47 protein-coding genes, 7 pseudogenes and 3 riboswitches (1 of these 57 running past the window's edge) are annotated in these 57,671 nt (G+C 68.9%); of the genes and pseudogenes, 21 read left to right on the top strand and 33 right to left on the bottom strand.

The features are described 5' to 3' along the window. The 6 genes from AB0C62_RS29635 to AB0C62_RS29610 form a co-directional block, all read right to left on the bottom strand. Positions 1-211, bottom strand: partial view of a WYL domain-containing protein gene (locus AB0C62_RS29635; protein WP_362978271.1) — the start only. The gene continues 815 nt to the left of window position 1, outside the view; 211 of the gene's 1,026 nt are visible here — the first part of the coding sequence; its start codon is at positions 209-211; its stop codon lies off the left edge, out of view. 16 nt (positions 212-227) lie between these two features. Continuing rightward, entirely contained in the window at positions 228-1,181 is a 954-nt protein-coding gene (locus AB0C62_RS29630) for a WYL domain-containing protein (protein WP_362978269.1), read from the bottom strand. A 123-nt stretch (positions 1,182-1,304) separates the two neighbouring features. After that, a complete protein-coding gene (locus tag AB0C62_RS29625) occupies positions 1,305-1,676 on the bottom strand; it encodes an FKBP-type peptidyl-prolyl cis-trans isomerase (RefSeq protein ID WP_081223483.1) in 372 nt (123 codons plus the stop codon). A 58-nt stretch (positions 1,677-1,734) separates the two neighbouring features. Then, the gene (locus AB0C62_RS29620) at positions 1,735-2,736 is read right to left on the bottom strand and encodes an FKBP-type peptidyl-prolyl cis-trans isomerase (RefSeq protein ID WP_362978267.1); all 1,002 of its coding nucleotides are present in this window, start codon (positions 2,734-2,736) and stop codon (positions 1,735-1,737) included. Positions 2,737-2,864: 128 nt separating this feature from the next. Further along, positions 2,865-4,226 (bottom strand): Pup--protein ligase, encoded by a 1,362-nt coding sequence (gene pafA, locus AB0C62_RS29615; protein WP_362978265.1) that lies wholly within the window; start codon positions 4,224-4,226, stop codon positions 2,865-2,867. A gap of 9 nt (positions 4,227-4,235) precedes the next feature. Further along, a complete protein-coding gene (locus AB0C62_RS29610) occupies positions 4,236-5,495 on the bottom strand; it encodes an MFS transporter (RefSeq protein ID WP_362978263.1) in 1,260 nt (419 codons plus the stop codon). Between the two features lie 108 nt (positions 5,496-5,603). On the opposite strand from AB0C62_RS29610, the gene AB0C62_RS29605 reads away from it, so the two are divergent. Further along, positions 5,604-6,623 carry a LacI family DNA-binding transcriptional regulator gene (locus tag AB0C62_RS29605; RefSeq protein WP_362978261.1) on the top strand — a complete coding sequence of 340 codons (1,020 nt, stop codon included), beginning with the start codon at positions 5,604-5,606 and terminating at the stop codon, positions 6,621-6,623. Positions 6,624-6,719: 96 nt separating this feature from the next. On the opposite strand, the gene prcA is transcribed toward AB0C62_RS29605, so the two are convergent. The 6 genes from prcA to arc form a co-directional block, all read right to left on the bottom strand. Further along, positions 6,720-7,466, bottom strand: coding sequence for a proteasome subunit alpha (gene prcA / locus AB0C62_RS29600; protein ID WP_362978259.1), 747 nt, complete (start codon positions 7,464-7,466; stop codon positions 6,720-6,722). A 57-nt stretch (positions 7,467-7,523) separates the two neighbouring features. After that, on the bottom strand, positions 7,524-8,369 hold the full coding sequence (gene prcB / locus AB0C62_RS29595; RefSeq protein ID WP_362978257.1) for a proteasome subunit beta: 846 nt from the start codon (positions 8,367-8,369) through the stop codon (positions 7,524-7,526). Next, complete coding sequence (locus AB0C62_RS29590; RefSeq protein ID WP_362978323.1) at positions 8,321-8,497, bottom strand: endonuclease domain-containing protein; 177 nt, start codon at positions 8,495-8,497, stop codon at positions 8,321-8,323. The genes prcB and AB0C62_RS29590 overlap by 49 nt, the downstream gene beginning before the upstream one ends. 306 nt (positions 8,498-8,803) lie before the next feature. Then, a complete protein-coding gene (locus AB0C62_RS29585) occupies positions 8,804-9,022 on the bottom strand; it encodes a ubiquitin-like protein Pup (RefSeq protein ID WP_326788768.1) in 219 nt (72 codons plus the stop codon). Positions 9,023-9,186: 164 nt separating this feature from the next. Then, a complete protein-coding gene (gene dop, locus AB0C62_RS29580) occupies positions 9,187-10,698 on the bottom strand; it encodes a depupylase/deamidase Dop (protein ID WP_343244288.1) in 1,512 nt (503 codons plus the stop codon). Positions 10,699-10,932: 234 nt separating this feature from the next. Next, positions 10,933-12,699, bottom strand: coding sequence for a proteasome ATPase (arc, locus tag AB0C62_RS29575; RefSeq protein WP_081223493.1), 1,767 nt, complete (start codon positions 12,697-12,699; stop codon positions 10,933-10,935). Between the two features lie 253 nt (positions 12,700-12,952). On the opposite strand from arc, the gene AB0C62_RS29570 reads away from it, so the two are divergent. Next, complete coding sequence (locus tag AB0C62_RS29570; RefSeq protein ID WP_164372480.1) at positions 12,953-13,258, top strand: ferredoxin; 306 nt, start codon at positions 12,953-12,955, stop codon at positions 13,256-13,258. 117 nt (positions 13,259-13,375) lie between these two features. Here AB0C62_RS29570 and AB0C62_RS29565 read toward each other — a convergent pair whose 3' ends face one another. The 3 genes from AB0C62_RS29565 to AB0C62_RS29555 form a co-directional block, all read right to left on the bottom strand. Next, positions 13,376-13,951, bottom strand: coding sequence for a hypothetical protein (locus AB0C62_RS29565; RefSeq protein WP_362978255.1), 576 nt, complete (start codon positions 13,949-13,951; stop codon positions 13,376-13,378). Positions 13,952-14,259: 308 nt separating this feature from the next. Next, positions 14,260-15,162 carry a tRNA (adenine-N1)-methyltransferase gene (locus AB0C62_RS29560; RefSeq protein WP_362978253.1) on the bottom strand — a complete coding sequence of 301 codons (903 nt, stop codon included), beginning with the start codon at positions 15,160-15,162 and terminating at the stop codon, positions 14,260-14,262. 48 nt (positions 15,163-15,210) lie between these two features. Continuing rightward, complete coding sequence (locus AB0C62_RS29555; protein ID WP_362978251.1) at positions 15,211-16,950, bottom strand: site-2 protease family protein; 1,740 nt, start codon at positions 16,948-16,950, stop codon at positions 15,211-15,213. 283 nt (positions 16,951-17,233) lie between these two features. Here AB0C62_RS29555 and AB0C62_RS29550 point away from each other — a divergent pair, with 283 nt between their 5' ends. Together AB0C62_RS29550 and AB0C62_RS29545 are read left to right on the top strand one after the other, a co-directional pair. Then, positions 17,234-18,178 (top strand): PD-(D/E)XK nuclease family protein, encoded by a 945-nt coding sequence (locus tag AB0C62_RS29550; RefSeq protein ID WP_362978249.1) that lies wholly within the window; start codon positions 17,234-17,236, stop codon positions 18,176-18,178. A gap of 14 nt (positions 18,179-18,192) precedes the next feature. After that, positions 18,193-18,864 (top strand): response regulator transcription factor, encoded by a 672-nt coding sequence (locus AB0C62_RS29545; protein WP_362978247.1) that lies wholly within the window; start codon positions 18,193-18,195, stop codon positions 18,862-18,864. A 256-nt stretch (positions 18,865-19,120) separates the two neighbouring features. Here the strand turns inward: AB0C62_RS29545 and AB0C62_RS29540 are convergent, their stop codons facing one another. Further along, complete coding sequence (locus tag AB0C62_RS29540; RefSeq protein ID WP_362978329.1) at positions 19,121-19,360, bottom strand: hypothetical protein; 240 nt, start codon at positions 19,358-19,360, stop codon at positions 19,121-19,123. Between AB0C62_RS29540 and AB0C62_RS29535 the strand changes: the two are divergent. Next, positions 19,280-19,450 (top strand): annotated as a pseudogene (locus tag AB0C62_RS29535) (ISAzo13 family transposase); the annotation flags it as partial. The gene AB0C62_RS29540 and the pseudogene AB0C62_RS29535 overlap by 81 nt on opposite strands. 146 nt (positions 19,451-19,596) lie before the next feature. Here the strand turns inward: AB0C62_RS29535 and AB0C62_RS29530 are convergent. Beyond that, the gene (locus AB0C62_RS29530; RefSeq protein ID WP_362978245.1) at positions 19,597-21,561 is read right to left on the bottom strand and encodes an FHA domain-containing protein; all 1,965 of its coding nucleotides are present in this window, start codon (positions 21,559-21,561) and stop codon (positions 19,597-19,599) included. 55 nt (positions 21,562-21,616) lie between these two features. Then, positions 21,617-23,317, bottom strand: coding sequence for a serine/threonine-protein kinase (locus AB0C62_RS29525; protein WP_362978243.1), 1,701 nt, complete (start codon positions 23,315-23,317; stop codon positions 21,617-21,619). Between the two features lie 172 nt (positions 23,318-23,489). On the opposite strand from AB0C62_RS29525, the gene AB0C62_RS29520 reads away from it, so the two are divergent. From AB0C62_RS29520 to AB0C62_RS29505, 4 genes and pseudogenes are all read left to right on the top strand, one after another. Further along, complete coding sequence (locus tag AB0C62_RS29520; RefSeq protein ID WP_362978241.1) at positions 23,490-24,269, top strand: cytochrome P450; 780 nt, start codon at positions 23,490-23,492, stop codon at positions 24,267-24,269. 267 nt (positions 24,270-24,536) lie between these two features. Further along, the gene (locus AB0C62_RS29515) at positions 24,537-25,067 is read left to right on the top strand and encodes a SigE family RNA polymerase sigma factor (protein WP_362978239.1); all 531 of its coding nucleotides are present in this window, start codon (positions 24,537-24,539) and stop codon (positions 25,065-25,067) included. Between the two features lie 80 nt (positions 25,068-25,147). Then, positions 25,148-26,002, top strand: a complete 855-nt coding sequence (locus AB0C62_RS29510; protein WP_362978237.1) for a hypothetical protein — start codon at positions 25,148-25,150, stop codon at positions 26,000-26,002. 475 nt (positions 26,003-26,477) lie between these two features. Continuing rightward, positions 26,478-27,497, top strand: a pseudogene (locus AB0C62_RS29505) (LCP family protein); the annotation flags it as partial. Positions 27,498-27,514: 17 nt separating this feature from the next. On the opposite strand, the pseudogene AB0C62_RS29500 reads toward AB0C62_RS29505, so the two are convergent. Then, positions 27,515-27,693, bottom strand: a pseudogene (locus AB0C62_RS29500) (WhiB family transcriptional regulator). 113 nt (positions 27,694-27,806) lie between these two features. On the opposite strand from AB0C62_RS29500, the gene AB0C62_RS29495 reads away from it, so the two are divergent. The 4 genes and pseudogenes from AB0C62_RS29495 to AB0C62_RS29480 all read left to right on the top strand — a co-directional run. After that, the gene (locus AB0C62_RS29495; RefSeq protein ID WP_362978235.1) at positions 27,807-28,238 is read left to right on the top strand and encodes a GntR family transcriptional regulator; all 432 of its coding nucleotides are present in this window, start codon (positions 27,807-27,809) and stop codon (positions 28,236-28,238) included. A gap of 17 nt (positions 28,239-28,255) precedes the next feature. Next, positions 28,256-29,218 carry an ABC transporter ATP-binding protein gene (locus AB0C62_RS29490; protein ID WP_362978321.1) on the top strand — a complete coding sequence of 321 codons (963 nt, stop codon included), beginning with the start codon at positions 28,256-28,258 and terminating at the stop codon, positions 29,216-29,218. 77 nt (positions 29,219-29,295) lie between these two features. Continuing rightward, positions 29,296-30,228 (top strand): ABC transporter permease subunit, encoded by a 933-nt coding sequence (locus AB0C62_RS29485; RefSeq protein WP_362978233.1) that lies wholly within the window; start codon positions 29,296-29,298, stop codon positions 30,226-30,228. A gap of 76 nt (positions 30,229-30,304) precedes the next feature. Further along, positions 30,305-30,539, top strand: a pseudogene (locus AB0C62_RS29480) (ATP-binding protein); the annotation flags it as partial. 228 nt (positions 30,540-30,767) lie between these two features. On the opposite strand, the gene AB0C62_RS29475 reads toward AB0C62_RS29480, so the two are convergent. The 3 genes and pseudogenes from AB0C62_RS29475 to AB0C62_RS29465 form a co-directional block, all read right to left on the bottom strand. Continuing rightward, complete coding sequence (locus AB0C62_RS29475) at positions 30,768-31,391, bottom strand: hypothetical protein (protein ID WP_362978319.1); 624 nt, start codon at positions 31,389-31,391, stop codon at positions 30,768-30,770. Positions 31,392-31,416: 25 nt separating this feature from the next. Continuing rightward, a pseudogene (locus AB0C62_RS29470) lies at positions 31,417-31,940 on the bottom strand (IS5 family transposase); the annotation flags it as partial. A gap of 180 nt (positions 31,941-32,120) precedes the next feature. Continuing rightward, positions 32,121-33,413, bottom strand: a complete 1,293-nt coding sequence (locus AB0C62_RS29465; protein ID WP_362978231.1) for a UDP-glucose/GDP-mannose dehydrogenase family protein — start codon at positions 33,411-33,413, stop codon at positions 32,121-32,123. A 277-nt stretch (positions 33,414-33,690) separates the two neighbouring features. On the opposite strand from AB0C62_RS29465, the gene lexA reads away from it, so the two are divergent. After that, complete coding sequence (gene lexA / locus AB0C62_RS29460) at positions 33,691-34,365, top strand: transcriptional repressor LexA (RefSeq protein ID WP_362978229.1); 675 nt, start codon at positions 33,691-33,693, stop codon at positions 34,363-34,365. Between the two features lie 33 nt (positions 34,366-34,398). Here the strand turns inward: lexA and AB0C62_RS29455 are convergent. Beyond that, a pseudogene (locus AB0C62_RS29455) lies at positions 34,399-35,172 on the bottom strand (Ku protein); the annotation flags it as partial. A gap of 199 nt (positions 35,173-35,371) precedes the next feature. Then, a riboswitch (cobalamin riboswitch) is annotated at positions 35,372-35,507 on the top strand. Between the two features lie 142 nt (positions 35,508-35,649). Here AB0C62_RS29455 and AB0C62_RS29450 point away from each other — a divergent pair. Beyond that, positions 35,650-36,141: a DUF4430 domain-containing protein gene (locus tag AB0C62_RS29450; protein ID WP_362978227.1), complete on the top strand. Its 492-nt coding sequence runs from the start codon at positions 35,650-35,652 to the stop codon at positions 36,139-36,141. A 9-nt stretch (positions 36,142-36,150) separates the two neighbouring features. Here AB0C62_RS29450 and AB0C62_RS29445 read toward each other — a convergent pair whose 3' ends face one another. Further along, positions 36,151-37,062, bottom strand: coding sequence for a cobalamin-binding protein (locus tag AB0C62_RS29445; RefSeq protein WP_362978225.1), 912 nt, complete (start codon positions 37,060-37,062; stop codon positions 36,151-36,153). A gap of 126 nt (positions 37,063-37,188) precedes the next feature. After that, on the bottom strand, positions 37,189-38,601 hold the full coding sequence (locus AB0C62_RS29440; protein ID WP_362978223.1) for a hypothetical protein: 1,413 nt from the start codon (positions 38,599-38,601) through the stop codon (positions 37,189-37,191). A gap of 94 nt (positions 38,602-38,695) precedes the next feature. Further along, positions 38,696-38,822: riboswitch (cobalamin riboswitch) on the bottom strand. A 140-nt stretch (positions 38,823-38,962) separates the two neighbouring features. Beyond that, a riboswitch (cobalamin riboswitch) is annotated at positions 38,963-39,037 on the top strand. 144 nt (positions 39,038-39,181) lie between these two features. On the opposite strand from AB0C62_RS29440, the gene AB0C62_RS29435 reads away from it, so the two are divergent. The 5 genes from AB0C62_RS29435 to AB0C62_RS29415 are packed head-to-tail and all read left to right on the top strand — an operon-like array spanning position 39,182 to position 46,692. Beyond that, entirely contained in the window at positions 39,182-41,956 is a 2,775-nt protein-coding gene (locus AB0C62_RS29435) for a prenyltransferase/squalene oxidase repeat-containing protein (RefSeq protein WP_362978317.1), read from the top strand. Beyond that, a complete protein-coding gene (locus AB0C62_RS29430) occupies positions 41,953-42,903 on the top strand; it encodes a hypothetical protein (protein ID WP_362978221.1) in 951 nt (316 codons plus the stop codon). The genes AB0C62_RS29435 and AB0C62_RS29430 overlap by 4 nt, the downstream gene beginning before the upstream one ends. After that, complete coding sequence (locus AB0C62_RS29425; RefSeq protein WP_362978219.1) at positions 42,900-44,096, top strand: energy-coupling factor transporter transmembrane component T; 1,197 nt, start codon at positions 42,900-42,902, stop codon at positions 44,094-44,096. Before AB0C62_RS29430 ends, AB0C62_RS29425 begins: the two co-directional genes overlap by 4 nt. Further along, the gene (locus AB0C62_RS29420; protein ID WP_362978217.1) at positions 44,093-45,796 is read left to right on the top strand and encodes an ATP-binding cassette domain-containing protein; all 1,704 of its coding nucleotides are present in this window, start codon (positions 44,093-44,095) and stop codon (positions 45,794-45,796) included. The genes AB0C62_RS29425 and AB0C62_RS29420 overlap by 4 nt, the downstream gene beginning before the upstream one ends. Continuing rightward, entirely contained in the window at positions 45,793-46,692 is a 900-nt protein-coding gene (locus AB0C62_RS29415) for an ECF transporter S component (RefSeq protein ID WP_362978215.1), read from the top strand. Before AB0C62_RS29420 ends, AB0C62_RS29415 begins: the two co-directional genes overlap by 4 nt. Positions 46,693-46,694: 2 nt before the next feature. Here AB0C62_RS29415 and AB0C62_RS29410 read toward each other — a convergent pair whose 3' ends face one another. The 3 genes from AB0C62_RS29410 to aceA all read right to left on the bottom strand — a co-directional run bounded on the left by AB0C62_RS29410 (position 46,695) and on the right by aceA (position 50,648). Continuing rightward, the gene (locus tag AB0C62_RS29410) at positions 46,695-47,657 is read right to left on the bottom strand and encodes a 3-hydroxybutyryl-CoA dehydrogenase (RefSeq protein WP_362978213.1); all 963 of its coding nucleotides are present in this window, start codon (positions 47,655-47,657) and stop codon (positions 46,695-46,697) included. After that, the gene (gene aceB / locus AB0C62_RS29405; RefSeq protein ID WP_362978315.1) at positions 47,654-49,252 is read right to left on the bottom strand and encodes a malate synthase A; all 1,599 of its coding nucleotides are present in this window, start codon (positions 49,250-49,252) and stop codon (positions 47,654-47,656) included. The genes AB0C62_RS29410 and aceB overlap by 4 nt, the downstream gene beginning before the upstream one ends. A gap of 112 nt (positions 49,253-49,364) precedes the next feature. Continuing rightward, positions 49,365-50,648 carry an isocitrate lyase gene (aceA, locus tag AB0C62_RS29400; protein WP_327408406.1) on the bottom strand — a complete coding sequence of 428 codons (1,284 nt, stop codon included), beginning with the start codon at positions 50,646-50,648 and terminating at the stop codon, positions 49,365-49,367. A gap of 388 nt (positions 50,649-51,036) precedes the next feature. Here aceA and AB0C62_RS29395 point away from each other — a divergent pair, with 388 nt between their 5' ends. Beyond that, positions 51,037-52,443 carry a short-chain fatty acyl-CoA regulator family protein gene (locus AB0C62_RS29395; RefSeq protein WP_362978211.1) on the top strand — a complete coding sequence of 469 codons (1,407 nt, stop codon included), beginning with the start codon at positions 51,037-51,039 and terminating at the stop codon, positions 52,441-52,443. Positions 52,444-52,490: 47 nt separating this feature from the next. Here the strand turns inward: AB0C62_RS29395 and AB0C62_RS29390 are convergent, their stop codons facing one another. The 5 genes and pseudogenes from AB0C62_RS29390 to AB0C62_RS29370 form a co-directional block, all read right to left on the bottom strand. Beyond that, the gene (locus tag AB0C62_RS29390; protein ID WP_362978209.1) at positions 52,491-53,024 is read right to left on the bottom strand and encodes a hypothetical protein; all 534 of its coding nucleotides are present in this window, start codon (positions 53,022-53,024) and stop codon (positions 52,491-52,493) included. A 72-nt stretch (positions 53,025-53,096) separates the two neighbouring features. Continuing rightward, positions 53,097-55,415 carry a site-specific integrase gene (locus AB0C62_RS29385; protein WP_362978207.1) on the bottom strand — a complete coding sequence of 773 codons (2,319 nt, stop codon included), beginning with the start codon at positions 55,413-55,415 and terminating at the stop codon, positions 53,097-53,099. 133 nt (positions 55,416-55,548) lie between these two features. Next, complete coding sequence (locus AB0C62_RS29380; RefSeq protein WP_362978205.1) at positions 55,549-56,832, bottom strand: site-specific integrase; 1,284 nt, start codon at positions 56,830-56,832, stop codon at positions 55,549-55,551. A gap of 65 nt (positions 56,833-56,897) precedes the next feature. Next, positions 56,898-57,062: pseudogene (locus AB0C62_RS29375) on the bottom strand (Ku protein); the annotation flags it as partial. Positions 57,063-57,199: 137 nt separating this feature from the next. Beyond that, on the bottom strand, positions 57,200-57,508 hold the full coding sequence (locus AB0C62_RS29370; RefSeq protein ID WP_362978203.1) for a hypothetical protein: 309 nt from the start codon (positions 57,506-57,508) through the stop codon (positions 57,200-57,202). Positions 57,509-57,671 lie beyond the last annotated feature (163 nt).

Raw genomic sequence — 57,671 nt, 5'->3', positions numbered from 1 at the left:
TGTCGATGTCGAGCAGGTCGCCGCCGCGGAAGCTGGTCCCGCACAGCGGCAGCACGTCGAGGTCGGAGATCAGCTCGTCCTCGGTGATGCCGAAGGCCCGGGCGACGTCGCCGACGCGGGCGCCGGGGCGCTCGCGCAGATACGTCACCAGGGAGAGCATGCGCCGGGTCTGGTCGATCGCGTTCGTGGGCCTGGCCGGTTTTCCTGCCACTTTCCTACGTTCCCCCTCAGCCCTTGGCCACGGCGCGCAGCCGGTCGACCACTTCGGCCCGCAGTTCGGCGGGCTCCAGGACCACCACGTCCGGCCCGAACTCGACGAGCCAGGCGTCCAGCCCGTGCCCGTACGGAATCTCCAACTCGTCCCAGCCCTCTCCCAGTTCCCGGACGGAGACGGCCTTGGCGCGCAGCGGGTAGCCCGAGCCGGAGCGCAGCCGGATCAGCGCGGAGCGGTCGGCGATCTCGCCGGCCCAGCCGGCGACCGTCTCGCGCACGGTGACGACGTCGGGCACCTCGGCGGTGTACCGGCCGGCCCGCGCGCGGACCTTGCCGGTGATCCGGGAGAGCCGGAAGACCCGCTCGGCGGCGCGGTCGCGGTCCCAGCCCGCGAGGTACCAGTGGCCGCGCCAGCACTCCAGGGCCCACGGCTCGACGTGCCGGGTCTCGGGGTGCGCGGCGGTGGCCTTGCGGTAGTCGAAGACGACCGGACGTCGGTCGCGACAGGCCAGCATCAGGGGTTCGAAGGCCGCTTCGTGGACGGGGATGTGCGGTTCCAGGGCGCCGAACGAGCCGTACGGGTCGACGTCCTCGGGCAGTCCGGCGGCACGCAGCTTCTGGAGGGCTCCGCTCGCGGCACCGGCCAGCCTGGCCTGCTGCCACACCTTGGCGGCGAGGCCCAGGGCGGCTGCTTCCTCGGCGTCCAGGGTGATCGGCGGCAGGCGGTTGCTGTCGCGACGGGCGAGGTAGCCGACCTCACCGTCGAGGTTCTCGACCGTCTCGATGACCAGACCGAGTTCGCGCAGGTCGTCCTTGTCGCGCTCGAACATCCGGTTGAAGGAGTCGTCCGATCCGGCTTCCAGGTAGGCCTCGATGGACTCGCGGAGTTCGCGCTTGCTGAGCGGTCGCCGCGTCCCGAGCAGACACAGCGCGAGGTTCATCAGCCGCTCGGCCTTGGCAATGGCCATCGACGCCCTTCCCTATGGTGCTTCCGACCGATGACCGTACCGCTCCGACGTGTCCGGACAAAAGCCGAGGGCCCATGCCCGGACAGGCATGGGCCCCGGATGATCGGGTCCGGTCGGTTCTGATCAGACTCCGAGCAGGTCGACCACGAAGATCAGCGTCTCACCGGGCTGGATCAACGGGGTCGGGCTCTGGTTGCCGTAGGCGAGGTGGGCGGGGATGGTCAGCTGGCGACGGCCGCCGACCTTCATGCCCTGCACACCCTGGTCCCAGCCCTTGATGACACGGCCGCCACCGAGCGGGAATCGGAACGGGGAGTTCCGGTTCCAGCTGGCGTCGAACTCCTCGCCCGTGCTGAAGGCCACGCCAACGTAGTGCACCGTGACGGTCTGTCCCGCCTCGGCCACCTCGCCGTCGCCCTCCCAGATGTCCTTGATCTCGAGGTCCGCCGGGGGCTCGCCGCCCGGGAAGTCGATCTCGGGCTTCTCGATGCTCACGTCTTTGCTCCTGCTTGTCTACGTAAAGGCGACGCTGACAGTCTTACATCCCCCAGGGTCACATCTTCGCCAGGATGTCGACCGAGAAGACGAGGGTGGAGTCCTTCTTGATGCCGCTGCCGGCCGGCGGCTTGTCCCCGTAGCCCAGCTTCGGCGGGATGACGATGAGGACGCGGCTGCCGACCTTCTTGCCGATGAGGCCCTGCGCCCAGCCCTTGACGACCTGCTGGAGCGAGAACGACGTCAACTGTCCCCGGCTGTACGTGGAGTCGAACTCCTTGCCGCCGTCCCACAGCACGCCCTTGTACTGCACGAGGACGCTGCTGTCCGCCGCGACCGTCTCCCCGTCCCCCTCGATCACGTACTCCGCGACGAGCTTGGTCGGCGCGTCCGACTTCGGGACGTCGATCGAGGGGGCCTTGCCGTCGGTGTTCGTCCCGACCTTGGGCAGCGCGGCGTCGCTCTGCGGGACGTCCTTGCCCTTGGCGGAGCTCTTCGAGTTGAACGTGTTCTCGATGTCGACGACGAACACCAGCGTGTCGGTGCCCTTGATGCCCGCCTGCGCGTTGCCCTGCGTGCCGTAGCCCCAGGTCGGCGGGACGGACATCTCGACGCGGCTGCTGGCCTTCTTGCCCACCAGGCCGTAGCGCCAGCCGTCGATGATGCCGCCCTGCGCGAGCTGGATGACCAGCGGCGTCTTGCGGTCATAGGAGTTGTCGAAGACCTTCGCCGTGGACCACACCTGGCCCAGGTAGTTGGCCTGGATGTAGTCGTTCTCCGCGACCGTCTTCCCGCCGCCCGCGATGACCGTCTTGACCGCGAGGTCCTTCGAGGGGTCCCCGGAACCCTTCGCGACGGTCGGCTTCTCCCCGAACTTCGTGCCGGCCGTGATCGCCGGCAGCGGTCCGTCGACGATCTTCGGCGGGGGCGGAGCCGACGCGGAGGCCGAAGGAGACGGACTGCTGCTGGACTTGGCCGTGTCGGACTTGTCGTCGTCACCGCATCCGGCGAGTGTGACCAGTCCGGCGGGAACGGCGATGAGGAGTGAGCGTCGGCGCACGGTGGGGGCCTCGTATCGGTCGATCTTGGTTGATGGCGTGCGCGCAACTCTACGACGTGAGAAGGGCGCCGTACGGAAAACGTACGGCGCCCCGCGTTGCGTTCCGCATCCCTCGCGGAACACCCGGCTCACATTCCGGCGATCAGCTTCTCCACCCGGTCGTCCACGGATCGGAAGGGGTCCTTGCACAACACCGTGCGCTGTGCCTGGTCGTTGAGCTTCAGGTGGACCCAGTCGACCGTGAAGTCGCGGCGCTGTTCCTGGGCACGCCGGATGAAGTCCCCGCGCAACCGCGCGCGAGTGGTCTGCGGCGGCACGGACTTGCCCTCGAAGATCTTCAAGTCGTTGCAGATCCGCGCGGCTTGCCCCTTCCTCTCCAGCAGGTAGTAGAGGCCACGACGGCGGTGGATGTCGTGGTAGGCGAGGTCTATCTGCGCGACCCGCGGGTGGGACATGGTCATGTTGTGCTTGGCCCGGTACCGCTCGATGAGCTGGTACTTCATGACCCAGTCGATCTCGGTGCCGATCCGGTCGAGGTCCTCCGCCTCGATCGAGTCGAGCACACGGCCCCACAGTTCGAGGACCTGTTCGACCGTGCCGGTGCGGATGCCGCGGCGGTCGACGAAGTCCACGGCCTTCTCGTAGTACTCGCGCTGCACCTCGAGGGCGGAGGCCTCGCGGCCGCTGGCGAGCCGCACCTTGCGGCGGCCGGTGATGTCGTGGCTCACCTCACGGATCGCCCGAATGGGGTTCTCCAGGGTGAGGTCGCGCATGACGGTGCCCGCCTCGATCATGCGCAGCACGAGGTCGGTGGCCCCGACCTTGAGGAGCATGGTCGTCTCGGACATGTTCGAGTCGCCGACGATGACGTGCAGCCTGCGGTAGCGCTCGGCGTCCGCGTGCGGTTCGTCCCGTGTGTTGATGATGGGCCGGGAGCGGGTCGTCGCGGAACTGACGCCCTCCCAGATGTGCTCGGCTCGCTGACTGACGCAGTAGACGGCGCCCCGCGGCGTCTGCAGCACCTTGCCGGCGCCGCACAGCAACTGCCTCGTCACGAGGAACGGGATGAGGATGTCCGCGAGCCGGGAGAACTCCCCGTGCCGGGCCACCAGATAGTTCTCGTGGCAACCATAGGAGTTGCCCGCCGAGTCGGTGTTGTTCTTGAACAGGTAGACGTCGCCCGCGATTCCTTCCTCGTGCAGGCGTCGTTCGGCGTCCACCAGGAGTCCTTCGAGAATGCGCTCGCCGGCCTTGTCGTGGGTGACGAGTTCCGTCAGGTTGTCACATTCGGGTGTTGCGTATTCCGGATGTGATCCCACGTCGAGATAGAGGCGGGCGCCGTTCCGCAGAAAGACATTGCTGCTGCGGCCCCATGACACGACACGGCGGAAGAGGTACCGCGCCACCTCGTCGGGAGACAGGCGCCGCTGTCCCCTGAACGTACACGTGACGCCGTACTCGTTCTCCAGCCCGAAAATGCGGCGGTCCATGACTGAACATTACGCCCGATCCCCTGAGCTGAAACGGGGTTCGACGGCACGGTTTGGATCATTTTCCGATGAGACCGCAACAACCGCGCCCCTGCCGGTAGCTGCGAGGACCCGCCCCGTGGCCAGCAGAACCACCAGTGCGGCGGCACCCGCAGCCCCCGGGACGGCGAAACCACGGGCCGCCCCGCCCCACTCCACGACGGGCCCCGCGAGGCCCGTCCCGACCGACGCGCCCACGGTGAACGTCGTCACGAGCCAGGAGAACGCCTCGGTGACCGTGCCCACCGGAGCGTGCCGGTCCACCAGCACGAAGGCGCACGCGATGCACGGGGCCAGGAACACGCCGGCGAGCGTGGCGAGGGCGGTCATCGCGACCGGTCCGGGCGCGAGCATCAGCGGGAGGTAACACACCGCCAGAAGGGCCACCAGCACCCGCAGTCGCCGCTCCGGCGCCCCCGCCCACCGCCGTGCCCCGTAGACCACTCCCCCGAGCAGCGCGCCCAGGCCGATGCCCGCCATGAGCCAGCCGTACACGGCGTCCCCGCCGTGGTCGTCGGCGTAGGACACCGCGGCGACGGTGATCGAGCCGAGCGCGATCCCGACGAACAGGAACGCGCCGAGCAGGGCCAGCAGCCCGGGCGAGCGCAGCGCGCCGAGCCAGTGCGCCTCACGCGGGGCCGAGCGCCACGCGCGCGAGGGCGGCGAGACGACCACGGAGAGGGCGCCCAGGACGCCGATCACACCGAGGATCAGCAGCGCGGCCCGCGGGGACCAGAGCGCCGCGCACAGCGTCACGAGCAGGGGCCCGACGGTGAACATGACTTCCTGGGCCACCGCGTCCATCGCGTACGCGGTGTGCACCTGCTCCTCCTTGCGCAGCACGGAGGGCCACAGAGCTCGCAGACCGCCCTCCAGAGGCGGGGTGAAGAGGCCGGCCACGGCCATCGCCGCGCAGCCGAGCAGGGCCGGGTCCGTCCCGAGGAAGGCGAAGGCGCCCATCCCGAGGGCCGAGACGACGGCGGCGGGCAACTGGACACGGGGCTGCCCGTAGAGGTCCACGAGCCGTCCGAGCAGCGGCTGTCCCACCGCGTTGGCGACCCCGTACACGGCGGCGAGCGCGCCGGCCAGGCTGTACGTGCCACCCTCGGCCCGGACGAACAGCACGACGGCGATGGCCGCGGTGGCGTTCGGCAGTCGCCCCACGAGCGTGCCGACGAGCAGCCGGGCGGCATGCCTCGCCCTGAGGATCTCCAGGTATCCCGCGGCCATGTCGAGCCCTTCCCGTAGCGCGCGACGGCGCAAGTTTTACGTATAACGTCGTCGTTCATACGTACCATGTGCCCAGTCCGGGAGTCCAGACGAAGGAGCAGGCCGACGGTGGCACGAGCCAGTACGCGCCCCACGAGCAGGGACGTCGCCCAGGCCGCCGGGGTCTCCCAGGCAGCGGTCTCGCTGGTGCTCGGCGACAAATGGCGCGGCCGCGTCTCCGCGACGACCGCGGAACGGGTCCGTGCAGCGGCCCAGGAGCTCGGCTACCGGCCGAACCTGGCCGCCCGCAACCTCCGCCTCGGCCGCACCCGCACCGTCCTCCTCGTCGTCCCGGCACTCACCACGGAGTTCTTCGCCGGCGTCTACACCGGCGCGGCCCGGGTGGCCGCCGAACACGGCTTCGGCGTCGTCCTGTACCCGTCCCCCGAGGGCATCGGACCGGCCCGGGACCCCTTCGGATCCGCCCAGGCCGCCCTCGACGGCGTCATCGCCTCCTCCATGGCCGCCGACGCCCTCACGGCCATCCGCGGCGACCAGCTCCCCCTCGTGATGCTCGACAGCGACCCGGACGGCAGCCAGGGCGCCGCCACCGTCAACCTCGACATCAAGGACGGCGTACGCCAGGTCACCGACCACCTCCTGGAACTGGGCCACCGGCGCTTCCTGCACCTCGCCGCCGACATCCCCTCCTGGACCTTCGAGGTCCGGGCCCGCGAACTCGCCGCCCGACTCGCCGCCGTCCCCGAGGCCGACCTGCGCACCGCCCGCGCCCCCATCTCCTTCGAGGACGCCCTGGCCGCCGCGCACAGCGCCCTGTCCGACCCGGCCGGCCCCCGCCCCACCGCCGTCATCTGCGACGACGACAAACTGGCGGCCGGCGCCTACAAGGCGGCCCGGCGTCTCGGCCTGCGCATCCCGGACGACATCTCCATCACCGGCCTCGACGACCTGGCCCTGGCCCAGGCACTCGACCCCGAACTCACGACGGTGCGCCTGGACGCCGAACTCTTCGGCGAACAGGGGATGAAGGCCCTGCTGGCCGTCCTGGACGGCCGCACACCCCCCGAGGAGGACATCCCGGTCCACCTGGTCGTACGGGGCTCCACTGCCCCACCAGGCCCCGCCTAGGCACGCCCCCCCCGTGCGGGCCGGTCACGGCAACGCGGAAGGGGCCGCCCCGGTGTGCACCGGAACGACCCCTCGCCTCAGGCCCCTGCCGGGACCTCACTCCTCGTCGTCGGCGTCCTCCGCCTCGGTCGCGGTCTCCGCTCCGCCGACCTCCAGGAGCCGGGCCAGCTGACGCCCCACGATCCGCTTGAACTTGCGCTTCTGCGGACGCGTACGGTCCAGGACCGCGACCTCCAGGCGCTCCGCGGGAATCTCCCGCTCACCGCCGTTGGCCTCGCGGGACAACGAGCGGACCGCCAGCTTCAGCGCCTCCGCCAGCGACATTCCCTCGCGGTGCTCGGTGTCCAGATAGGTGCTGATCTGCTCGGAACTGCCACCGACGGCGACCGAACCGTGCTCGTCCACGATCGAACCGTCGTGCGGCAGCCGGTAGATCTGGTCGCCCTCGGGTGTGTCACCGACCTCGGCGACCACCAGCTCCACCTCGTACGGCTTCTCCGCCGCCGACGAGAAGATCGTGCCCAGCGTCTGGGCGTACACGTTGGCGAGACCTCGGGCGGTCACGTCGTCCCGGTCGTACGTGTAGCCCCGCAGGTCGGCGTAGCGCACGCCGCCGATCCGGAGGTTCTCGTACTCGTTGTACTTGCCGGCGGCCGCGAAGCCGATCCGGTCGTAGATCTCGCTGAACTTGTGCAGCGCGCGGGACGGGTTCTCGCCGACGAACACGATGCCGTCGGCGTACTGCAGCACGACCAGGCTCCGGCCGCGGGCGATGCCCTTACGGGCATATTCCGCCCGGTCCGCCATGGCCTGCTGAGGTGAGACATAGAACGGAGTCGACACCGGCTACCCGTCCCTTTCTGTCGAAGTCACTGGATCACCTGGAAAAGAGGGCCGGGCTCAGAGCAGCGCGGCGCGCGGGCCGTCGGGCTGCTCCAGTCGTCGCTCCAGGATCACGCGGGCGATCTCGGAGGACTCCTCGTCCGTGAGCCGGCGGAAGCCGTCCTCGGTGATCACGGTGACGATCGGGTAGATCCTGCGGGCGACGTCGGGACCACCGGTCGCCGAGTCGTCGTCGGCCGCGTCGTATAGGGCCTGGACGACCAGCGTCGTGGCCTGATCCTCGGTCATACCCTTGGCGTAGAGCTTCTTCATGGCGCCGCGCGCGAAGATCGAGCCGGAGCCCGTGGCCGCGTAGCCGTGCTCCTCGGAACGGCCGCCGGTGACGTCGTACGAGAAGATGCGGCCCCTCTCGCGGTCCACGTCGTATCCGGCGAAGAGAGGAACCACGGCGAGGCCCTGCATGGCCATGCCGAGGTTGGAACGGATCATCGTGGACAGGCGGTTCGCCTTGCCCTCCAGCGAGAGCTGCGCGCCCTCCACCTTCTCGAAGTGCTCCAGCTCCAGCTGGAACAGCTTCACCATCTCCACGGCCAGACCCGCCGTACCGGCGATGCCCACCGCCGAGTACTCGTCGGCCGGGAAGACCTTCTCGATGTCGCGCTGCGCGATGACGTTGCCCATCGTGGCCCGCCGGTCGCCGGCGAGGACGACACCGCCGGCGAACGTGACGGCGACGATGGTCGTCCCGTGCGGCGCCTCGATGACGCCCTGGACGGGCGGCAGCTGGCGCTTGCCGGGGAGCATCTCCGGCTGCTGCTCGGAGAGGAAGTCCATGAAGGACGACGACCCAGGCGTCAGGAAGGCAGCCGGTAGACGCCCGGTGCTACGAGTGTTGGCTTCCACGCGTTTCCCTCCAGATAGGCGGCAGCCCGACGAACAGCGTCGGGATCGTCTCCCAACTTGCCGATGGCCGAATTGCAGTTGAAGCACAGTACGCCACGGACACTACCCGTCCTGTGGCAGTGATCCACATGAATGGCAGGAGCTTTCGAGCGGATCCCGCAGAGCCCTCGTCGAGAGTCCACCGTCGCGTCCGCTCGGCTTCGGTGAGGCCGTGGTCGCGCTTCGGACGACCCGCGCGCCCCTTGGCCGCTCCGCACTTCCCGCAGCTCGTCGAAAGACCGTCGGGCATTCCGGGCGATAGGCCCGCAGCCCGTCACTGGCTGCCCCGTTCGCCGGCGAAGGCCGCCCGCGGCTTGGACTTCCCGCACCGCGAGCAGCACTTCACTCCACCTTCGTTCTCCGAAGCAGAGGCCCCGTCGCCTCGGATTCGAGGGCTACTCGCCGCCCTTCTGGACGAATGAGCGAACGAAGTCCTCGGCGTTCTCTTCGAGGACATCGTCGATCTCGTCCAGAACCGAGTCGACGTCGTCGCTCAGCTTTTCCTGGCGTTCCTTGAGGTCGTCGGTCGCCTGCGCGTCCTGCGTCTGCTCCTCGGCCTCCTCGGTGGAACGCGTCGCCTTCTGCTGTCCGCCGCCGGTGTCCTTGGTCGCCATAACCCTCACCCCGCTCGGTTCGACGTTCTTGATCAGACCCTACAAGCAGGGTCCGACATCGGCCCCGCAGTTTCACCAACGTACGGGGGCCACCTCGATGATTCCCGTCCGCCACGTGTTCCACCCTGTCGCGCCCGTCCGGCCTGTGCCGCCCGGGCGGGGGCTCAGTTGCCCGAAAGGACCTTGACCAGGTCTTCCGCCGTGCGACAGCGGTCCAGGAGCTCCTTGACGTGATTACGCGTTCCGCGAAGCGGCTCCAGGGTTGGGACGCGCTGGAGCGAGTCCCGGCCCGGCAGATCGAAGATCACCGAGTCCCAGGAGGCCGCCGCGACGTCGTCCGCGTACTGCTCCAGGCAGCGGCCGCGGAAGTACGCGCGGGTGTCCTCCGGCGGCTTCGTACGGGCCCGCTCGACCTCGTTCTCGTCCAGCAGGCGCTTGATCCTGCCGCGGGCCGCGAGCCGGTTGTAGAGGCCCTTGTCGGCCCGTACGTCGGCGTACTGGAGGTCCAGGAGATGCAGCTTGGCGGCGTCCCAGTCGAGGTCGTCGCGGCGCCGGTAGCCCTCCATGAGCTCCTTCTTGGCGACCCAGTCGAGCTCTCCGGAGAGGCTCATCGGGTCGTTCTCCAGGCGGTTCAGGGTGTCCTCCCAGCGCAGCAGGACGTCCTTGGTCTGTTCGTCGGCGTCCGCCCCGTAGCGTTCCTCGACGTACTTGCGGGACAGCTCGAAGTACTCCATCTGGAGCTGGACCGCGGTGAGGGTGCGCCCGCTGCGGAGCGTGACGAGGTGCTTGAGGGTCGGGTCGTGGGAGACCTGGTGGAGCGTGCGGACCGGCTGGTCGACGGCCAGGTCGACGGCGATGAAGCCGTCCTCGATCATGGAGAGGACGAGGGCCGTGGTGCCGAGCTTGAGGTAGGTCGAGATCTCGGAGAGGTTGGCGTCCCCGATGATCACGTGCAGCCGGCGGTACTTCTCGGCGTCTGCGTGCGGCTCGTCGCGGGTGTTGATGATGGGGCGCTTGAGCGTGGTCTCGAGGCCCACCTCGACCTCGAAGTAGTCGGCCCGCTGGCTGAGCTGGAAGCCGTGCTCGTGTCCGTCCTGGCCGATACCGACGCGGCCCGCTCCGGTGACGACCTGGCGCGAGACGAAGAACGGCGTCAGGTGCCGCACGATGTCCGAGAAGGGGGTCTCCCGCTTCATCAGGTAGTTCTCGTGCGTGCCGTAGGAGGCGCCCTTGTTGTCGGTGTTGTTCTTGTAGAGGTGGATCGGCTGGGCACCGGGGAGCTGGGCCGCGCGCTCGGCGGCCTCGGCCATGATGCGCTCGCCGGCCTTGTCCCACAGGACCGCGTCCCGCGGGTTGGTGACCTCCGGGGCGCTGTACTCGGGGTGTGCGTGGTCGACGTAGAGCCGTGCCCCGTTGGTGAGGATGACATTGGCCAGGCCGATGTCCTCGTCGGTGAGCTGGGTGGAGTCGGCGGTCTCCCGGGCGAGGTCGAAGCCTCGCGCGTCCCGCAGCGGGTTCTCCTCCTCGAAATCCCAGCGGGCGCGGCGCGCCCGGTGCATCGCCGCCGCGTAGGCGTTGACGATCTGGGACGAGGTGAGCATGGCATTGGCGTTGGGGTGACCGGGGACGGAGATTCCGTACTCCGTCTCGATGCCCATTACTCGCCGTACGGTCATGCGGCCCTCCTTGCCCGGCGGCGCCCTCGGTCGGGGGCGCTGCTCAAGTACCGCTGGCGCTCCGGTGCGTGTGCGGTGCCCGTCCCCGCACTGCGCGACTCGGCGGTACGAAAGAGCCTAGAACGCCTTTGCGCTGGTGGGGAGATCATTTGCGTCATTGCTGTACTCCGACCGTGGCCTGAAAAGCAGTCGGCTGCGGGTACCCGCGTCGGGCACCCGCAGCCGCCCTGCTTTTTACAGGTACTGGCCGGTGTTGGCCACCGTGTCGATGGAGCGTCCGGTGTCCGCGCCCTGCTTTCCGGTGATGAGCGTACGGATGTAGACGATCCGTTCACCCTTCTTTCCGGAGATCCGGGCCCAGTCGTCCGGGTTGGTGGTGTTCGGCAGGTCCTCGTTCTCCTTGAACTCGTCCACGCATGCCTGGAGGAGGTGGGAGACCCGAAGGCCCTTTTGGCTGTGCTCCAAGAAGTCCTTGATGGCCATCTTCTTGGCGCGGCCGACGATGTTCTCGATCATGGCGCCGGAATTGAAGTCCTTGAAGTACAGGACTTCCTTGTCACCGTTGGCGTAGGTGACCTCCAGGAAGCGGTTCTCCTCCGATTCGGCGTACATCTGCTCCACGGCGGTCTGGATCATGCCGTGGACGGTGGCCGCCCTGTCGCCGCCGTGCTCTCCGACGTCCTCGGGGTGCAGGGGGAGACGCTCGGTGAGGTACTTCTGGAAGATGTCCTTCGCCGCTTCGGCGTCCGGACGCTCGATCTTGATCTTCACGTCGAGCCGGCCGGGCCGCAGGATGGCGGGGTCGATCATGTCCTCGCGGTTCGAGGCGCCGATGACCACGACGTTCTGCAGGCCCTCCACGCCGTCGATCTCGGCGAGCAGCTGCGGGACGATGGTGTTCTCCACGTCCGAGCTGACGCCGGATCCACGGGTGCGGAAGAGGGACTCCATCTCGTCGAAGAAGACGATGACGGGGGTGCCCTCGCTGGCCTTCTCGCGTGCACGCTGGAAGACGAGGCGGATCTGCCGCTCGGTCTCGCCGACGTACTTGTTCAGGAGCTCGGGGCCCTTGATGTTGAGGAAGAAGCTCTTGCCGGTGGCCTGTCCGGTCACTTCCGCGACCTTCTTGGCCAGGGAGTTGGCCACGGCCTTGGCGATGAGCGTCTTTCCGCATCCGGGGGGCCCGTACAGCAGGACGCCCTTGGGCGGCCGCAGTTCGTGCTCCTTGAAGAGGTCGGGGTAGAGGTACGGAAGCTCGACCGCGTCGCGGATCATCTCGATCTGGCCGCCCAGACCGCCGATCTGCTCGTAGCCGATGTCCGGGACCTCTTCGAGGACGAGCTCCTCGACCTCGCTCTTCGGAACGATTTCGTAGACATAGCCGGATCGGGGTTCCAGGAGGAGGGCGTCGCCGGGACGGATGGTGACGTCCAGGAGCGGCTCGGCGAGCCGCACCACCCGTTCCTCGTCGGTGTGCCCCACCACCAGGGCGCGCTCGCCGTCCTCGAGGATCTCCTTGAGGGTGACGATGTCGCCCACGCTCTCGTACTCCATGGCCTCGACCACGTTGAGAGCTTCGTTCAACATCACTTCCTGGCCGCGCCGGAGCTCTGGGAGCTCCACGCTGGGGCTGACGTTCACCCGGAGCTTGCGGCCCCCGGTGAAGATGTCCGCCGTGCCGTCCTCGTTCGCCACGAGGAAGACACCGAAGCCTGCCGGAGGCTGCGCCAGCCGGTCGACCTCTTCCTTGAGGGCCACGATCTGGTCGCGGGCCTCACGGAGCGTGTTCGCCAGCCGCTCGTTCTGCGCGGACACGCCGGCCAGGTTGGTCTGCAGTTCGACGATCCGCTCTTCGAGAATCCTCGTGTGCCGCGGAGAGTCGGCGAGCTTGCGTCGCAGGACGGCGATCTCCTGCTCAAGGTAGGCAATCTGCCCGGCGGGGTCATCGGACCCTCTTCCCGGGCGGATGCCGCGGTTCATGTCGTCGTCGTGGGCTGCCACGGTCCTCACCTCCTCCAAGGGGAGCTGGACGCTTCCAGACCCTACCTGGGTGGGTGTCGATTGAAACCCCTAGATCACAAAGACTGTCGGGGTGTGTCCGATCTTCACCCTTGCGCTCTCCCTCACGCCAGGGGAATACCCACCGAACATGATTGGGAAGCGGGCGGAGGTAGGGTCGAAGTGTTCAACACCCGTCAGAGCTGGCCCGATTCCCCAATCTTCGGTTCGCTCGACGCAGGAAACGGCAGGAGAAATGACCGTGCAGCAGGAGGCCGGAGCCGACGGCGAGGCGCTTGAGGTCTGGATCGACCAGGATCTGTGTACGGGCGACGGGATCTGTGCCCAGTACGCCCCCGAGGTCTTTGAGCTGGACATCGACGGTCTGGCCTATGTGAAGAGCGGCGACGACGAGCTGCTGCAGGCCGTGGGTGCCACAACGGCCGTACCGCTGACGCTTCTGCGTGACGTGGCGGACTCGGCGAAGGAATGTCCGGGCGACTGCATCCACGTCCGTCGGGTTTCGGACAAGGTCGAGGTGTACGGGCCCGACGCGGAGTGACCCGTGGGGCACCCCGTGTCACCGTTGTCCGCTTCCTGACACCCTCCGCCGCGGCGGAGGGTGTCTTTCTGTCCGCGGCCGCCGGCCCCGCGGAGGTGCCGGGAGCGGGGGACGGGCTCAGACGCTCTGGGCGCCCGAGGGGGTCGAGCGGACGAACGCGCCGTTCTTCCACTGCCACTTGGCCTCGTCCTTGACGTCCGGGCAGCAACTCGGGACGTCGGCGGAGGAGTAGCCGAGCAGGGTGGCAGTGACGACTCCGTCGCGGACCGCGAAGTCCGTGACGCTGAGACGCTCCTTGGGATCGATCAGGGTCGCGACGACGCGGGGCTTCTTCGCGTCCTCACCCTGAGTGAGGACGTAGACACCGCTGGGCGGGGTCCCGGAGCCGGCGTCGCAGCGGACGACGGCCACGGTCTCGGGGCGGCCGTCGCCGTCGAGGTCGCCCGAGGCCTTCTTTGTCACGAGCGCCTTGGCCGGTCCGCAGGTGATCGGGAAGTCGACACCGGTCGGGTCCGGGGCGGCGACGGAGGCCGCGGCCGATTTCGCTCCGGTGGCGGGCTGGGCGGCTCGCGCCGGATCGGGCTGGAGGACGGAGGAGAGCGCGACGACTCCGGCGATGGCGGTGGCCGTGGCGACCCACTGCAGGGGGCTGGTGTGCGTGTGTGCCAGTTCCGGGACGGCGGATTGCTGCACTAGGAGTGTCTCCCGTGAGGGGCTGTGCCGGTGGGGGTGGGGTGTCCCGCATGGTGCCACACGTCACAGCCCTGGGGAACGGCGGGGTCCGGACTTCTGAGCGAGTTCTCAGCCTGTCGGGGAGGCGTCTCGTCGGCGCTCGGGCCGCCCCCCGGGTGCGGGACCGCGCCGGGGCCGACGGAGGGCCCGGAACGGCCGCCTGACGGCTCGTGGCGGTGCGCCCCTGAGCGGGGTCAACGGAAAAGCACAGTGGCCGAGTTCCCCGGGACATTCGGGAACTCGGCCACGGCCGTGGTGCGTTGGACGCGTCAGCGGCCGGATCCGCCGTCGGCGTTCGGGCCGGAGTAGTCCTCGCCGTAGGCGCCCTTGGAGGGGCGGCGGCGGCGCATGGGCGGCTCGACGCCGTCCGCGAGGCGGCGGGCGGTGAGCAGGAAGCCGGTGTGGCCGATCATCCGGTGGTCCGGACGGACGGCCAGGCCCTCGATGTGCCAGTTGCGGATCATCGATTCCCAGGCGGTCGGCTCGTTGAACGAGCCCATCTCGCGGATCGACTCGACGGTCCGCGCGAGCTGGGTGGTGGTCGCCACGTAGCAGCAGAGGATGCCGCCGGGGACGAGCGCCTTGGAGACGGCCTCCAGGCACTCCCAGGGGGCGAGCATGTCGAGGATGACGCGGTCCACGTCGGTGTCGCTCAGGTTGTCCTGGAGGTCGCCGACCGTGAGCTGCCAGGCGGGGTGCGGGCCCCCGAAGTAGCGCTCGACGTTCTGCTGGGCGATCTCCGCGAAGTCCTCGCGGCGCTCGTACGAGTGCAGCATGCCCTGGTCGCCGATGGCGCGCAGCAGGAAGCTGCTGAGCGAGCCGGAGCCGACTCCCGCCTCCACGACGCGTGCGCCGGGGAAGATGTCGGCGAAGGCCAGGATCTGCCCCGCGTCCTTGGGGTAGACCACGGCGGCGCCGCGGGGCATGGACAGGACGTAGTCGGGGAGCAGGGGGCGCAGCGCGAGGTAGGCGACGTTTCCGGTGGTGCGGACAACGCTGCCCTCGGGTGCGCCGATCAGCTCGTCGTGGGGGAAGGAACCCTTGTGGGTGTGGAAGTTCTTCCCGGCCTCGAGCGTGAACGTGTAGTGGCGGCCCTTGGGGTCGGTCAGCTGAACCTGGTCCCCGACCTTGAAGGGCCCGCGCCTGCGGGCGGCACCGGTCGGTTCGGACATGTGAACAGCCTACCGGTCCGGGGCGGGCCCGCCGACCACGGTGGAGGGTCAGGCGGGCCGGGCCATGGCCTTCACGAAGGCGCGCTCGACGTCGGCGGCGGACAGGACACCGTAGATCTCGCCCGAGTCCTCCACCACCAGGTACTCGGTGGCGGGGGTCGCGCGCAGGAAGTCGAGGAGTTCCTCGCCGGCCAGTTCGGCGGAGACGCGCATGCCGTCGGTGAGGTCCTGGGCGAGGCCGCTGACGGCGACCCAGGGGCGCCGGTGCTCGGGGACGCCGACGATGGCCGCTTCGCGGACCAGTGACAGGGGTTCGCCGTCGGCGTCGACGACGACCAGGGCGCGGGCGCCCGCGTCGTTGGCGCGGCGCAGGGCCTCGGAGAGGGGGGTGCTGGTCTCGACGGGGACGGCGCGCCGGGTGAGTGAGCGGGCGCGCAGTTCCGGGAGGTGTTCGCGGAGCCGGGCCACGCGCAGGCTGTTGCCGGCGCCGGTCCAGATGATCGCCGCGAGGATGGCGGCGAGCAGGGCGTCGGTGACGGTGTCCATGCCACTGAGGTCCTCGGGGGCGGCGCCGAGGACGGAGGACTGGGTGAGCAGGGGCAGTCCGATCAGGACGGAGACGGCGAGGGCGCGGCCAACCCAGGCGGCGGCGACGGTGCCGCTCATCGGCCTGCCGGTGATCTTCCAGACGACCGCGCGGAGCATCCGGCCGCCGTCGAGGGGAAGGCCGGGCAGCAGGTTGAAGGCGGCGACGATGAGGTTGGAGATCATCAGGCCGGCCAGCAGGACGCCGGGGACCGTGCCGGGCTCGACCGGGAGCATGGCGAGGTAGAAGACGCCGGACAGGACGAGGGAGAGGAGGGGGCCGACGAAGGCCAGCACGAACTCGCGGCCGGGGGTCTCGGCTTCCTTCTCGATCTCGGAGACGCCGCCGAAGAACTGGAGCTGGATGCGGCGCACCGGCAGTTTGAAGCGCAGGGCGGCGACGGTGTGGGCGAGTTCGTGGACGAGCACGGAGGCGTAGAAGGCGACCGCGAAGAACAGCGAGACCAGGTAGCGGGCGGCGCCGAGTTCGGGCAGGACGCGGTCGAGTTGCCCGCCGAACACCCAGGTGATCAGGGCGGCGACGAGGAACCAGCTGGGTGCGACGTAGACGGGGACGCCGAACGGCCGTCCCATGAGCAGGCCGCCGCCGGGTTCCTTGCGGCGGCGGGGCGGGCGACCGCCCTTGTCGCCACCGCTGCCGGTGCCGCCGCCCGTGTTGCCGCTGTGGGCGAGGGTCCGGTGGGCGTCGTGGTGCTCGGGCGGTGTTCCGGCCGCGTTACCGGTGCCGGTGGGGTTCTGGTGGCCGTGGTCCTGGTGGGGTGGTGTCGGGGAGTCGCCTCCCTCGTCGGTCTCGGCCGTGGAGCGGGTGCGCGCGGCGGGGTCGTCGTCCGCCTCGGACCGCGACCGGGCGTGCGTCGCGGAGCTGTCGTGCGGCGCGGGTCCCGAGCTGTCGGGCGCCGGGGAGCCGCCCTCCGCGCGCGCGGAGGGTGCGGGGCTCTGCCCGGGAGCGGGCCGGGTGGTGGAGGTCGCGGGGTGGTCCGGTGTCGGGCCGCTGTCGGCCGGCTCGATCCTGCCGTCGTGTTCGGGGGCCGCGGGCGTCGGCCCGGTGGAGGTCTCGGGTCCGGCCGGTTCGGGGCGCTGGGCGTCGGCGGCCGGGCCGGCGGAGGCTCCGGGCCTCTCGGGGCCCTCGGTCGCCTCGCCGGTGCCGGACCGCGGCTGCCCGCTCCCGCCGCTCTCGTCCACGATGTCCCCTCGTTCGAAGCGTCTCCCGCCCCGATCATGCGGAGCAGGAGGGTCTGTGGTCGATGGTATGCGGCCGTCGCGGCGCGTTCCGCCCCGGCACCCCCTCTGTTTTCCGTGCCGTCGCCCGTGCCGGGGCCGGTCGGGCAGTGTCGCCGGGGCCGTTCGGGACCGGGTCGCGGCGTGCGGCACGCTGCCCGGCGGGGTGGCGCGTCCCTCGCATACGGGATGTATCGATCCGAACGGGATCACCAGCTGTCAGTGGCGGGCCGTAAGGTCTGTCGTCATGGAAACGAGCACCGAGGGCGCCGCGCCCGAAGAAGTGGCCGCGGCCGGCGAGGCCGTCGTGCCCGTCGCCGACGGACCGGCCCCGGCGGTCGCCCGCGCGCCCGCCTCGCTGTCGCCCTCGCGTGCCAGTGACTTCATGCAGTGTCCGCTGCTGTACCGCTTCCGGGTGATCGACAAGCTGCCGGAGAAGCCGAGCGCGGCGGCGACCAGGGGCACCTTGGTGCACGCGGTGCTGGAGCGGCTGTTCGACGCGCCGGCGGCGGACCGGACCGCGCCGCGCGCCAAGTCGCTGATCCCCGGTCAGTGGGACCGGCTGCGCGAGACGCGGCCGGAGGTCGTGGAGCTGTTCGCCGACGACCCGGAGGGCGAGCGGCTCGCGCGCTGGCTGACCGAGGCCGAGCAGCTCGTGGAGCGGTGGTTCACGCTGGAGGACCCGTCCCGGCTGGAGCCGGCCGAGCGGGAGCTGTTCGTCGAGGCGCGGCTCGATTCCGGTCTGACCCTGCGCGGCATCATCGACCGGGTCGACGTGGCGCCGACGGGCGAGGTCCGGATCGTCGACTACAAGACGGGAAAGGCACCCCGTCCGGAGTACGCCGAGGGTGCCCTGTTCCAGATGAAGTTCTACGCGCTGGTGGTGTGGCGGCTGAAGCAGGTGGTCCCGCGCCGTCTTCAGCTCGTCTATCTGGGCAGCGGTGACGTGCTGACGTACGACCCGGTGATCGCCGACCTGGAGCGGGTGGAGCGCAAGCTGCTCGCGCTGTGGGAGGTGATCCGGCTGGCGACGGAGACGGGTGAGTGGCGGCCGCGGCCCACCAAGCTCTGCGGCTGGTGCGACCACCAGGCGGTATGTCCGGAATTCGGCGGTACTCCCCCGCCGTATCCGCTCGCGGTCAGGGCGCCCGAGTCGGGTCCCCGTGAACAGGGCAGAATGGGGCCGGACTAGCGAAGGAGACTTACGTGGCCATCCGCGTCCTACTGGTCGACGACCAGCCGCTGCTGCGCACCGGCTTCCGGATGATTCTGGAGGCGGAGCCGGATCTCGCGGTCGTCGGCGAGGCCGGTGACGGTCTCCAGGCACTCGATCAGGTGCGTGCGCTGCAACCCGATGTGGTTCTGATGGACATCCGCATGCCGCGGATGGACGGTGTCGAGGCGACCCGGCAGATCACCGGCCCCGGCCGGGACGGTCCGGCGAAGGTGCTCGTCCTGACGACCTTCGACCTCGACGAGTACGTGGTGGAGGCGCTGCGCGCGGGCGCCAGTGGTTTCCTCCTCAAGGACGCGCCGGCCAACGAACTGGTGCAGGCGATCCGGGTGGTGGCGGGGGGCGAGGCGATGCTCGCGCCGAGCATCACGCGCCGGCTGCTCGACAAGTACGCGGGGCATCTCCCGTCCGGCGACGATCCGGTGCCGGACACCCTGCACACGCTGACGGACCGTGAGGTCGAGGTGCTGAAGCTGGTCGCGCGCGGACTGTCGAACGCGGAGATCGCGGCCGACCTCTTCGTCAGTGAGACCACGGTCAAGACGCATGTGGGTCACGTCCTGACGAAGCTGGGGCTGCGCGACCGGGTGCAGGCCGCGGTGTACGCGTACGAGAGCGGGCTGGTGCGCCCCGGGGCGCAGTGACCTCTCCGGCAGCCTGACCGGTCGCGTCCGCATCCGGCCCGGCTGCGGACGCGACCGCTCGGACAGCGCGAAGGGCGCCCGTTCCACTGGGAACGGGCGCCCTTCGCTTACGGCGTCGTAGGGGGGCAGGACAGGACGGAGGTAGGCAAGAGGGTCCGGGGCCGCCTGGTGAGGGTCGCGCGTCGGGCGGCGGCACTCCGCACTCGCGCCGGACAGAAGCCGGCGCCCCCGCAGCGGGGCGGTGAGGCAGGAAGCCTCAGGACGCCCCGTCAGCTCCCTGCCCCTGCTGCTCGCTCTCGAACGCCATCACGGCCTCAGCGACGGCACGCCGCCAGCTGAACGCCACGCCTCCGTGCTCACGCGCCAGTTCGGCAGCCAGACCGCGCCGCTGGACGAGCGGCAGCGACGTCTGCTGATGGGAGCTGAGGCTCGGATCCTGGGCCATGGTGCGATCCGAGCCGTCGCCCAGGCGGCTGGCCGGGGTCAGCGAGACCACCTATGTAAAGGTGTGGACGAGCTGGAGGCCGGGGCGGAGCCGCTGGGCCGGGTCCGCCGTCCCGGTGGCGGGCGCCAGCGGGCGGCTGAGGTTCCATGCCTACGCCGCCTCCGAACTTCATTCTGAAAGATCAGAGCCGTACGGTGAGCTCCTTAGCTCTCGCCGAGCAAGCCGCGGACCCGCGTGAACGCCCACGCACCAAGTGATTGGGTGTTTGCAGTTGCGGCGGCGGACCGTCAGGCCGGACCCAGCAGGGCGGAGTTACGGGGGTCCGGGAGCGGATGCGGCTGCTGCGGGGTGGTCGGGACGAACACCGGGGCGTCCTGCTGGTAGAAAATGTCGATGTCGGCTTCCTCGCCGCTGACGATCAGCGTGTCCCAGGCACCGCTCTCCTGGAGCGTGCGAAGGGTTGCGGGCGCCAGAGTGGAGAGATGGGCCCGGAGCACGTCGTCATCCGGCAGACCCGGCATACGGGGCGCCAGCCGCTCACGGATGGCCCGCATACGGTCCAGCAGGACCTCCAGATCAGCGTCCGCGGGAGCAGCGCCGGCGCGGCCAACTACGCCCGGAGCCGGGACCGGGGCCGCACTCGCCTCCATGCTCCCTTCGATGATGTCCTTGATCGCCCGGGTCACACCCCGCTCGTCCGTGGTGACCATCGCGTTCCAGGCGCGGCTCTTGTGCCGGTACTGGAGCATCGACATGGCCGCCTCGTGGCGGATGAAGTCCGCGTCACGCAGCGGCCGTCCGCGCCAGGCCCGGCTGAGGGAGCGGGCCAGCGAGACGGCGGAGGCCAGGCCGCTGTTGAGGCCGCGTCCGGGCCAGAAGTGGATGGCGTTGGCCGCGTCCCCCAGGAGGAACCCGTACGTGCCCGGGCCTTCCGCGGTCGGGCGGGTGAGCTGGGCGGTGAACCGCGGGCGCTGGACCATGTCGAGGCGGAACGACGTGATGGCGCTGAGGTCCTCCTCGGGGACGTCGAACAGCCGCAGCCCTTCCACGATCCGCTTCCACAGCGGCGAGCCGCGCAGCAGCGCCGGCAGGAACAGAGTGCCGTGGGTCGGGCAGACGAACTCGTTGTCCTCGTGGCGGCTCATCACGCACGGCCGGGCCGCGATGCACTCTTCGAAGACCTGCCGCACCGGGTCGATGCCGATGACGTTTCGGGCCTCCTCGCGGGTGAGGCGCATGTTCAGGAAGCCCTCGCCGCGCAGCGAGTTGAGCAGGAAGCGGTTCTGCGCCACGGTGAGCAGCACGCTCATCGGGTCCGAAAGACGGGACTTGACCTTGAGTCCGAGCACGATGTCCTGGATGTGCTCGCCGTCGAGGGAGTAGATGGAGGCGTCTGCCATGCCGAAGCGGCTGGCGAAGTGCTCACGGGTGCGGGAGCGACCGCCCTCGCCGATGACGAGTACGTGATCGCGGGTGATGAGGTGTTCCTGCTCTGCTATGTCGAATCGCTTGGGCACGAGCCGGATGGCGGACTTGCTGTTGGCCAGTTCGAGCAGTTGGTCCTCGATGTAGGCGATACGTATGTTGCGGGGCGGCCGTCCGTCGACGGAGTCGGGGCCGAGCGGCCACATCTCCGAATACTGGCCGGTGTCGCCGAACAACGCCGTCTGCATCTCGGTTGTGAGCGTCAGGTACTGCCGGCTCTGGACGGTGACGACTTGCTGGCGGCGGACGTTGCCCTGGTCGGCGTCCTTCCAGACGACGGAGGTGCCGTTGCGCATCCACCGGCCGTCGTAGACGGTGATCGCGACCCGTCCGGCCAGTGCATCCTCCAGCAGCAGCGCGACGGCCAGGCCGACGGGGCCGCCGCCGGTTACCGTGACCCGGAGGACTCCTGGGTCCACGGCCGCGTTGGCGCGCGGCAGGTCCATCTGGGAGAGGTCCATGACCGTCTCCACGGCCCCCTGGGTCTCGAACAGGAACGTCTCGTCGCCGATGCGAATGGTGTCGCCGGGCAGCAACTCATGCCGCTCGACACGCTGTTCGTTGACGAAGGTGCCGTTCCTGCTCCCACGGTCGTGGAGGACGTAGGTACCGTGGTCGGCGACGATCTCGGCGTGGAAGCGGGAAGCGCTGACGCTGACGATGACGACGTCGTTGTCGCTCTTGCGCCCGAACGTCACCGGAGCTTCTCCGAGAACCACGCTCTGACCGGTGAACGGACCGGTGCGTCCCACGATGACCGACAGCACGGAAACTCCTTAAGGGAAAAAGATTGGTCCAATTATGAACGACCAGGGACTCTTGTCACTCGCCGTTCGACCGGCAAGTGATGGAAAATGGCACAGGGTTGGACTTCGTATCGAACGGTGACTTGATCTCGACGGCCATCGCGCTCTTCAACGTCCCGTCCTGAGCCCAGGTCGACAGGCGCACTGTCTCCGACTTGCTCGTCGGGTCACCCTCACGGAACGCCAGCGTCCGCCACTCCTTGTCCACCACGGCTCCGTTGTCGGACACCCACCGGTACGAGAACTGGACCGGGGCCCGGTCTGTCTTGAACGTCGCGGTGAACCAGGGCGCCTCACCGTCTCCGCCTGGGCAGGTCCCGTCGAACGTGGTGGCGTTGCCGGTGACAGCCACCGACACCGGTTGGGACGCGCTGCCAGTGCTGGTGGTTTCGGCTTTCTTGGCGCTCTTGTCGTCGTCCTGGTTCATGACCTTGTAGGCGATGCCGCCACCAGACAGGACAAGCGCGACCGCCGCAGCCCACACCAGATACGTCCTACGACGGCCGCGCCGGGCGGGGAGGGGCCCGGATTTGGCGTCCTGGCCGAAGCCGCCCGCCGGGACGGGCGTGGCCGCGCCGGACCCGAACGCCGCGCTGTCCGGCGGAGGCCCGAATGTGCCCAGCGGCGAGGGCGTGGCCGCAGCCCGAGCCGCCGTCACCTCAACCGCAGCGGTCGGGCCCGTCGACGTGGTCGGAGCAGTCGCAGCCACAGTCTCCTCGGCGGCCGGCGTCTGCTGGTCGGGCGGGGTCTTCTCTGCGGCCGTCACCGCCTCGGTGACGGCCGCAGAGACACCGCCCGTCACCGACGTCGTGGGCACCGTCAAATCCGCGGTCACCTCCGCATCCGCAGCCCCCGCCCCGACCGTTGCCGTCAACACCTTGGTCGCCCGCAAGAGTTCACCCATGGCTTCCTCGGCCCCCATCCGTCCCTCGGGGTCCTTGCTCATCAGCCCCTCGATGACCGCCGTCAGCGGACCGGCCCGGTGCGGCGGCGGCAACTCGTCGTCCACGACGGCCCGCAGGGTCGACAGGGCACTCGTCCGGCGGAACGGCGAACGCCCCTGTACGGCCGTGTAGAGCAACGCCCCGAGCGACCACAAGTCGGAGGCGGTACCCGGTATCCGGCCCAACGCACGCTCGGGGGCGAGGTACTCGGGCGATCCAACGACCTCACCGGTCATCGTCAACGCGGTACTGCCCTCCACGCTGGCTATGCCGAAGTCGGTCAGGACGACCCGCCCCTCGTCGGCAAGCAGCACGTTGGCGGGTTTAACGTCACGGTGCAGCACGCCGACGCTGTGGGCCGCGCGCAGTGCCGCGAGGACCTCGAGGCCGATGCGCGCGACCTCCTTCGGTGCCAGCGCGCCCTCGGCGCCGATCGCATCGGCGAGGGAGCGGCCGCGAACGAGTTCCATGACGATCCACGGCCGGTCGTCGAAGGTCACCACGTCGTGGACGGTGACGACTCCACGGGCGTTGACGCGTGCCGCCGCCCGCGCCTCCCGCTCCAGTCGGATGTGCATCTGCCTGCTGCGTTCGGCGGGTAGTTCGATGGAGGCACGGACCTCTTTGACGGCGACGTCGCGGTGGAGCACTTGGTCGCGGGCCCGCCATACGGTGCCCATACCGCCCTCGCCGAGTACGGACAGCAGCCGGTACCTGCCTGCGACAAGCCGCTCACCGCCGGCCTCTGACGATGTCTCGTCTACGTTCTGCATGAGGTCCACTCCCTAACTCCGCCAACCGCCGCCGCTAGTATGATGAATACGGCGACGATCACTAAATGAGCAGCGTGGGGGCCGGACAGAAACAATCCGGACAGTACTGTGACAGTCGTGAACCGCCGACCTCCTCGGTGTCATGCCGCCGCCCGTCGAGGAGTGGGCGCAGGTGTCCGACACGATCATGCGGAGCATGGACGCCGGCCTGGACCCCGACCTGATCGAGCCCGGCCGGCGCGCCTGCCAGCAGCTCAGCGACCTGGTCGCCTCCTGGTTCACCACCACCGGCCGGCCCACCGGACTGCTGGGGAACGTCCGCGCCCGCACCGAGAACACCGGTCCCGAGCATGCCGTCTACGCCATGCACACGGCCCGCGTGCTGTTCCAGGGCGGCTACAGCACCCTGACCGCCGCGATCGCCAACCTCCTCGACACCCTGGGCCGCCGGCCCGACGTCCTCACCGCGCTGCGCGAACGTCCGGGGCTCGTACCCCTCGCCGTCGACGAACTCGTCCGCTTCGACGGGCCCGTGCAGGGCACCACCCGCCTCGCGGCCGCCGACCTGTCGATCGGCGACGTCGCGGTGCGCCGCAGCCAGAAGGTGACCGTGCTGTTCGCCGCCGCCAACCGCGACCCCGACGCGTTCACCACCCCGAACGCGCTCATCCTGGACCGCTCACCCAACCGGCACCTCGGCTACGGCTGGGGCACCCACGCCTGCCTCGGCACCGTCGCCGATCCCCGCCGACGACGTCCAGATCCTCGGCAAAGTCGTCGGCGTCCTGCGCATCCTCTGAGATCAGAACCGGCCTTGGCTGGCCGCGCGGTCAGGCGCTGCGCCGCTTCGGAGCCAACGTCTTCTTGGGGGTCCTCTTCACCGCTGCCTTCTTCGTGGCGGTGGCCTTGTTCGCGGCCGTCGTCTGTGAAGCGGGGGTCGCGGCCTGTCTGACCTCGTAGGGCACTGCTGTGCGAGTGGCTCTGCACCGGCGCGCAAGCAATACCTGGCACAGAACGGTGCGTGGCCGGGGATGGTCAAGATCTTCACGGCGAAGTGCCGGGCGAGTACGAGCTGGCCGCTCGATGGACTTTCGTGGCACCGAAGATCGGCTAGACCCTTGATCTGCTCGTGCCCTTCGGCTGGTCTGCAGCCGCTCTATCCCCGCCGGGCAACCGAATCTGCCGTAACGGTGGTCTGGAGGGCGAGGGAGGGTGCTCGATGCAAGCCGAACAAGAGGACCGGTTCCAGGACTTCGTCAGAGCGCGGTGGCCGCAACTGGTGCGGACCGCTTATCTGCTGACGGGGGACGTCCACCATGCGGAGGACTTGACGCAGACCGCGCTGGCCAAGGCGTACCGGTCATGGCGACGGATCTCGCGTGCTGACAATCCGGAGGCATACGTCCGACGAATGCTCGTCACCTGTAACAGTGACCGGTTTCGCAAAAGGCGGATCAGCGAGTCGCTGACGGCGTCTGTACCCGAGAGGGCGGGGTGCGACGAGGGCGCAGTCCGGGTGGAGGAACGCGGCTCCTTACTCGCCGGACTGGCTCAACTTCCCTCACGCCAGCGGGCGGTGGTGGTGCTGCGGTACTGGGAAGACCTGTCGGAGGCAGAGGTGGCCGAAATGCTTGGCTGCTCGGCCGGCACCGTTAAGAGCCAGGCGTCCAAGGGGCTGGCGAAGTTGCGTTCATATCCGGGGCTGGCTGACAGCCGCGCAGTGTCCGGCGGGCGGGGAGGTAGCAAGTGAACGGGCCAGGTGATGCGCAGGCGTCTGAGTCTCGGGCAGAGGAGCTTCAGGACGAGCAGGAGTTCAGATTCGAGGAGCGTATGCGTGAGCTTCTCGCCGAGGACGCCTACACGATCAGACCTTCGCCGGCGCCTTACACGGCAATCCGGAAGCGGGGTCGCAGGGAGCGGAAGCAGCGGGCGGCGGCGGCATTGGCGGCGCTGATTTCTCTGTGCACGCTGCCCGCGGTGGCCTACACCCTGGCCGGGGGAGACGGGGAACGGGGCACGCACACGGCGGCGCCGAAGCCCTCAGACGGCCCACCGCGTACCTCGGCCGCCACGACGCCCGGGTATACGCACTCCGCCACTGAAGGACAGCTGCTCGACGGGATCACGTTCACCCAAGCATTTGACGGGCTGGACAAGTGCCTGACCGCCGAACGCGGCACGCCGACTGCCCCGCTGGGCGAGGCCAAGAACTACCGGATCATCCTGGCGGCGAAGAGTAACGGCAGTTCCGCCCCCGGCGACAGCTTCCATGTGGTCGGCGTGCGGGAGCACCCGGCGGGGATGAGGGTGGTCTGCGACATCGAAGACGGCCAGGCCTCCGGTATCAGTACCGGAGCCAGCGACGCGGATCCGCCCGACCGACGCCTGGTCGTGCCCGATCCCAATGCGGGCGAGTTGTTCCAGCAGACGGCCGCGGACAAGGGCAGCTGGACGCTCCCCTTCCGGTGGGCGGTTGTCGGAACGGTCGACCCCTCAGTGACCGAAGTGTCTGTCTCATACGGCAACACCACCCGCCAAGCGGTCGTGGATGACGGCTGGTTTGTCGCCTCCGGCACGCTGCGCCAGCAAACTACAGCGGCACCACACATCAAGGGGTACGACGCCGCCGGAAAGCTCGTCTACGACTCCGACCAGGACAAGTACTGGGCGCGAACGCTGCCTTGACCACGCCCCACGGAGACCAGTGCGTCGGCTTGACCAAAGCGATCGCAACAGCATTGGCTGGGCCCGAAGCCGAGTCTCCCCACGCGCTTTCGCGCGCGAGAGCCGCCACCTTCGACACGCACTGCCCGGAGCACGGGCACGTCGGACGTGCTGGCCGCCTCGCCAGGTTCACATGGCGCCAACTGGCCCACGTGGCAGGGCCAACCACCCCGGCCCACCCTGCGAAGTGAGCTCATGCCACTTCTTGGAGCCGTAGGCACTGCCCACGAACGACGAATGAGCACATATTGACCTGCCACAAGCGCTGAGTGGGAACCAGCGGGCTATTTGCCCTGCCGACGCGTCGGGCACGACGGAGACCGAGCAGATCCACAACAGCCGCGGTTCATCGCGCGGCCCGGCAACGCAATGCCCACGTGCGACCTCCACGACGCAGAAGGTTCAGTGCCACGCGCGCGGCAACGAAGGGTGAGGGATGAGGACAAGACCACGCAGAAGCAGAACACGATCACGCGTCCGCCAGGCCGGCGAACCGAAAATTGACCATCGGACGTACGGCCAGGACAGCACTCCGACCCGTCCCACGGACACACTCGCAGCCGATGGTGAGCCCGCCGCTCGGGGGATCGACAGGCACAAAGCCGCAGCCAGGACAAGGCCAGCCCACCGGCACCGCGTCCGTTCCGGGGACACGCCATCGAAGCGCGGCCGGGGCATATCCCGGGCACGGTCCAGACGGCGACGGGCCCTTCGCTGGTCCACAACGGGCCTGGTGCTCCTCACACTTGGTACTGCGACTGCCGGCTACCTCTACTACCGGCAGCTCAACAGCAACATCAAAAGGGAAGCCCTGAACCTCGGGGACGAAAAGGACCGGCCCGCCAGAGCCAAAGCCAACACCGCGGGCCAGACGCCCCTCAACATCCTCCTGATCGGATCTGACGCCCGGGACACCAAAGAGAACCAGAAGCTCGGCGCCGCCAGACACACCTTCAACGGAGTTCCCCTCGCGGACGTCCAGATGCTCTTGCACCTCTCCGCCGACCGCTCCAACATGTCGGTCGTCAGCATGCCGCGCGACACCTTGCTACAGATCCCAAAATGCACGGACCCCGACAGCGGCACTGTCTACGAGGCCACCGTCTTGCCCACACCAGCCAACGAGTCCCTCGGCCGCGGCGGACCCGGCTGCACAGTAGCGACATGGGAAAAGATCACTGGCATCCACATCGACCACTTCCTGCAGATCGACTTTTCCGGCGTGGTGTCCATGGCAGACGCCATCGGCGGTGTTCCGGTCTGCGTCGACGCCAACATCCACTCCAGGGACAGTCAGGGCCACGGCTCAGGACTGAAGCTCACCAAAGGCACCCACCCGGTCAAAGGCAAACAGGCCCTGCAATGGCTGCGCACCCGCTACGGCTTTGGAGACGGCAGCGACCTGATGCGTGCCCGCGCCCAGCACATGTACATGAACTCGATGGTCCGCTTGCTGTCCAGCAAGACCTTCCTCTACGAGGCAACATGAGGCCGGCGGCGGAGCAGTGCCCGCAAACTCGCGCTCGGTCATTCCACCCCACACGCCCCACTCGATCCGGTTGGCGAGGGCGTCGGCGAGACACTTCGGTACGAACGGAACAGCCCGCGCGTATCGCCTTAGCCCGGGACTGGCCCCATTTGAGTTGATTTATGGCTTACTGACGGCGTTGGCCTGCGGTGAGCCGCGCGGCAGAGCTCGTTTGACAGATCGCTAACATCACCTCCATCATCATTCCACTAATGTAGTAGCTAAATGGTGGAGGCCATGGAGTTCCGCATCGACCGGCGCAGCGCGATACCCGCCTATCAACAGGTCGTAGAACAGACCAAGCAGGCACTGCGGTTGGGTGCTCTCATGCCCGGAGATCGCTTGCCCACGGCCAAAGAAGTCGCCGAGGCCAGTGCTCTCAATCCCAACACCACCCTCAAGGCTTATCGGGAGCTGGAGCGCGAAGGGTTGGCCGAGCTGATGCCCGGCCTCGGCACGTTCATCCGCCGCTCGCTCGCGCGTCCGCAGACAGGATCCGACTCGCTGCTGCGTGAGGAGCTCGAAGCGTGGGTGGGGCGAGCCCGAGACGCAGGCTTGGAGCGAGAGGACGTATCTGCCCTTATCGCTTCGCTCCTGGATGCAAAGTACGCAGAGGTCGCGGCCCCCGGAAGTAGATCGACGAGCTTGAATCGCAAGGAGCAACAGTGAGTAACGCCAGGGATGCCATGGACATAGCCGACCCCATCGAGGAGTCGGCTATCGAGGCTTTCGGGGTGGGTAGGAAGTACCGTCGAGGCTGGGCTTTGCAGGATTGTTCGTTTCGGCTGCCAGCAGGACGGATCTGCGGGCTGGTGGGTCCCAACGGAGCCGGCAAGACAACCCTCATGGCGATCGCCGCCAACCTGCTGAAGCCGACGGACGGCACGCTCACGGTATTCGGAGCGGCACCGGAATCCGCCGAGGCAGGCCTGCGTACGGCATTCCTCGCACAGGAGAAGCCACTGTTCCGCCGGTTCACCGTCGCTGAGACGCTACGTCTGGGGCGAGAACTCAACCCTGGCTGGGACCAACAGGCGGCCGAGGGCATCGTCCGGGCCGGCAATGTGGCCATGGCTGCGAAGATCGGTACGCTCTCCGGCGGACAGCGGACCCGGGTGGCATTCGCCCTCGCATTCGGCAAGCGGCCCGACCTGCTCCTGCTGGACGAGCCGATGTCCGACCTCGATCCCCTGGTCCGACATGAGCTCATGGGCACATTGCTGGCGGAGGCGGCTGAGCGTGGAACCACTGTGGTGATGTCTTCGCACATGCTCAGCGAAATAGAGAACGTCTGCGACTTCCTTCTTGTGCTGTCCACCGGCGGTCTGCGCGTGGCGGGGGACGTTGAGGAGATCCGCAGCGCCCACCTCCTCGTGCAGGGAGCTCACAGCGACACCCGTCAGCCCCACGGTATCCCGGCCGAACTCGCTGCACACACTGTCATTGAGAGCCGCACGAGCGGGCGCCAAGTGACCGCTCTCATTCGTCCGGACGGGCCTGTTGCCGGCCAATGGCACAGTCGCACCCCTGGGCTGGAGGAGCTTCTCCTGTCCTACCTGCGCTCCCCTGACGCGCCTCCTCTGATCAGTCCCACAGCCCAGATCCCTCTCGCCTTCAACTCTCACGGCTCGCAGGTGACAGCAATATGAGTAATCTCGCTCCCCTCTCTGCGGCCGCCCCCGTCGTCCCATCGGCCACCCCGCGCCGCGGTCCCCGCCTGAGCGGCATGATCTGGCTCGTCTGGCGCCAGCACCGAGCTGCCTACTGGACTCTCCTCGCTGCCACCGCATTGTCCGTGGCATGGATCATCCTCAAGCGAGCCGACCTCACTGACTATCTCGCTGCTCATGGCTGGCCATCAGCCACTGGTAAATGGGTTGACGGGCTGGGCCCTTACCAGTTCGAACTCCAGAAGGTGGGTCTTGGCCTGGGCTTTGCTCCCATCCTGCTGGGCGTCTTCCTTGCCGCTCCTCTTCTTGCCGGTGACCTTGAGACCGGCACCGCTAAGCTCATCGCTTCCCAGTCCGCGAGCAGGATCCGCTGGCTCTGCACGAAGCTGGGCCTCAGCATGCTGGTCGTCGTTCTCTGCACGACGGCCCTTTCGATCGCGTTCGGCTGGTGGTTCGAGCCGATCAAGAGTTCAGACTCGGGAACGAGTTGGAGCGATGGCTTCATATTCGACAACACGGGCCCGGTCCCCGTCGCACTCGCGCTGTTCACCGTCGCAGCCGGTGTGGCAATTGGCATGATCTTGCGCCGCACACTTCTCTCCATGGTGGTCACGTTCGTCGCCGCCGTGATCGTCCAACTCCTGTGGGGCCGGGCTCGGCTGCATCTCGGCGACGTCATCACTTTGACGACCACCGGCAAGGACCACCCTATGGTCTTCCCCGAGGTACCTCACGGAGCGATTGAAATCGATCGCTGGTACGCCACGGGTTCAGGCGGCACGCGCGGCCTGGGCACCTGTATTAATGGCGCGTCTGAGAGCATCCGCGCTGCCTGCCGACAGAAGGCCGACATCTCAGGCTGGTCTATCGACTACCTGCCCATTTCACAGCTGCACAGCATGCAGTGGTTCGGGGCCTCGATCCTTTTCGTTCTCACAGCCCTGATCACCGTATTCATCCTGCTTCGAGGCCACAAGCGGGTCGTCTGACCTGCCTGCCCCTGGAGGAAACAGACTCCGTCACCAAGCAAGTCGGCGCCCAGGGGAAGGACGACACATCCTTCCCCTGGAACTCGACAAACGCGGCGCCGAGTTACTGTTCCAGGTTCTCACCGAACGGGAGGAAAAAGCAGCGTCGCCATCGCCTCCAACAAGAATGTTGCCGGGTGGACCAAAACGTATACCGATTCGCGGCTCTGCACGGCCATCGTCGACCGACTCACCTTCGGCGGGAACATCATCGAGGCCGGCACAGACTCTTCCGGCTCGCTCAAACCCGGGCCGAACAGACCGCAGGCTGACGATCACACCAAGCCCTTCCTCCTGTTCGCTTCTGCGCGCCGTTTCTCTACGCTTCTTCCGGTTTGCGGCGGGTAGCGTGAGGCATACGCGCAGATCGTGTGACAAATTGGATCAGTGGCAGGGTTTTCACGTCAGCCCTGGTCGCATGGGGCTGAACTGATCGTTTCAATATGAGCTGGTGGGACGCCTGGCGCCGGGATATGCCGTAGGTGGGCAGTCATGAATGGTCACCGGCCGGTGGATGATCGTCCCAGCGCGGTCTGCGCGTCGGCTGCCGCGAGCACAGTGTCAGCCAGTTCTTCGGCGGACTGTCCGCCACCCGCGTCGATGCGAGCCAGGCCCAGCCTGTCGACGGCCTCGATCATCAGTGCCTGGTAGCGCTCCGTGCGGGCCAGGAACTTGTCCATCAGGACCCGTTCATCGTCTGCGGCTGCTTCATAGGAGCCCGCAGCGTGAACGCGGGCGCGTACTAGGAAGTCGTCAGTGGTGAGCCATATGGCTGCCGCGTGCGGGACCTGTAGCCTGGCGACGCGGACGGGCCAGAGTGCCGACCCCTCCAGGACCAGGGCCGGACTGCCGTGGTCGCTGGCCGCACGGGCCGTGATCAGCTCTTCGATGCGGGGCCAGAGCCGATCGTAGTGGTCGAACACAGACGTGATCAGCTCGTCCACCGTAAGTGATCCGTAGTGCTCAGCGACGTGCGCCGGCACCTCCCACTCCGGGGTTCTCCAGGGCCGGCCTGGGTGCCGGGCCATCGCGTCAGTGCTCAGGTACTCGAACCCGATTTTTGCCGCCACCTCTTGGGCGACGGTCGACTTCCCGACGTTCGATGTCCCGCCGATCAGGACCACTCGTAGATCGCGCACACCGACGACCCTACTGATCCTTCTGGGACGGTGCCTGCAGTCGGCGGAGACAGATGATGCAGCAGGCCAGTTGCAGGAGACCGTGGTGGAGGTCGGCACGGCGTTCGTAACGGATTCGTAGGCGTTTGAAGTGGTGGAGCCAGGCGAAGGTGCGCTCGACAACCCACCGGGTCTTCCCCAGGCCGGAACCGTGCGTGACACCCCGCCTGGCGATGAGTGGCTTGATGCCGCGCTTCCACAGCAGGCGACGGTACTTGTCGAAGTCGTAGCCGCGATCGGCGAACATCCGCTTGGGCCGGTTCCGCGGGCGGACCCGCAGTCCGCCTATGCGAGGTAACGTGTCGAGCAGGGGCATCAACTGTGTGACGTCGTGACGGTTTCCGCCGGTCAGCGAGACCCGAGCGGTATCCCCTGGCGGTCCACGATCACGTGATGCTTGGATCCGGGCCGCCCACGATCGACCGGGGAAGGCCCGACGTGATCTCCCCCTTTGAGAGCCCGGATGTGGGAGCCGTCGACTGCGCAGTCGTCCATGCGCGCCAAGCACAAGGGCGCCGGCGTGCAGGAGATCGCGGCGCAGCTTCGCGCCTGGGACACCGCCTGACCTGCGTCTATCACGAGTCTGCGAGACCACCGCCGCCTCGCGTCCAGGCCGATGTGGCCGGGCCTCGCCCGTGGTGCGAGCGAGGCCCGGTCCTCCCTGAAACAGGAGCGCTAGGGCCGGCCCACCGACATGTAGGTGAAGCCGAACTCGCGCATCTGCTGCGGGTCGAGCAGATTGCGGCCGTCGAAGAGGACCGGCCGCCGCATCTGCTGGGCTGCCTGCGCCCAGTTGATGTCTTTCAGCTGAGTCCATTCGGTGACCACGACCGCGGCGTCCGCGCCCTCCAGTGCCTCGTCCGGCGTCGCATAGCGGGTCGTGGAGCTCCACGGCTCGGCGTCCGGGGTGCGGGCCAGCGGGTCCCAGCAGCGGACCCGGGCTCCTTCGGCGAGCAGCCGGGAAGCCAGGACGGTGGACGGCGCCTCGCGCATGTCGTCGGTGCCCGGCTTGAACGCCATCCCGAGCAGGGCGATCTCCCGCCCGGCGAGGTCGCCGAGGGTGTCCTTCAGCTTCTGGATCGCGCGGCGCTTTTGGATGTTGTTGACGTCGATGACCGCCGAGAGCAGCGGCGGGTGGAAGCCGGTGTTGCTGGCGAGCTGGCGCAGGGCCTCGGAGTCTTTCGGGAAGCAGCTGCCGCCCCACCCGATGCCCGGCCGCAGGAAGTGCCTGCCCAGGCGGTGATCGAGGCCGACCGCACCCAGGACCTCTTCCGCGTCGGCACCGGTGTTCTCACACAGAGTGGCGATCTCGTTGGCGAAGCTGATCTTCGTAGCGAGCAGGGCGTTCGAGGCGAGCTTCACCATCTCCGCCGACCGCACGTCCATCGTCACCACCGGAGCGACGATGCCGTCATGCAGGGCGGCGATGAACGCTGCCGCGTCCGGGTCGTCGGCACCGATGACGATGCGGTCCGGGTTCATGAAGTCCCCGACCGCGCGTCCCTCCGCGGTGAACTCCGGATTCGAGGCGTAGGCCGTGTTGGTCAGCCCCGCCTCGTCGAGGGCCGCCCGCGCGCGGGCTCCGGTCCCCACCGGAACCGTCGACTTCATCACGACCGCCCGCAACTGCGTCGACCCGGCCAGCGAACGGACAACCGACCACACCCGCGACAGGTCGGCATCCCCGGACGCGGACGGCGGGGTGTCCACGCACACGTACGCGACCTCGGCGCCATCGAGGGCCTCCGCGAGATCGAGCGTGAACGTCAGCCGCTCCTTGTTCCGGGCGATCATGTCGCCCAGACCCGGCTCGTAGATCGGCACCTCGCCGGCGTTCAGGACCCGCACCTTCTCCGGGTCGATGTCCCGTACGGCCACCCGGTGACCGAGCTCCGCGAGACAGGCACCCGTCACGAGCCCGATGTACCCCGCCCCGAAAACCGCGACCCGTCGCTCCCGGTCCGCCATGGTTGTGCCGTCCAATCTCGGCAGGCCCAAATCGACTCACTGCCAGGGAAGTTCCAGATGAACCCCGCGAAGGGGCAACCACCCTATCCCTCACCGGCCCACCCAACGGACGCCTGCAACACTCCACCGCAGCGGCCCCGCAACGGTTCTGCCAGGTGAGCTGTGGACGTCCCGCCCCTGGTGGCGGGCACGGACTTCCCGATTCACAGGCGTTCCATTTGCGGTAGATGGCGGGTTAAGGTCACGTTCCGAGAGGATCTTGACGGAGGTGCGGGGGATGGAGAACAGCACGCCAGGGCGCGCGGGCCGGCCCCCGGGCATACGGACGCTCGACAGCGGGCTGACGGACCGGCAGTCGGCCATCGTCCAGTACATCAACGAGTCCGTGGCCCGGCAGGGCTACCCACCGTCGATGCGCGAGATCGGCGCAGCCGTGAACCTCTCCTCAACGAGCTCCGTCGCCCACCAACTGATGGCCCTGGAGTCCAAGGGCGTCCTCTACCGCGATCCGCACCGGCCCCGCGCCTACCGGGTACGCCCTTCCTGGGCCCCCGAACTTGCCGAGCGCAGTGACACCGAGCCGGTCGAGGTGCCGCTCGTCGGACGCATCGCCGCCGGCGCCCCGCTCCTCGCCGAGGGGATGGTCGAGGACGTGTACACCATGCCCCGCCAGATCGTCGGCGACGGCGACCTCTTTGCCTTGACCGTGTCCGGGGACAGCATGATCGACGCGGCGATCTGCGGCGGCGACATCCTGACCGTCCGCCGCCAAGACAGCGCCGACCACGGCGACATCGTGGCCGGCCTCCTGGGGGAGGAGGCCACAGTCAAGGTCCTGCACCGGCAGGACGGCAAGGTCTGGCTCATGCCCCGAAACCCCGCCTACGAGCCGATCCCCGCCGACGACGTGAAGATCCTCGGCAAGGTCGTCGGCGTCCTGCGCGTCCTCTGACAACGCGAGCCGGGTCCAGGGCCCGGCCCGCGGTCAGGCGCTGCGCTTCTTGCGGGCCGAAGTCGTCTTGGCCGTCTTCTTCGCCGCGGTCTTCTTCGAGTTGGTGGTCTTCGCGGCGGTCTTCTTGGTCGGCGTCTTCTTCGCGGTCTTCTTGGCGGCCGTCTTCTTCTTCGGCATCTCGTGGACGGTGGCGTCCTCACCCCGCGAGGCCTTGGCCTTGTTCACCGACTCCTGGAGGGCGGCCATCAGGTCGACGACCTTGCCCGGCGCCTTCGGCTCCTCCACCGCGGGCGGCTCGCGGTGCTCCCGCTTCGCCTCGATGAGCGCCTCCACGGCCTCCGTGTACCGGTCGGTGAACTCTGCCCCCTCCAGGTCATTGCGGGTGAGCCGGTCGATGAGGTGCTCCGCCTCGGCGATCTCGTCCTTCGTGAGCTTCACGTCGTCCGGCTTCAGCTCGGCCGGGTCGCGGATTTCGTCCGCCCAGTGCATCGCGTGCAGCACGATCACGTTGTCCCGCACCCGCAGCAGACCCAGCCGCTCCCGGCCGGACCAGGCGTACTTCGCGATGGCCACCTTCGACGACCGCTCCAGGGCCTTGCGCAGCAGCGTGTAGGGCTTCGCCGCGACCTGGCCGTCGGGCTGGAGGTAGTAGCCGTCGCCGATCTGGATCGGGTCGATCGACTCCAGCGGGATGAAGGCCTCGATCTCGATCGCCTTCGCCGTCGGCAGCGGCATCTCCCGCAGCTCCTCGTCGAGGACCGGGATGATCTTTTCCTTCGTCAGCTGATAGCCCTTGCCGATCTCCGCGTTCGGGACTTCTCTGAACTAGCCGGTGGGCAGGGAAGTCGGGCAGGGGCGGGGCATCGTTGCGGCTCAGGGCGGGGCGGGGCGGGCGAACGAAGGGGCCTCCGGGAAAGCTGTGACTCACGGGCCAATGACCCCTAAAGTAATTGGAGTTCGCCATGGTGATGTTCGAGATGTCGACTCCTGCCTAGGCTGCGTTTGATTCGTGGGCCGAAGGCACGACAACTGCATACGCGCACGACTGGGGGAAGCCGGTGGAAATCCAGCGCTGACCTGCAACCGTGAGCGGCCCACCCGGGCCACGAGTCGGGATACCCGGCGTGCGCGCTGTCCCGCTTCTCCCTGTCATGGTCCGCAGCGTGAAGCCGAGAGCCTGGGTCCCGTCGGCCTGCACGCCTCTGCGTGTGAGCCGGGCGTGGTGTCCCGGGTGTCCCGGACGCGTCTCGCGTTGCGGGCCACCCGCACCTGAAAGGCACTCCATTGAGCAACACGACCGCACGCCGCGTTCTGATCGCCTCGGCCGCCATGGGCCTCGCCCTCGCCGCCGCGCCGTCCGTCGCCGAGGCCCACGAAAACGTCACGAAAACCAACCATGCTGTCAGGGTTGCCCTGACCGTCCAGGGCCCCGACGGTCTGCTCTTCAAGGGGAAGATCAGAACCAAGGGGCACACAGTGACCACGGCCACCGGTGGCACCCACACCTGCGACGGCACGAACGGCGCTGCCAACCCGAGCGCCGTACCCACTCCGACGGCCGCCCTCGACGATGCCGCCCGCAAGCGTCACTTCACCTGGGACGGCACCTGGTACGCCTCGTTCGACGACTACTCGGTCGACACCATCAAGAACGTCAACGGAGGGGCCTCCGCCTACTGGAACATCTCCGTCAACGGCGTACCCACGCCGGTCGGCGGCTGCCAGTTCAAGCTGAAAGCCGGTGACAAGGTCGCCTTCACCTGGACCGCGTTCTAGGAGACGCACCTAGAAGGGCCGTGCCTCCGCCCCGGTCACGGTGTCTCCCGCCCGCACTCCGTGGAGTACGTGGGCCAGCACTTCCGCTCCGCGGACCACGCGTGGGCCGGGGCGGTTGAAGTAGGCGGGGCCGTCCAAGACCCATACCTGTCCGGCCCGTACGGCCGGCAGCTCGGCCCATCCGGGCAGCGAGCTGAGCACGTCCCGTTCACGCAGGGTTCGTTCGGGCGGAAATCCGCAAGGCATCACGAGGACGACGTCCGGGCTCGCGGCCCGGACGTCATCCCATGTCATCGGCTTGGTGTGCTCACCGGGCGAGGCGAGCAGCGGATCGCCGCCGGCGTGGGTGATCTGCTCCGGAACCCAGTGGCCCGCGGGCCACAGGGGGTCGAGCCACTCGATCGCGACGACGCGCGGGCGTGGCCTGCCCGCCGTCAGCCGGGCCACCGCGGCGAGCCTGGCCCGCAGCTCGGCCGTGCTGCGCTCGGCCCGATCGCGTACGCCGAGGAGGTCGCCGACGGTGATCAGGCACTCCAGGACGTCGTCGAGTGTGCGGGGCTCCAGGCTGAGGACGCGGGTGTCGGCGTCGAGGAGGCGTACGGCGCCGCACACCTTCTCGTAGGAGACTGCGCACACGGCACACAGGTCCTGGGTGAGCACGACGTCCGGGCACAGGGCCGCGAGCGCTTCGGTGTCGAGGGTGTAGAGCGAGGATCCGGAGTGGGCGGACCCGCCCACGGCTTCGGAGATCTCGCGGCTGCTGAGGTCGTCGGGGGTGAACTCCGCCCCTGTCACGACGGGAATGGATGCCATCGCCTCTGGCGGCCAGTCGCATTCGTGGGTGCGGCCGACGAGAGCGTCCACCAGGCCGAGTTCGGCGACGATGTCGGTCGCGGCGGGGAGCAGGGAGACGATGCGCATGCGGCGACTGTAGGCGCTGCGGCGACGATCGACGCGTGCTGTGAACGGGAGGGTCCGCGACCCGTGACGGCCCGCGGCCGGAAGCATCCCCCAGGTGCTTCCGGCCGCGAACCCGGGCGCGGCCGGTCAGGCGCCCCAGCGCACGGCGATGGTGTCGCCGATGTTGATCACCTTCTGGCGGGTGGCCGCGGCGAAGCTGGAGCCATCGACGCTGACCTTCCAGGTGTTGGAACCGCTGTTGGCTTTGCCGTTGACCGTGGTGATCGTGCCGGTGCCCGAGGACGGCGTCACGCCCGTGACGCAACCCGACGGTGTGGCCGCGCTGATCGCCGCGTCGAGAACAGCGCCGAGGGTGGTCGTCGACCCGGTCGGGGTCAGAGCCACGGAGCAGACCTTGAGGCTGCCGGCTCCGTCATCCACGGTCAGCGCGAGCTTCGTCGCCGTGCCCGAGGTGAAGGTGCTTTGGCCGACCCACTGGGGAGCACCCGAGGTGACGGGGGTCGGCGGTGTGGCCGTGAAGCCGCCGCCCGCCACGGCGCGCAGCCCGTCGATCGAGGCGTAGGCCGACGGCGAGGTGTCGCTGGGCAGGTACTTGAAGCCGCCGCCCGGGTTGAACTGCTGGGCGATGAGGAAGTCGACCGGAGTCTTGCCCATGGAGGTGAGGAAGTCACCGGTCTGCGGGTTGATGCCGCAGGCGTTCAGGCCGGAGACCGCCCAGCCGTTGGAGTCGGTGTTGACCCCGAACATGGCGTTGAACGCGCCGCTGTTCGCGACCAGCTTCCCCTTGAGGAACGTCTTGGCCTGGACTATGTCGGTGTCCGTGTTGGGGACGCCGGAGACGCACAGGGCCGCCATCGCCGCGCCGGTCATGTCGATGTCGCTCGCCGCGGCGAGCTGGGTCGCGTTGCCTTCGGCCTTGCTGTAGTTCCAGCCGCCGTCGTTGTGCTGGTTGGCGCGGATCCGGGTGACGATCGCGTCGCGCAGGGACTGGGGAATGCGCTGTCCACCGGCCTGCGTCTTCGCGCCGTTCAGGGCCAGGGACGCGAAGACGGTCCCGTTGAAGTTGGCGGACGGGCCGAAGTAGCCGGCTTCCGCGGTCTGCCAGTAGCTGTAGATGTCGGCGACCAGGTTGCGGGAGGCGGAGACGCGGGCCGGGTCGATGCCCGCCGCGTACCCGTTGAGGGTGGCACGCTCGTAGTCGGTCACCACGGGGGTGGCCGACGGCCAGCCCGACGTCGCCAGCAGGTTGCGGTAGACGGTTCTCGCGTTCTTGCTCGCGTCACCGCCCGGGGTGACGTCCACGGCCGCGGTGCCGGCGGCGGCGAACGCGCTGAACGCCCATTCATTCGACAATCCGGACCCGGCGTACGAACCGTCGGCCGCCTGGAGCGACTTGAGATACGTCACACCGTTCGCCTTCGATGTGGCGATCTGAGCCGGGGTCGATGTGGCGGCCGCGGGCAGCGTGGTGAGGGCGAAGGCGCCGAGGGCGGCGGCTGCCGTGAGGGCGGGACGACGGAGTTTCACGAGACGGGACAAGGCCTGCTCCTGGGATGAGGGACGCCGGCCAGGCCCGCGCGCAGCCCAGGTGGCAGCGGCGGGTTCGGCCGCCGTCCAAACGCGTGGACCGGCTTCCAAAGACTGCTCGCCGCGCGGGTCTTCGGGCTCGGAGCGGCCCCTCGCCGTCCCACACCGTTGCGCGTCAGCCCCGGATTCTCACCAGGTTCCCCCACGTGGCAGCGCAGGACGCTACCCGAACCCTCCGTCACTCGCCAGACACCCCGAGGCACAGCCCGGCCCGACACCCGCCACCAGGGTGCGTGGCCTCCGAATCCGAGTTCGCCGCCTTGACGCTCCCCTCGCCTGCGTGTTCAATTCCGGCTGATACGCACTCAACTCCAGGGGAAGCCGGTCCAACGCCGGCGCTGACCCGCAACCGTAGGCCCGGCCAACACCCGGGCGAGCCGGAACACCTGGAGCCTGACGTTCAGCGACAAACGCCGTCGAGGACTACGGCGTGGTTCGACCAGCTCTCACCGCGGTGACTCTCCATGCGGCGAGGGCCTTTGACCACGCTCGGATACCCCCGTCGGTACACGACAAGGGGCCGGGGGCCGTGGTGGGGACCGACAAGCGCAGAGACCGGCGTACCGGAAAGAGACGGATACCCGCACTGTCGTCAGCGACGGCACTGCTGGTACTGGTGGGCTCGGCCCTGACGTTCCTCGCGGAGACGCCCGCCGCGGCCGACCCCATCGGCGACTGCACCGCCACCAAGGGCGCCGTCGTCGCCGTCGACTTCGGCCCGTTCGGAGGACCGGTCGAGCGCGGCTGCGACACCACTCCGACGACCGGCTACGAACTCCTGCACGAGGGCGGCTTCGGCACGACCGGGACGGAACACGACGGCCCCGCCTTCATCTGCCGCATCGGCAGCGACGCCTTCGACTCCGGCAAGCAGTACCCGACGCCGGACAAGGAGTCCTGCGTCCTGACCCCGCAGGCCACCGCCTACTGGTCCTACTGGACCGCGTCCCCCGGGCAGGACGACTGGACGTACAGCCAGTACGGCGCCATGGACCGCAAGCTCAAGGACGGCGACGTCGACGCCTGGGTGTACGGCGGGACGGACATCGGCGGCAGCACGGGCCAACCCACCTTCACCCCAGACGACGTGCGCGCCGGAGGCGGAACCACTCCCGACCCCGGCAACACGCCGACCGGTGCCCCCGGAGACGTCGATCTGGCCGCGGCCGCCGCATGGCTCAAGGGAAACCTCACCGACGGCGAGCGCATCGTCGACGACGGCGCCGATTCCCCGAACTACCTGCTCACCACGGAGACGGCCTACGCACTGGCCGCCGCCGACGGCAAGGACGCGGCCGTGCAGAAGATCGCCGTGTTCCTGACCGCCCACACCGACGACTACGCCTACCTGGCAGGCAAGAACGAAGCCCCCGACGCCACCGCGGCCGCCCGCCTCGCCCTCCTCGCCGAGATCACCGGCCAGGATCCGGCGGACTTCGGCGGCCACGACCTGATCGGCGATCTCAAGAAGAACGTCTGCGCCGCGGGCCCCGAATCCGGTGAACCGACACCCGGCTGCACCGGCAAGGGCGACTTCCAGAACGCCACGTTCGCCGACGGCCAGGCACTGTCGGCTCTGGCACTGCTGCGCGCCGGCGTGACGCCCCCCGCCGACACCGTCGACCGCCTCACCCAGATCCAGTGCAAGGACGGCGGCGTCACCAGCATCCTCATCCGCCCCGGCGAGTACTGCGACGGCGACCCCGCCACCACCGGTCTCGTGGCTCTGGTGCTGAACAAGGCCGGCGGCCACGACGACGAGGTCACCAAGGCCCGCGCGTATCTGAAGAAGGCCCAGCGCGAGGACGGTTCCTTCCCCGGCTACACCGGTGCCACCACCGGCAGCGTCGCCGCAACCGCATACGCCGCGCAGGCCCTGCGCGCTCTGGGCGACACCGCCCTCGCCGATGCGGCCACCGGTTGGCTCTCCCGACAGCAACTCGACGGCGGCGGCTTCGGGTTCGAAGAGGGCGCCACCGACCCGGCCCTCTACCCGACACCTCCGGCCGTCCTCGCCGGAGCGGGCACCAGCCTGGTCACCCTCACCACCAAGACCACCGACCCGACCGACCCGCCCACCAGCGAACCCCCCACCTCCGAGCCCCCCACTGGCCCTACCACCCGGCCAGGCGACGGACCCGATCTCAAGAAGGGCGTCGCCTACCTCACCGGCGCCACACAACTCCGCCAGGGCCAGTACTACACGGCCGGCGGCGACTCACCCCACGCCGACTTCGGACTGACCATCGACGGCGCCTACGCGCTCGCCGCCACCGGCCTGAACAACGCCAAGCTGCGTGGCATCGTCGACTTCCTCGACCACGGCGGCAAGGACGGCGAAGGCCGCACCGTGCAGGACTGGACCGGTGCCGGCACGCCCTACCCGGCGGGCGGATCCATCGGGAAGACCGCCCTGCTCGCCGAATCGGTGGGCCGGGACCCGCGCGACTTCGGCGGCCAGGATCTCATCGCCGCCCTGAACAAGGCCGTCTGCGCGCAGAAGAGCACCGCGCCAGACCGGTCCTGCCCCGCCAAGGGCGCCTACACCTACGCCCCTTCGGTCTTCTCCCAGTCCCTCGCCGTGATGGCGCAGCTTCGCGCAGGTGAGAAGACTTCGGCCAAGGAACCCATCGCCTACCTGGAGCATCTCCAGCAGGACAGTGGCGCCTGGCCGAGCCTCATCCCCTCCACGAACGACTCCGACGTGGACTCCACTGCCATGGCCGCCATGACACTGGACCTCGTGGGCACCGACACCGCTGACAAGGCCGTGGACAAGGCACTCGAGTGGATCGCCTCCCGGCAGCTCGCGGACGGCGGCTTCCCGGGCGCCGCAGGCGACTCGGTGAACTCGGCCGCGCTCGCCGTGCAAGGACTGTCCCTGCACGCCGGGTCGTACCGCGCCGAGATCGCGAAGGCACTGAAGTTCCTCGCCGGACAGCAGAACCACGACGGCGGCTTCAACGTGGCCAAGGAAGGCCAGCGCGGATCCGACCTGCGAGCGTCCACCCAGGCCGTGGGCGGTGCGACCGGCATCTCCTTCGGCGTTCTCGACCGCGACCTCAGCGGCACGTCGGCGCAGCCCACCCCGAGTCCCAGCGGCAGCATCCCCGAGATCGTCACGCCGGGGGAGTCGGGTGGATCCGGTGACGGCACCGACACCGCCGGGGGGACCGGTGGAGGCGTGCTCGCCTCGACCGGTGTCCAGGTCGGCGCGCTCGCCGGCATCGCTCTGGTCCTTGTCCTAGCAGGCTGGCGCACCGTCGTCGTCGCCCGTCGACGCGCCGAGTCCGGAGGCCGTTCATGATCTCCCCGTTCCTGACCCGCACCATCGCCCGCAGCGTCGCCGCGATCGGGCTGGCGGTCGCGGCGCTCGGAGCTACGGTCTCTCCGGCCGTCGCCGCGCCGCAGCCCATGGGCCGTTGCACGACCTCGTCGGGTGCGGTCCTGGCCGTCGACTTCAGCCGCTGGGGCGGGCCGGTCCTGCGTTCCTGCGGCACGACGCCGACGACCGGCTACGAGCTGCTCAACCAGGGGGGCTGGCGCACCACCGGCACCGGGCACGACGGGCCGGCCTTCATCTGCCGTATCGGATACAGCGGTTACCAGGGGGGCAAGCAGTACCCGACGGCGGCCGAGGACAACTGCGTCCTCACTCCGCCCGCCTCGGCCTACTGGTCCTACTGGCACGCCGACCAAGGCGCGAACACCTGGACGTACAGCCAGCTCGGCGCGATGCTCTACAAGCCCAAGCCGGGCAGCGTCGACCTGTGGATCTTCGGCGCCACCAACATCGAGGGCACACAGGGTCGCCCGAGGATCACCCCGGACCAGCTCCGCGCCCACAACACCCGTCCGCAGGGTGACGCCGGAAAGCCCGCCTCCACCGCCAAGGCACCCGCCCTGCCGCCGGGCGTCGATACCGGGCCCGCCCCCGAAGGACAGCCGAAGACCGAGCCCACCAAGACCGCCAAGCCCAGGACAGAGCCGAAGCACCAGCCGACGAAGCACTCGGCCAAACCCAGCACGAGCGCCTCACCGACTCCCAGCCCGAGCGCGTCCGCGAGCACGTCCGGCGCGCCCACCCCTGCCGTCACGTCGAGTACCGACACCCGGGTCGTCGACGCCGCGCCGGCTGCCGACGTGGCACACGACTCCGGTTCCCTGCTTCCGGTGGCCGCCGGTCTGTCCCTCGTGGTGGTCGTCGGCGGGGCGGCGGTGTTCGCCGCACGCCGGCGGCGCCGCACCGAGTGAGCGCCGTGGCCCGCACCACCACTGAACCGGCTCAGCCCGCATCCGGCCCCGTGCCCGATACGGGCGGCCGCCGCCTGCCCCGCACCCTGCATCCGCTCGCCTGGTGGATCTGGGCGCTCGCCCTGGCCACGGCGGTCAGCCGCACCGCCAATCCACTGCTGCTGTTCCTTGTCCTGGCCGTGCTCGGCTACGTCGTCACCGCACGCCGCACCGAGGCGCCCTGGGCACGCGGGTTCAAGTACTACCTCTACATGGCGCTGACCGTCGTCGCGATCCGCGTCGTGTTCCGAGCGGTCTTCGCGACCGGCATCACGCCGCGCGACCACTTCCTCTTCTCCCTGCCGCACATCCCCACCCCCAACTGGTACGCGGGCATCGAGATCGGCGGCCCCGTGTCGCTGGAGGCCGTTCTGTCCTCCGCCACGGACGGACTCCGCCTCGCCTGCATGTTGTGCTGCATCGGCGCCGCCAACACCCTGGCCAACCCCAAAAGAGCCCTGCGCGTCCTGCCCGGCGCCTTGTACGAACTCGGGGTCGCGGTCACCGTCGCGATCAGCGTGGCGCCGCAACTCGTGCAGAGCGTGCAGCGCGTCTCGCGCGCCCGCAAACTCCGGGCGGGCCGGAACAAGGGGTTCGCGGCGCTGCGCGGCATCGTGGTGCCGGTCCTGGAGGACGCGCTCGAACGCTCCCTGCGGCTGGCCGCGGCCATGGACTCACGCGGCTACGGCAGAGCCGGCACCGCCACCCGCCGCTCCCGCCGTCTGACCGGCGCGCTGATGCTGCTGGGCATGTGCGGACTGTGTGCCGGGGCGTACGGACTGCTCGACGCGACGGCGCCCTGGTTCCTCGGGCTGCCCTCCATGGCCTCGGGTGCCGCGCTGTGCGTGGCGGGCCTGCGGCTGGGCGGACGCAGGGTCACCCGCACCACGTACCGGCCCGACCCCTGGAAGCTGCCCGAGTGGGCGGTCGCCGGCAGCGGTGTCCTCTCCGCGGTGCTGCTGTTCACCAACCTCGGCTACAACGCGGCCGAACTCAACCCCTCCATCTATCCGCTGACGTGGCCGACGCTGCCGCTCGTGCCGACCGCCGCGATCCTGCTGGCCGGAGCGGCCGGATTCCTCTCCCCGCCACCCACCGCCGGACCCACCCCACGCCCCGTAGAGCGGCGTACCGAGAAAGCCGACGCCACGTGATCACCTTCGACCAGGTCACCGTCCACTACGACGACGCGGCACAACCCGCCCTGCGTGAGGTCGACCTCACGGTGGAGGAGGGCGAACTCTGCCTCGTGGTGGGCCACACGGGCGTCGGCAAGTCGACCCTGCTGGGCGCCGTCAACGGACTCGTCCCGCATTTCACCGGCGGCACGCTCTACGGACGCGTCACCGTCGACGGACGCGACACCGCCGACCACCCGCCACGCGAACTCGCCGACGTCGTCGGTGTGGTCGGCCAAGACCCGATCGACGGCTTCGTCACCGACACCGTCGAGGAGGAACTCGCGTACGCCATGGAACAGTTGGCGATACCGACGGCCACGATGCGCAAGCGCGTGGAAGAGACGCTCGACCTGCTGGGCCTCGCCGACCTGCGGCACCGGGCGCTGCACGAGCTCTCCGGCGGACAGCAGCAGCGGGTCGCCATCGGTTCGGTCCTCACCGCGCACCCCCGCGTCCTCGTCCTCGACGAACCGACCTCCGCCCTGGACCCCACCGCCGCCGAAGAAGTCCTCTCCGCCGTCACCCGCCTGGTCCACGACCTCGGTGTCACCGTCCTCATGGCCGAGCACCGCCTCGAACGCGTCGTCCAGTACGCCGACCGAGTCGTTCACCTTCCGGGCGACGGGCGCGTCGTCAGCGGATCGCCCGCCGACATCCTGCGTACGGCGTCGATCGCACCCCCCATCGTCGAACTGGGCAGGGCTGCGCGCTGGTCCCCGCTGCCTCTGTCGATCCGCGACGCCCGGCGTGCCGCAGCCCCCCTGCGCACCCGCCTCGCCGGCCGCACTCCCGCCGCGGCGCGCCCGCGCACCGTCCCGGAAGGGCCCACGTCACTCGCCGCTCGCGGCGTGACAGTCAGCTATCACGGCGTCCCAGCGGTCCGGGAGGTCGACCTCGATCTCCGCAGCGGCGAGATCACCGCGCTCATGGGCCGCAACGGCTCCGGAAAGTCCTCACTGCTGTGGGCACTTCAGGGATCGGGACCCCGCCGGGCGGGAAGCGTGAAGGTGGACACCGGGGACGGATCCGTGAGTGACCCGCACGCCGTGTCGGCCGCCGAGGCCCGTCGGATCGTCGGTCTGGTCCCGCAGACACCCGCCGACCTGCTGTACTTGGAGAGCGTCAAGCAGGAACTGGACCAGGCGGACTCGGTGTCCGGCACATACGGTCCGGACGCCGCATCAGGTGGCGCTGGGGAGACCGCGCGCCGGATCCTGGACCGCCTGGCGCCCGGGATCGAAGACGGTACGCACCCGCGCGATCTGTCCGAGGGACAGAAGCTGGCGCTGGTCCTCGCCATCCAGCTCTCCGCCGCTCCCCGCGTCCTTCTCCTGGACGAGCCGACCCGCGGACTCGACTACCGGGCGAAGGAACAGCTCATCCGCATCCTCGACGCTCTCGCGTCCGAAGGGCGCGCCGTCGTGATCTCCACTCACGACGTCGAGTTCGTGGCCCGCGCCGCGGACCGCGTCGTGGTCATGGCCGAGGGAGACATCGTGGCCGACGGACCGACCGCCGAAGTGATCGTCGCCTCACCGGTCTTCGCCCCGCAAACCGCGAAGATCCTCGCCCCCCTGCCATACCTGACGGTCGAGCAGGCCACCGCAGCGCTCGGTGACGTCGATGACGTGGACGACGCATCTGACGCCGGCGATGCGAAGGCCGGCGCATGACCGCCCCGCTCGGTTCCGCCATCCGCCTCACCCCGCGGGCCGGACTCGTCATCGGCCTGGCCGCCTTCCTCGGGCTGGTCGCGTTCTTCTGGCCGTTCGTCGTCGCGCCCGGGATGTTCGGCTCCAACTACGCGCCCCCGCTGATCTTCGGCGTGCTGCTGGTGCTCGTGCTGTGCGTGGTCCTCTCTGAGATCGCCGAGGGCGGAATCAACTCCAAGGCTCTGGCCATGCTGGGCGTCCTCTCTGCCGTCAACGCCGCCCTGCGTCCGCTCGGCGCCGGAACCGCCGGGATCGAGACGGTCTTCTTCGTCCTGGTCCTGGCCGGCCGCGTCTACGGGCCCGGCTTCGGGTTCACCCTCGGCTGCACCTCGCTGTTCGCCTCCGCGCTCATCACGGGCGGCGTCGGGCCGTGGATGCCGTACCAGATGTTCGGGTGCGCGTTCGTGGGCATGATCGCCGGCTTCCTGCCCCGCTCGACCGGGCGACGCGAGGTGCTCCTCCTCGCCGTCTACGGATCACTGTCCGGCTATCTCTTCGGCTTCCTCCTCAACCTCTCCTTCTGGCCGTTCTCCCTCGATCCGAACAGCTCCATCGCCTACCTGCCGGGCCTGCCCTTCACCGAGCAGTGGCACCGCTACGTGGCCTTCGACCTGGCCACGTCGCTCGGCTGGGACACCGGCCGCGCGGTCACCAACTTCGTGTGCATCCTGTTGGCGGGCCCGGCCGTGCTCACCACGTTCCGGCGTGCGGCCCGGCGCGCCCGCTTCCAGGCCCCGATCCGCTTCGCCGCCGCCAAGGACGCCGAGATCGAGCCGAACCGAGTCACTCCGGAGCCGATTGGCGGTGCGGGCGAAGGGCGGGAAGCGCCGTACTCGCGCTTTCCGCCCGTCCCCTGACATCACTCGCCGGACCCTCGGCTGGCAGGGCGTTGTCCGGGCCCCTCAGCCTGGCCGTCCGGGCCCCGCAGCTCGTTCGGGGCCAGAGCGCGCGGTCGGCCCTGGTCATACGCGTGGAACCCCCGGCCCGTCTTACGGCCCAGCAGCCGCGCTTCCACCATCCGCTGGAGCAGCGGGGGAGGGGCGTAGAGGGGTTCCCTGAACTCGTCGTAGAGCGATTCGGCGATCGATTCCACGGTGTCGAGCCCGATCAGGTCCGCTAGCTTGAGCGGACCCATGGGGTGGGCGCAGCCCAGCTCCATTCCGGCGTCGATGTCGGCCGCGGTGGCGAAGCCCGACTCGGCCATCCGGACGGCGGCCAGCAGATAGGGGATGAGCAGGGCGTTGACGACGAAGCCGGCCCGGTCCCGCGAGTGGACGACCGTCTTGCCCAGGGTGCCGGTCGCGAACTCCTCCACGCGGGCGACCGTGTCGGGCGTCGTGTGCAGTGAGGCCACCACCTCGACCAACGGCAGGACGGGCACCGGGTTGAAGAAGTGGAGTCCCACCACCCGGTCGGCGCGGCTCGTCGCCATGCCGAGGCGCATCACCGGCAGCGACGACGTGTTCGTCGCGAGGATGGCATCGGGGTCTTCGACGATCTTGTCGAGCGCGGCGAACACCTCGGTCTTGGCATCGGCGTTCTCGATGACCGCCTCGACCACCAGTTGGCGGTCGGCCAGGTCGTCCAGACGCCCGGTGAAGGTCAGGCGGCCGAGGGCGTCCCGCGCCGCGTCCGCCTCCAGCTTGCCGCGCCCCACCGCCCGGTCGAGGGAGGCCGCCACGCGGTCCCGTGCGGCGTGGGCGGCGGTCGCGTCGGCCTCGCAGACGGTGGTGTCCAGTCCCGCCCGTGCGCAGACCTCGGCGATCCCGGCGCCCATCTGGCCGCCGCCGACGACGCCGACGCGCTGGATCAGGGCGCTCATGCGAGGGGCTCCGCCCGGCGCACGAGGTGCCGGGAGTAGGCGTCCGGGGTGAAGAAGAGCGGCAGTTCGGGCCGGAGCGCGGTGCGCTCGAACAACTCCCGCACGTCCTCGACGCGAGCCCATGGATACTCCGCACCCAGACGATCGATCTCGTCGTCGAGCACCTGGATGACGGTCTGCCGGTCGATCACCCGGTGCCGCAGCCACTGCCAGATCTGCACGCGGGCGATCTCCGCGGTGGCCGCGTCCTCCATGAGCCCGTCGAGGGCGACCGCTCCCTGTCCGCGCAGCCAGGCGTCGTAATAGCGCAGGGCTACGGCGACGTTGGTCCGCACGCCCTCCGCCGTCGGCGGCCCGCTGATCCGGCGCACCGACAGGAGCTCCGCCGGGGTCACCTCCACATCGTCGCGCGTCCGGTCGATCTGGTGCGGCCGCTCCGCGAGGACGTCGTCGAAGATCTCGCGGCACAGCGCAACGAGGCCGGGATGGGCGACCCACGAACCGTCGAAGCCGTCCTCGGCCTCCCTCTCCTTGTCGAGGCGGACCTTCGCCAGCGTGGCCTCATGCGTTGCCGGGTCCTTGCTCGGCACCTGGGCAGCCATCCCGCCGATGGCGTGAGCGCCCCGCTTGTGGCAGGTGCGGACGAGGAGTTCGGTGTACGCCCGCATGAAGGGCGCGGTCATCGTCACCCGGGCCCGGTCGGGCAGCAGGAAGTCGGTCCGGTGCCCGAAGGTCTTGATCAGGCTGAACAGGTAGTCCCAGCGACCCGCGTTGAGCCCCGAGCTGTGCTCGCGCAGCTCGTAGAGGATCTCCTCCATCTCGAAGGCGGCCGTGATCGTCTCGATTAGAACGGTGGCCCGGACGGTCCCGCGGGGGATGCCCAAGAGTTCCTGGGCGAGGAGGAAGATGTCGTTCCACAGCCGGGCCTCGTAGCGGTTCTCCAGCTTCGGCAGGTAGAAGTACGGTCCCTGTCCGGCGTCGATCTGGCGCTGCGCGCAGTGGAAGAAGTACAGGCCGAAGTCGACGAGCGGCGCGGGCACGGGGCGGCTGTCGAATTCCAGATGCGCCTCGTCGAGGTGCCAGCCGCGTGGTCGGACCACGATCGTGGGCAGTCGGTCCGGGTCCTTGAGCCGGTACTCCTTGCCGCCCTCGGCGGTGAAGTCGATGCGCCGCTCGATCGCGTCGAGCAGCGTGAGCTGGCCGCCGATGACGTTGTCCCAGGTGGGTGCCGTGGCGTCCTCGAAGTCCGCCATCCACACCCGGGCCCCGGAGTTGAGGGCGTTGACCGCCATCCGGCGTTCCGGCGGGCCGGTGATCTCCACACGGCGGTCGGTCAGGCCGGGGGCGGGGGACGCCACGCGCCAGGAGGGGTCCGCTCGGACGCCCGACGTGGCGACGGGGAAGACGAGCGGGGATCCGCTGGCGAGGCGCAGCACCTGGCGGCGGCGCTCCTTCATCAGCGACTGCCGGCGCTCTCCGAACGCGGCGGCCAATGTGCCGACGAAGTCCAGTGCGGCCGGAGTCAGTATCTCGTCGTGCCGGTCGCCGGGGGCCGCGAGGACGTCGAGGCGGCGGGCCGGTGCCGTGGTGGTGATGGTCATCGCGTTCTCCTGAGGGAGGGAGGAGCGGGGGTCGTACGGGGAAGGTCGTACGACCCCCGCTCGGCGGGACGGCCGGACCGGGGACCGAACGGCCCCGCGGTGCTGCCTAGTGGAACTGCTCGGCCTCGGTGGACCCGGCCAGAGCGGTGGTCGAGGAGGCGGGGTTGACAGCCGTGGAGACCAGGTCGAAATAGCCGGTGCCGACCTCGCGCTGGTGCTTGACGGCGGTGAAGCCCTGGGCCTGGGCGGCGAACTCCTTCTCCTGGAGGTCGACGTAGGCGGTCATGCCGTGTTCGGCGTAGCCGTGGGCCAGGTCGAACATGCCGTGGTTGAGCGAGTGGAAGCCGGCCAGGGTGATGAACTGGAAGCGGTAGCCCATCGCGCCCAACTCCCGCTGGAACTTGGCGATCTGGTCGTCGTCCAGCGCGGCCTTCCAGTTGAAGGAGGGCGAGCAGTTGTACGCCAGCATCTGGTCGGGGTGCTGGGCGTGGATGGCCTCGGCGAACTCGCGGGCCTGCTCCAGGTCCGGGGTACCGGTCTCCACCCAGATCAGGTCGGCGTAGGGGGCATAGGCGAGGCCGCGGGCGATGACCGGCGCCATGCCGTTGCGGACCCGGTAGAAGCCCTCCGCGGTGCGCTCGCCGGTGACGAACTCGGCGTCGCGCTCGTCCACGTCACTGGTGAGCAGGTTGGCGGCCAAGGCATCCGTGCGGGCCACGATGAGCGTAGGCACGTCCGCGATGTCGGCGGCGAGGCGCGCCGCGTTGAGGGTGCGGATGTGCTGCGAGGTCGGCACCAGGACCTTGCCGCCGAGGTGGCCGCACTTCTTCTCCGAGGCGAGCTGGTCCTCGTAGTGGATGCCCGCCGCGCCGGCCGCGATCATCGCCTTGGTCAGTTCGAAGGCGTTCAGCGGGCCGCCAAAACCCGCCTCCGCGTCCGCGACGATCGGGGCGAGCCAGTCGGTGGTGTCGCCGGCGTCCTCGGCGGTGGCGATCTGGTCGGCACGGAGCAGCGCGTTGTTGATCCGGCGGACCACCTGCGGCACCGAGTTGACCGGGTAGAGGCTCTGGTCGGGGTAGGTATGGCCGGCCTGGTTGGCATCGGCGGCAACCTGCCAGCCCGACAGGTAGATGGCCTGCAGGCCGGCCCTGACCTGCTGGACGGCCTGGCCGCCGGTGAGTGCGCCGAGGGCGTGGATGTAGTCGCGCTCGTGCAGCTGGCGCCACAGACGCTCCGCCCCGCGCCGGGCCAGGGTGTGCTCCTCACGGACACTGCCGGAGAGCCGGACCACGTCCTCGGCACGGTAGGTGCGCTCGATGCCCTTCCACCGAGGATCGGTGGCCCAGCGCCGTGCGAGTTCCTCGACCGCCTGCGTCGTCGCCTCTGCCATGATTCCGTCTCCTTGGTATGTGCTGGCTGCCAATCTCCCGTCCGCTGACCAGGAGATGGCACTCTGTGTCTTCTTCTTGTCCGTACGGCCCGCTGAACCGCTGGGCGCGGAGGTGAGCAACGCTGCCGGAACGCAACCTCGAGCGAGAAGGGAACTACGACATCAGGGCATGAATCGCGCCCCATCCCTCTTCAGTGGTCGCTGCGGTCCGGCGGGCCGCACTCAGACTCTGACACTGGCACTGAGTGCCATCAAGAGAGGGCGTCTGCCAATTCGTGCGAATCTTCCGGGGCCGTCTTGCCAATCTTGTTAAGGGTGCGCCCCGTGATCGTTCGCGTAGGCTCGGCGAGCACGGAGAGCGCGGAACGGGATAACGGAGGAAGCCGCGGTGAGCAAGACCTATGCCGGCGCGCGATTGCGCCGCCTGCGCGAGGAACGCCGGATGAGCCAGACCGAACTGGCTCGCGTCCTCGCCATCTCGCCCAGCTACCTCAATCAGATGGAGCACGACTCGAGGCCCCTCACGGTGCCCGTCCTGCTCCGGCTCACCGAGGCCTTCGGCGTGGACCCGTCCTTCTTCTCCGAACGGGACACCACCCGGCTCGTCGCCGATCTGCGTGAGGCACTGGCGCGAGAACTCACCGAGTCGCGGGTCGCGCCCGCCGACCTCGCCGAGCTCGCCTCACAGATGCCCGGTGTGGCCCAGGTCCTGCTCGATCTGGGCCGCCGCAACCAACTCCTGTCCGAACGGCTCACGGAGGTGGCAGACGGCCGGGGCGGTGAGCCCGACACCCCGCGCTCGCCGCACGAGGAGATCCGCGACTTCTTCTACCGCCATCAGAACTACCTGCACGACGCGGACCTCGCCGCGGAGGACCTCGCCGACGAGATCGGCATCCGTGCGGGAGAGGCCACGCGCGCGCTCACGGCGAGACTCGCCGACCGCCACGGCGTACACCTGGCCGCGGAAGCCGGGGACCGACTGCATCACTACGACGCGGCATCCCGGACGCTCCATCTCTCCAGCAGACTGCGACCCGGGCAGCGTGCGTTCCGCATGGCGACGCAGCTCGCACTGCTCGAATACGACCTGGAACTGGACCGCCTGGCCACCGCCACCTTTCCCGAGGGCTCGGCCACGCACGCTCTCGCCCGGATCGGCATCGCCAACTACTTCGCCGCCGCGCTCCTCCTTCCGTACCGGGACTTCCACGCGGCGGCGGAGGAGGTGCGCTACGACATCGAGCGCCTCACCGACCGCTACGGCCTCGGCTACGAGACCGTCTGCCACCGGCTCAGCACCCTCCAGCGGCCACGGCTGCGCGGCGTGCCTTTCTCCTTCGTCCGCGTCGACCGGGCTGGGAACATGTCCAAGCGCCAGTCGGCCACCGGCTTCCACTTCTCCCGGGCCGGCGGCACCTGCCCCTTGTGGAACGTCTACGAGGCGTTCGCCGCACCCGGCCGCATCCACGTGCAGATCGCCGAAATGCCGGACGCCCAGCGGTACTTGTGGACCGCGCGCGCCATCACGCGGCACCGCGGTGGCTGGAGCGAACCCGGCAAGACCTTCGCGATCGGACTCGGCTGCGAGATCCGCCACGCCCACCGGCTGGTCTACTCCGACGGGCTCGACCTCGCCAACGCCGCCACCGCCACGCGCATCGGCATGGGCTGCCGCCTCTGTGAGCGTCTCGACTGCCCGCAACGAGCGGCGCCACCGCTGGGCCGCCCGCTGCGGATCGATCAGACCAGCAGTACGTTCGTTCCGTATCCCGTGAGCGAGGCCAAAGCCTGAAAGCTGGAAATGTCCCGGCCCCTCGGGGCGGGACACCCCCGTGCCGCTCACAGGGAGCTCGCAAACCGCAGTCCTCGACCGCCGCTCGACAGTCGCCGATGGCTCGCGTGCTGTGCGCTCAGTTGCAGCGTGCGAGAGAGAAGCGGGAGCCCGGCGCTGTCGAGGCTGTCCGGCCGGGGGACTGTCAGGCAGTGCGCAGTCACGCTGCCACCCACGGCACGCTGGGCCCGTGGCCGCCGCCAGATCACGCAGTGTTGGGCTGTTCGCTCGCGCAGCCAGAGGCGGATGTCCGCGGCGACGACGCGTTCGGCGGCGGCCCGTTCGTTCAGGACGACGTGTGAACGCCGTCCCGCGGGGGAGTTCTGTCCCGCAGGGCGAAGCTCGAAGCCGTGCTCGATCAGAAGAGCCCGCGCCCTGCCTCTGCCGACGGAGAGCAGACGAGCCGTGTCCTCGATGCTGTTCCGCTCCTCGACGTACAGGACGCGCAACGCATGTCCGAGGTCCGCGAACCCGCTGGCCCGCAGTGCGAGGGCCAGCGGGTTCGGCGGCCTCCTCGGCCTGGCCTCGGCGACCTGCGGCAAGGCTGTCCCGTCGGACGCGTCGCAACTCCTGCGACTCGACCCGGACGCATCGGGAGCCCCGTATCCATTCGGTCAGCCCGCTCCAGGGGTTCGGGCTCCGATCTGGTCGAACGAGGGAACTCCGAGAAATACCAGAGATGACCTGCGTTCCTGCCGGACGTCAAGGTCGTCGATCTTCTCCGAAGCCGCATGCATGCTCACTCGCAACCCTTCGATTTCACCGAGCCAGCCCTCGCGTTCGGCCTCGGCGATCCGGTCGGCAAGGTTGTCGCGGATCTCGATCAACCGCAGCCGCTCTGAGGGCGAAACGATGAGGACAGGGCACCGAACACAGGCGTGTTCGTGGATGCAGTCAGTGCCATAGGCTCGGCCGCACTCTCCCAGTGCCAGTTTCCTCCGTTCGAAGTGGCCGAGGAATTCGTCCCATTCTTCGGGTGTGACCGCGCGGTACTCTCCGGCCGGTCTGGTCATCCGACGGCGGGCGATGAAAGCGCGGTGTGCCTCGATGGCATCAGAGGGATAGATCGCCGCGTAACCCATCGTGGTGTCGATGCGGTCGTGGCCTGCAATGACCTGAGCGATATGCGGAGGCAGGCCATTCAGAATGGCGTCGGTGATGAAGATTCTGCGGAAATCATGCGGCGCGAAGTGCAGCGGCTCGCCGTCCTTACCGACGAGCCCGGAGCCGTCGAGCGTATCCGTCAAGGACCGGCGGACGGTGCTGACTGAAATGGGGCGGTCCTCACCACTGACACTCCACTGGTAGAGGACCGGCATCGGGTCGTTCCACGTTCGCTCGTGCATATCGTAGGTACGGATCGACGGGATCACCCCATTGGGCTGCCGGACACGACTCACAACGGCGCTCAGCACATCAGCGAGTTCAGGGCTGATCAGCAGCAACCGCTCCTTGTCCGTTTTGGAAGGGGCAATCTGGAGGAGAGGGACGACTTCTCCTGTCGTGGGAAGTGTGTAGCGGACGATGCTGTGGTGACTGAGCTCCAACAGTTCCTCGACCCGAATGCCGGTATGGCGGAGGATCTCGATGGTCGCCCACGCGTAGAAGGCATGCTTCTCCTCTGTGCGAACATTTCGGCGGACACCGCTCGCGTCATAGACGTATCCAGGCTTTCGGTCATGGCGATAACTGCCCATGGGAAGGGTGAACGTCTCACCATGGATGGTGACCTCGGATCCCGGATCGGCGGCATCGATGACATCGAGACGCTCACGAGCTTCCTTGAGCCGGCGCCCAGCGGTGCGGACGAGCGCAGGCAGGACGGGCAGCCGTTCACGGGTGCGGAGATCAGACCTGGACTTCTGCCCCTGTTCGAGGTTCTTGGCCGTGCATTCGGCCTCGCTTACCGGACAGGGCGCAGCCCACTGCCCCCACCGTTGCGGTTCCTCAAGGGCCCACTGCGCGAGATCCAGATAGAAAGACCGGACGGTCAGCTTCACGCCAGGTGCCGCCTGACGGGGCTCGGTCACTGACTCGACAGTGCCATCGGGCCGTCGCTGGCGGATCGTCTTCACACCAATGCGCTCTCTCCAGCCATCGCTGACGTGGGACGGCAACCGGAGGCTGTCGATGCCGGGGTGGTGGTGTTCCAAGTCCGCCCAGAACAGGCCCCCCAGACGAGCGGCGATCGTCTTCAACGTCGTGTAGTCGACCGCTGGCTGCCGCTCGGTCAAGTATTCGACCAGGAGATCGCGGATGGGCTGACACCGTAGCTGGTAGCGGTCAATGAGCCCGGCGGGACTGATCTGGCCCGTGCGGGCGCTCACGTGGTGGAGAGTGCTGGGGGCTCCGGAAGGAAACTGGCCGCGATTGCGGAGCCAGGTGTAGGCGAGACGGACAGCGGCCGTCAAGTTGCCCTGTTCCGTGCACTGGAGTCGCGGGTGGGCGAGCAAATCGCCCACGACGATGTCGTCGACGCCGCCGCCTTTGGCCACGATGATCTGAGCGATGTACTTCAGCGCCAACGAGGCCCGAGGCGTTGCCCGTTGTGATGCAGGGATTTCGGAAAGCAGACGGGCGAACCCCTCAGGGTCGCGAGTCCTGGCGATGGCTGGCCGCAGATGCCGCGAGGGGTTGCCGAGGAGCCACGGCAGGCTGGGGCGGACGACATCGGCGCAGATCAGTGCCAGCAGCCCGGCATCGGTCCAGTTGCGGCTTGGGCGGCGGCTTCCCTCCGCAGCCCAGGCCATGACTGGTTGGAACCAGCCGTCGTAACGGGCCGCCGCAGGACTGGCCTCCCAGCGCTGCTGCCAGGTGGCGCCAGGAAGCCCGTCCAGCCATGCGAGCAGCAGCCGCGCCCCGGAGGTGCGTTGGAACTGGGAGTCCTTGTGTGCTGCCCGCTGGGGCGGCTCCGCCAGCCGGCTGAGGACCACCTCCCGCGGCGCCTCAGTGTCCGGCCAGGACGCTGGCGGGGTTCGGGGAGGGAAAGTCCGAAGGAGCTTTGCGGCCTCCTCCCCGCGGTGCGAGACCTTCGCGGCCGGAGCGGAGACGGAACGGACAGCCACGTCAGCGACCCCCGAACAGGATGTTCAGAGACTGCACGTCGTAGGCCGGAGCGGCCGGAACTGGCGGCGGGTTCTCCCGTCGTTGCTGCTGCCGGACATGGTGGGCAAGTCCCGCGCCAACGACGTCCTCCCTGGTGGGACGGTTGTAGATGTCCAGCGTCGACAGGTACTTGTGGCCCAGGATGTGTTGCACGTACGCAGGTGGCATCTCCGGATCGTCAAGCATCAAGAAGGCTGCTGTGTGGCGCAGGTCGTGCAGTGTCCAGTTCGCGCCCAGCACCTGGTTGGCGCGGTTGAACATGGCCCGGGCCGCGTCGTAGTTCAACGGCCGCCAAGGCCTGCGCAGCGTCCACCAGAGCGGCTGGCTGCGACTCCGGGGGACTCCCTTTCGCCAGGCTTCTTCCTGGTAGAGCCGTAACCAGACGAAGGCATCAGTGGACGCGGGCAGTTCCTGGTAGTCGCGCGTGCCCTTGCGGATCACGCCGATGGTCTGCCGGCTGACCACTGCATCGTCCTGGAGAGAAGTGAGCAACTCGTCCGCTCGAGCGCCCGTGGCGACCCAGAAGGCAAGCAGGGCCCGATCTCGGTGCGACCGCAGGCCGCCGAAGACCTCGGCGTACTTGTCGTCGGGGATACGCCGAGGGATCCGCTTGGGGATCTTGGGACGGTAGAGGCCTGTGCGCCCGGTCTGCTGCTCCATTGCCCGCTGGCGGGCTCCGTACGTTCGAGGCGATCGACGGTTGCGCGCAAGCGGGAACGGGTTGACCAGGAGCGAACCGGTATTGCGCTCCAAGTGGAAGTCGTAGAAGGTCCGCAGGACCGTCTCACAGTGGGCTCGAGTGGCGGCTGCGTACTTTGTGCCAACGGTGGGTTTACCCGTCACCGAGTTCGCCACCCCCGGAGCCGGCCGGTCAGCCCTGGGTGAAGGAATCTTGGACGGAGGCATGCCGCGGTGGCGCCAATGGACACGTTGCGGCTTGTCCGCCAATTTCATCCACAGCATGAAGTCCCGAGCATCCTCCCGCCCCGCGCGGTCCCACTCGATGTCGAAGGCCCATAAGAAACGCAACCAACGAAGCAGATCCATGCCGTACGAACGCGGAGTCAACGGCGAACTGTCCGCCGCCATGAGGTCCTTGAAGAACACCATGACAGGCTCGACAGGTTGCCCGGTCGGAGCGAGTAACTCGTAGGGCTCCCACGGGTTCCCCGTCTCCCGTAACTCTCCGATCTCCGGCAGGACAAAACTCATCAGATCCCGAACGGGACGTCCTTCGACTGGCATGGCGGGAAGCTAGCAGAAAGGCCGCTGAGCTGCACAGATACTCAAACTAGTTCGGTCAACACACCCTCGCGGTCCTCGATCTCGCAGACCTTCCGCACCCGGACCCGGGACATGTCCTCCAGGTGCACCTGGTGGAAGCGGACGCTGTGGTCCTCCCTCGCGCTGACCACGTGGATGGGCACGGTGACCAGGCCGAACGAGATGGCTCCGCTCCACACGGTTCTGGGCACAGCTGACCTCCACGGTGGCCCCCCGGGGATTTTCAGCGTAGGAGCGGCCCGGAGTGACTGCATCTCGACGTGCTGCCGAAACCCTCCGGGATGCCTGCCGCACGACCTGGACGGCAACACCCCGAACGCGACGAGCGTCAGCCGGTGGCACGACGGCGGGCCCGTCGTAGGCGCACGCCCTTCACCATGTATCCGGTCGTCGTGATCAGGAAGCCGGCGACACAGAGCCACAGCCAGAACGAGGCAACCAGCCGGCCCAGCGCGAAGCCAACGAAGAACAGCAGAGCGCCCACGGTATCCAGCAGGTCCAAGCGCGCCTCGGAGCGCACGGCGGGATCCGGGGCATGCAGCCGGCCGCTGATGGAAACAAGGCCGATGGCCTGCAGGACAGCACCACTGAGCATGATCCAGACGACCCAGCCGGGTATGTAATCGGGGATCTCCACGGCGCGCACTGTAGTGCCGCCCCAGAGTCAACAGGACGAAGATCGGAAAGACGAGGGGTGGACGGGAGACGGCATCTGATGCCCTGTGAGTTACGGGGCCGTCTCGTAGGTGACGGACTCCTGTCCACACCCCGCCGCGAGCTCAGCGAGTGCCGCCCGTTCG

Origin of the sequence: Streptomyces sp. NPDC048643, assembly GCF_040650615.1 — a bacterium.
Classification (GTDB): domain Bacteria; phylum Actinomycetota; class Actinomycetes; order Streptomycetales; family Streptomycetaceae; genus Streptomyces.
This window is presented reverse-complemented; position numbering and strand designations above follow the sequence as displayed.

What these genes read in the sequence shown, in the direction of transcription:
- AB0C62_RS29630 (WP_362978269.1), bottom strand. Translation starts at nt 1,181, where the DNA reads ATGGCCATTGCCAAGGCCGAGCGGCTGATGAACCTCGCGCTGTGTCTG.
- pafA (WP_362978265.1), bottom strand. Translation starts at nt 4,226, where the DNA reads ATGGACCGCCGCATTTTCGGGCTGGAGAACGAGTACGGCGTCACGTGT.
- AB0C62_RS29610 (WP_362978263.1), bottom strand. Translation starts at nt 5,495, where the DNA reads ATGGCCGCGGGATACCTGGAGATCCTCAGGGCGAGGCATGCCGCCCGG.
- AB0C62_RS29585 (WP_326788768.1), bottom strand. Translation starts at nt 9,022, where the DNA reads ATGGCGACCAAGGACACCGGCGGCGGACAGCAGAAGGCGACGCGTTCC.
- dop (WP_343244288.1), bottom strand. Translation starts at nt 10,698, where the DNA reads ATGACCGTACGGCGAGTAATGGGCATCGAGACGGAGTACGGAATCTCC.
- AB0C62_RS29570 (WP_164372480.1), top strand. Translation starts at nt 12,953, where the DNA reads ATGACCGTGCAGCAGGAGGCCGGAGCCGACGGCGAGGCGCTTGAGGTC.
- AB0C62_RS29560 (WP_362978253.1), bottom strand. Translation starts at nt 15,162, where the DNA reads ATGTCCGAACCGACCGGTGCCGCCCGCAGGCGCGGGCCCTTCAAGGTC.
- AB0C62_RS29550 (WP_362978249.1), top strand. Translation starts at nt 17,234, where the DNA reads ATGGAAACGAGCACCGAGGGCGCCGCGCCCGAAGAAGTGGCCGCGGCC.
- AB0C62_RS29525 (WP_362978243.1), bottom strand. Translation starts at nt 23,317, where the DNA reads ATGCAGAACGTAGACGAGACATCGTCAGAGGCCGGCGGTGAGCGGCTT.
- AB0C62_RS29515 (WP_362978239.1), top strand. Translation starts at nt 24,537, where the DNA reads ATGCAAGCCGAACAAGAGGACCGGTTCCAGGACTTCGTCAGAGCGCGG.
- AB0C62_RS29510 (WP_362978237.1), top strand. Translation starts at nt 25,148, where the DNA reads ATGCGTGAGCTTCTCGCCGAGGACGCCTACACGATCAGACCTTCGCCG.
- AB0C62_RS29495 (WP_362978235.1), top strand. Translation starts at nt 27,807, where the DNA reads ATGGAGTTCCGCATCGACCGGCGCAGCGCGATACCCGCCTATCAACAG.
- AB0C62_RS29490 (WP_362978321.1), top strand. Translation starts at nt 28,256, where the DNA reads ATGGACATAGCCGACCCCATCGAGGAGTCGGCTATCGAGGCTTTCGGG.
- AB0C62_RS29485 (WP_362978233.1), top strand. Translation starts at nt 29,296, where the DNA reads ATGATCTGGCTCGTCTGGCGCCAGCACCGAGCTGCCTACTGGACTCTC.
- AB0C62_RS29465 (WP_362978231.1), bottom strand. Translation starts at nt 33,413, where the DNA reads ATGGCGGACCGGGAGCGACGGGTCGCGGTTTTCGGGGCGGGGTACATC.
- lexA (WP_362978229.1), top strand. Translation starts at nt 33,691, where the DNA reads ATGGAGAACAGCACGCCAGGGCGCGCGGGCCGGCCCCCGGGCATACGG.
- AB0C62_RS29445 (WP_362978225.1), bottom strand. Translation starts at nt 37,062, where the DNA reads ATGCGCATCGTCTCCCTGCTCCCCGCCGCGACCGACATCGTCGCCGAA.
- AB0C62_RS29430 (WP_362978221.1), top strand. Translation starts at nt 41,953, where the DNA reads ATGATCTCCCCGTTCCTGACCCGCACCATCGCCCGCAGCGTCGCCGCG.
- AB0C62_RS29415 (WP_362978215.1), top strand. Translation starts at nt 45,793, where the DNA reads ATGACCGCCCCGCTCGGTTCCGCCATCCGCCTCACCCCGCGGGCCGGA.
- AB0C62_RS29410 (WP_362978213.1), bottom strand. Translation starts at nt 47,657, where the DNA reads ATGAGCGCCCTGATCCAGCGCGTCGGCGTCGTCGGCGGCGGCCAGATG.
- aceA (WP_327408406.1), bottom strand. Translation starts at nt 50,648, where the DNA reads ATGGCAGAGGCGACGACGCAGGCGGTCGAGGAACTCGCACGGCGCTGG.
- AB0C62_RS29380 (WP_362978205.1), bottom strand. Translation starts at nt 56,832, where the DNA reads ATGCCAGTCGAAGGACGTCCCGTTCGGGATCTGATGAGTTTTGTCCTG.